The 56,761-nt window shown below is 55.1% G+C and carries 52 protein-coding genes, 1 tRNA gene and 2 pseudogenes (1 of these 55 running past the window's edge); 26 read left to right on the top strand and 29 right to left on the bottom strand.

What is annotated here, in order from left to right; all coding sequences use genetic code 11:
* Positions 1-266, bottom strand: partial view of a multidrug effflux MFS transporter gene (locus GJ746_RS24955; protein ID WP_154682566.1) — the start only. The gene continues 901 nt to the left of window position 1, outside the view; only the first 266 of its 1,167 coding nucleotides appear in the window; the start codon lies at positions 264-266; its stop codon lies off the left edge, out of view.
* A gap of 647 nt (positions 267-913) precedes the next feature.
* On the opposite strand from GJ746_RS24955, the gene GJ746_RS24950 reads away from it, so the two are divergent.
* Positions 914-1,330, top strand: a complete 417-nt coding sequence (locus tag GJ746_RS24950; protein WP_154682565.1) for a GNAT family N-acetyltransferase — start codon at positions 914-916, stop codon at positions 1,328-1,330.
* A 167-nt stretch (positions 1,331-1,497) separates the two neighbouring features.
* On the opposite strand, the gene GJ746_RS24945 is transcribed toward GJ746_RS24950, so the two are convergent.
* Positions 1,498-2,145 (bottom strand): TetR/AcrR family transcriptional regulator, encoded by a 648-nt coding sequence (locus tag GJ746_RS24945; protein WP_154682564.1) that lies wholly within the window; start codon positions 2,143-2,145, stop codon positions 1,498-1,500.
* A gap of 80 nt (positions 2,146-2,225) precedes the next feature.
* Here GJ746_RS24945 and GJ746_RS24940 point away from each other — a divergent pair, with 80 nt between their 5' ends.
* The gene (locus GJ746_RS24940; protein WP_154682563.1) at positions 2,226-3,722 is read left to right on the top strand and encodes an MDR family MFS transporter; all 1,497 of its coding nucleotides are present in this window, start codon (positions 2,226-2,228) and stop codon (positions 3,720-3,722) included.
* On the opposite strand, the gene GJ746_RS24935 is transcribed toward GJ746_RS24940, so the two are convergent.
* A complete protein-coding gene (locus GJ746_RS24935) occupies positions 3,719-4,633 on the bottom strand; it encodes a LysR family transcriptional regulator (protein WP_154682562.1) in 915 nt (304 codons plus the stop codon). The two genes, GJ746_RS24940 and GJ746_RS24935, sit on opposite strands and share 4 nt — an antisense overlap.
* A gap of 102 nt (positions 4,634-4,735) precedes the next feature.
* On the opposite strand from GJ746_RS24935, the gene GJ746_RS24930 reads away from it, so the two are divergent.
* The 4 genes from GJ746_RS24930 to GJ746_RS24915 all read left to right on the top strand — a co-directional run bounded on the left by GJ746_RS24930 (position 4,736) and on the right by GJ746_RS24915 (position 7,992).
* Entirely contained in the window at positions 4,736-5,356 is a 621-nt protein-coding gene (locus GJ746_RS24930; protein WP_154682561.1) for a pyridoxamine 5'-phosphate oxidase family protein, read from the top strand.
* A 275-nt stretch (positions 5,357-5,631) separates the two neighbouring features.
* Positions 5,632-6,102 carry a DUF1348 family protein gene (locus GJ746_RS24925; RefSeq protein WP_112216079.1) on the top strand — a complete coding sequence of 157 codons (471 nt, stop codon included), beginning with the start codon at positions 5,632-5,634 and terminating at the stop codon, positions 6,100-6,102.
* A 195-nt stretch (positions 6,103-6,297) separates the two neighbouring features.
* Positions 6,298-7,107, top strand: a complete 810-nt coding sequence (gene nlpA, locus GJ746_RS24920; protein ID WP_154682560.1) for a lipoprotein NlpA — start codon at positions 6,298-6,300, stop codon at positions 7,105-7,107.
* Between the two features lie 24 nt (positions 7,108-7,131).
* The gene (locus tag GJ746_RS24915) at positions 7,132-7,992 is read left to right on the top strand and encodes a DMT family transporter (RefSeq protein WP_154682559.1); all 861 of its coding nucleotides are present in this window, start codon (positions 7,132-7,134) and stop codon (positions 7,990-7,992) included.
* Here GJ746_RS24915 and GJ746_RS24910 read toward each other — a convergent pair.
* Entirely contained in the window at positions 7,984-8,538 is a 555-nt protein-coding gene (locus tag GJ746_RS24910; protein WP_154682558.1) for an NUDIX domain-containing protein, read from the bottom strand. The two genes, GJ746_RS24915 and GJ746_RS24910, sit on opposite strands and share 9 nt — an antisense overlap.
* A 169-nt stretch (positions 8,539-8,707) precedes the next feature.
* On the opposite strand from GJ746_RS24910, the gene GJ746_RS24905 reads away from it, so the two are divergent.
* Positions 8,708-9,487 (top strand): MBL fold metallo-hydrolase, encoded by a 780-nt coding sequence (locus tag GJ746_RS24905; protein ID WP_154682557.1) that lies wholly within the window; start codon positions 8,708-8,710, stop codon positions 9,485-9,487.
* Between the two features lie 14 nt (positions 9,488-9,501).
* A complete protein-coding gene (locus GJ746_RS24900) occupies positions 9,502-10,455 on the top strand; it encodes a GlxA family transcriptional regulator (protein ID WP_154682556.1) in 954 nt (317 codons plus the stop codon).
* On the opposite strand, the pseudogene GJ746_RS24895 reads toward GJ746_RS24900, so the two are convergent.
* The 3 genes and pseudogenes from GJ746_RS24895 to GJ746_RS24885 form a co-directional block, all read right to left on the bottom strand.
* Positions 10,452-10,634, bottom strand: a pseudogene (locus GJ746_RS24895) (NAD(P)-dependent alcohol dehydrogenase); the annotation flags it as partial. The gene GJ746_RS24900 and the pseudogene GJ746_RS24895 overlap by 4 nt on opposite strands.
* Before the next feature lie 169 nt (positions 10,635-10,803).
* Positions 10,804-11,106: a putative quinol monooxygenase gene (locus GJ746_RS24890; protein ID WP_154682555.1), complete on the bottom strand. Its 303-nt coding sequence runs from the start codon at positions 11,104-11,106 to the stop codon at positions 10,804-10,806.
* Position 11,107: 1 nt separating this feature from the next.
* Entirely contained in the window at positions 11,108-12,115 is a 1,008-nt protein-coding gene (locus GJ746_RS24885) for a zinc-binding alcohol dehydrogenase family protein (RefSeq protein ID WP_154682554.1), read from the bottom strand.
* A gap of 521 nt (positions 12,116-12,636) precedes the next feature.
* Between GJ746_RS24885 and GJ746_RS24880 the strand changes: the two genes are divergently transcribed.
* On the top strand, positions 12,637-13,833 hold the full coding sequence (locus GJ746_RS24880) for a hypothetical protein (RefSeq protein ID WP_154682553.1): 1,197 nt from the start codon (positions 12,637-12,639) through the stop codon (positions 13,831-13,833).
* Positions 13,834-14,080: 247 nt separating this feature from the next.
* On the opposite strand, the pseudogene GJ746_RS24875 reads toward GJ746_RS24880, so the two are convergent.
* Both GJ746_RS24875 and GJ746_RS24870 read right to left on the bottom strand, forming a co-directional pair.
* Positions 14,081-14,168: pseudogene (locus GJ746_RS24875) on the bottom strand (SymE family type I addiction module toxin); the annotation flags it as partial.
* A gap of 114 nt (positions 14,169-14,282) precedes the next feature.
* Positions 14,283-14,377 (bottom strand) — tRNA-Sec (locus GJ746_RS24870).
* A gap of 289 nt (positions 14,378-14,666) precedes the next feature.
* On the opposite strand from GJ746_RS24870, the gene GJ746_RS24865 reads away from it, so the two are divergent.
* The 3 genes from GJ746_RS24865 to GJ746_RS24855 all read left to right on the top strand — a co-directional run bounded on the left by GJ746_RS24865 (position 14,667) and on the right by GJ746_RS24855 (position 19,440).
* Positions 14,667-16,061: a glycoside-pentoside-hexuronide family transporter gene (locus tag GJ746_RS24865; RefSeq protein ID WP_154682552.1), complete on the top strand. Its 1,395-nt coding sequence runs from the start codon at positions 14,667-14,669 to the stop codon at positions 16,059-16,061.
* A gap of 13 nt (positions 16,062-16,074) precedes the next feature.
* Positions 16,075-18,393, top strand: a complete 2,319-nt coding sequence (gene yicI / locus GJ746_RS24860; protein ID WP_154682551.1) for an alpha-xylosidase — start codon at positions 16,075-16,077, stop codon at positions 18,391-18,393.
* A gap of 315 nt (positions 18,394-18,708) precedes the next feature.
* Positions 18,709-19,440 (top strand): MurR/RpiR family transcriptional regulator, encoded by a 732-nt coding sequence (locus tag GJ746_RS24855; protein ID WP_154682550.1) that lies wholly within the window; start codon positions 18,709-18,711, stop codon positions 19,438-19,440.
* Between the two features lie 96 nt (positions 19,441-19,536).
* On the opposite strand, the gene GJ746_RS24850 is transcribed toward GJ746_RS24855, so the two are convergent.
* From GJ746_RS24850 to GJ746_RS24835, 4 genes are all read right to left on the bottom strand, one after another.
* Positions 19,537-20,916, bottom strand: coding sequence for a glycoside hydrolase (locus GJ746_RS24850; protein WP_154682549.1), 1,380 nt, complete (start codon positions 20,914-20,916; stop codon positions 19,537-19,539).
* Positions 20,917-20,928: 12 nt separating this feature from the next.
* Entirely contained in the window at positions 20,929-22,488 is a 1,560-nt protein-coding gene (locus GJ746_RS24845; protein ID WP_154682548.1) for a PTS transporter subunit EIIC, read from the bottom strand.
* Positions 22,489-22,762: 274 nt separating this feature from the next.
* Positions 22,763-24,478 (bottom strand): AsmA family protein, encoded by a 1,716-nt coding sequence (locus GJ746_RS24840; protein WP_154682547.1) that lies wholly within the window; start codon positions 24,476-24,478, stop codon positions 22,763-22,765.
* Positions 24,479-24,623: 145 nt separating this feature from the next.
* Complete coding sequence (locus GJ746_RS24835) at positions 24,624-26,015, bottom strand: nucleobase:cation symporter-2 family protein (protein ID WP_154682546.1); 1,392 nt, start codon at positions 26,013-26,015, stop codon at positions 24,624-24,626.
* Between the two features lie 289 nt (positions 26,016-26,304).
* Here GJ746_RS24835 and gltS point away from each other — a divergent pair, with 289 nt between their 5' ends.
* Positions 26,305-27,510, top strand: a complete 1,206-nt coding sequence (gene gltS / locus GJ746_RS24830; protein WP_154682545.1) for a sodium/glutamate symporter — start codon at positions 26,305-26,307, stop codon at positions 27,508-27,510.
* A gap of 257 nt (positions 27,511-27,767) precedes the next feature.
* Here gltS and glpK read toward each other — a convergent pair whose 3' ends face one another.
* Both glpK and GJ746_RS24820 read right to left on the bottom strand, forming a co-directional pair.
* Positions 27,768-29,279 carry a glycerol kinase GlpK gene (gene glpK / locus GJ746_RS24825; RefSeq protein ID WP_154682544.1) on the bottom strand — a complete coding sequence of 504 codons (1,512 nt, stop codon included), beginning with the start codon at positions 29,277-29,279 and terminating at the stop codon, positions 27,768-27,770.
* 21 nt (positions 29,280-29,300) lie between these two features.
* On the bottom strand, positions 29,301-30,152 hold the full coding sequence (locus GJ746_RS24820) for an MIP/aquaporin family protein (RefSeq protein ID WP_154682543.1): 852 nt from the start codon (positions 30,150-30,152) through the stop codon (positions 29,301-29,303).
* A 442-nt stretch (positions 30,153-30,594) separates the two neighbouring features.
* Between GJ746_RS24820 and zapB the strand changes: the two genes are divergently transcribed.
* The 8 genes from zapB (at position 30,595) to GJ746_RS24780 (ending at position 38,761) form a co-directional block, all read left to right on the top strand.
* Positions 30,595-30,840, top strand: a complete 246-nt coding sequence (zapB, locus tag GJ746_RS24815; protein WP_009652751.1) for a septal ring assembly protein ZapB — start codon at positions 30,595-30,597, stop codon at positions 30,838-30,840.
* Positions 30,841-31,012: 172 nt separating this feature from the next.
* Positions 31,013-32,002: a sulfate ABC transporter substrate-binding protein gene (locus tag GJ746_RS24810; protein WP_154682542.1), complete on the top strand. Its 990-nt coding sequence runs from the start codon at positions 31,013-31,015 to the stop codon at positions 32,000-32,002.
* Between the two features lie 189 nt (positions 32,003-32,191).
* Positions 32,192-32,953: a CDP-diacylglycerol diphosphatase gene (locus GJ746_RS24805; protein ID WP_154682541.1), complete on the top strand. Its 762-nt coding sequence runs from the start codon at positions 32,192-32,194 to the stop codon at positions 32,951-32,953.
* Between the two features lie 265 nt (positions 32,954-33,218).
* Positions 33,219-34,553, top strand: coding sequence for an MFS transporter (locus GJ746_RS24800; RefSeq protein ID WP_004126712.1), 1,335 nt, complete (start codon positions 33,219-33,221; stop codon positions 34,551-34,553).
* 10 nt (positions 34,554-34,563) lie between these two features.
* Positions 34,564-35,523, top strand: a complete 960-nt coding sequence (locus tag GJ746_RS24795) for an aminoimidazole riboside kinase (RefSeq protein WP_154682540.1) — start codon at positions 34,564-34,566, stop codon at positions 35,521-35,523.
* 9 nt (positions 35,524-35,532) lie between these two features.
* Positions 35,533-36,573, top strand: coding sequence for an ADP-ribosylglycohydrolase family protein (locus GJ746_RS24790; protein ID WP_154682539.1), 1,041 nt, complete (start codon positions 35,533-35,535; stop codon positions 36,571-36,573).
* 62 nt (positions 36,574-36,635) lie between these two features.
* The gene (locus GJ746_RS24785; RefSeq protein WP_154682538.1) at positions 36,636-37,358 is read left to right on the top strand and encodes a GntR family transcriptional regulator; all 723 of its coding nucleotides are present in this window, start codon (positions 36,636-36,638) and stop codon (positions 37,356-37,358) included.
* Positions 37,359-37,456: 98 nt separating this feature from the next.
* A complete protein-coding gene (locus tag GJ746_RS24780; protein WP_154682537.1) occupies positions 37,457-38,761 on the top strand; it encodes an SLC13 family permease in 1,305 nt (434 codons plus the stop codon).
* 111 nt (positions 38,762-38,872) lie between these two features.
* Here GJ746_RS24780 and tpiA read toward each other — a convergent pair whose 3' ends face one another.
* Complete coding sequence (gene tpiA, locus GJ746_RS24775) at positions 38,873-39,640, bottom strand: triose-phosphate isomerase (RefSeq protein WP_154682536.1); 768 nt, start codon at positions 39,638-39,640, stop codon at positions 38,873-38,875.
* A 108-nt stretch (positions 39,641-39,748) separates the two neighbouring features.
* Positions 39,749-40,348: a DUF1454 family protein gene (locus tag GJ746_RS24770; RefSeq protein ID WP_154682535.1), complete on the bottom strand. Its 600-nt coding sequence runs from the start codon at positions 40,346-40,348 to the stop codon at positions 39,749-39,751.
* A gap of 112 nt (positions 40,349-40,460) precedes the next feature.
* On the opposite strand from GJ746_RS24770, the gene GJ746_RS24765 reads away from it, so the two are divergent.
* Complete coding sequence (locus GJ746_RS24765) at positions 40,461-40,889, top strand: DUF805 domain-containing protein (protein WP_154682534.1); 429 nt, start codon at positions 40,461-40,463, stop codon at positions 40,887-40,889.
* Here the strand turns inward: GJ746_RS24765 and fpr are convergent, their stop codons facing one another.
* The 7 genes from fpr to gmk form a co-directional block, all read right to left on the bottom strand.
* On the bottom strand, positions 40,890-41,636 hold the full coding sequence (fpr, locus tag GJ746_RS24760; protein WP_154682533.1) for a ferredoxin--NADP(+) reductase: 747 nt from the start codon (positions 41,634-41,636) through the stop codon (positions 40,890-40,892).
* A gap of 95 nt (positions 41,637-41,731) precedes the next feature.
* Entirely contained in the window at positions 41,732-42,742 is a 1,011-nt protein-coding gene (gene glpX / locus GJ746_RS24755; protein ID WP_154682532.1) for a class II fructose-bisphosphatase, read from the bottom strand.
* Between the two features lie 53 nt (positions 42,743-42,795).
* The gene (gene recG, locus GJ746_RS24750; protein ID WP_154682531.1) at positions 42,796-44,877 is read right to left on the bottom strand and encodes an ATP-dependent DNA helicase RecG; all 2,082 of its coding nucleotides are present in this window, start codon (positions 44,875-44,877) and stop codon (positions 42,796-42,798) included.
* A 2-nt stretch (positions 44,878-44,879) separates the two neighbouring features.
* Positions 44,880-45,569, bottom strand: coding sequence for a tRNA (guanosine(18)-2'-O)-methyltransferase TrmH (trmH, locus tag GJ746_RS24745; protein WP_154682530.1), 690 nt, complete (start codon positions 45,567-45,569; stop codon positions 44,880-44,882).
* A gap of 178 nt (positions 45,570-45,747) precedes the next feature.
* On the bottom strand, positions 45,748-47,868 hold the full coding sequence (gene spoT / locus GJ746_RS24740) for a bifunctional GTP diphosphokinase/guanosine-3',5'-bis pyrophosphate 3'-pyrophosphohydrolase (RefSeq protein WP_154682529.1): 2,121 nt from the start codon (positions 47,866-47,868) through the stop codon (positions 45,748-45,750).
* A gap of 18 nt (positions 47,869-47,886) precedes the next feature.
* The gene (rpoZ, locus tag GJ746_RS24735; protein WP_004106927.1) at positions 47,887-48,162 is read right to left on the bottom strand and encodes a DNA-directed RNA polymerase subunit omega; all 276 of its coding nucleotides are present in this window, start codon (positions 48,160-48,162) and stop codon (positions 47,887-47,889) included.
* A 54-nt stretch (positions 48,163-48,216) separates the two neighbouring features.
* A complete protein-coding gene (gene gmk / locus GJ746_RS24730; RefSeq protein ID WP_154682528.1) occupies positions 48,217-48,840 on the bottom strand; it encodes a guanylate kinase in 624 nt (207 codons plus the stop codon).
* A gap of 257 nt (positions 48,841-49,097) precedes the next feature.
* Between gmk and ligB the strand changes: the two genes are divergently transcribed.
* Complete coding sequence (gene ligB / locus GJ746_RS24725) at positions 49,098-50,783, top strand: NAD-dependent DNA ligase LigB (protein ID WP_154682527.1); 1,686 nt, start codon at positions 49,098-49,100, stop codon at positions 50,781-50,783.
* Here ligB and GJ746_RS24720 read toward each other — a convergent pair.
* Positions 50,780-51,397 carry a trimeric intracellular cation channel family protein gene (locus tag GJ746_RS24720; RefSeq protein WP_154682526.1) on the bottom strand — a complete coding sequence of 206 codons (618 nt, stop codon included), beginning with the start codon at positions 51,395-51,397 and terminating at the stop codon, positions 50,780-50,782. The genes ligB and GJ746_RS24720 overlap by 4 nt on opposite strands.
* Positions 51,398-51,598: 201 nt before the next feature.
* Here GJ746_RS24720 and GJ746_RS25525 point away from each other — a divergent pair, with 201 nt between their 5' ends.
* Entirely contained in the window at positions 51,599-51,727 is a 129-nt protein-coding gene (locus GJ746_RS25525) for a hypothetical protein (protein WP_264766555.1), read from the top strand.
* Positions 51,728-51,838: 111 nt separating this feature from the next.
* On the opposite strand, the gene GJ746_RS24715 is transcribed toward GJ746_RS25525, so the two are convergent.
* The 4 genes from GJ746_RS24715 to GJ746_RS24700 form a co-directional block, all read right to left on the bottom strand.
* Positions 51,839-52,897, bottom strand: a complete 1,059-nt coding sequence (locus tag GJ746_RS24715; RefSeq protein WP_154682525.1) for a bifunctional transcriptional activator/DNA repair enzyme AdaA — start codon at positions 52,895-52,897, stop codon at positions 51,839-51,841.
* Positions 52,881-53,645: an isocitrate lyase/PEP mutase family protein gene (locus GJ746_RS24710; RefSeq protein WP_154682524.1), complete on the bottom strand. Its 765-nt coding sequence runs from the start codon at positions 53,643-53,645 to the stop codon at positions 52,881-52,883. The genes GJ746_RS24715 and GJ746_RS24710 overlap by 17 nt, the downstream gene beginning before the upstream one ends.
* 314 nt (positions 53,646-53,959) lie before the next feature.
* Positions 53,960-54,427 (bottom strand): type II toxin-antitoxin system death-on-curing family toxin, encoded by a 468-nt coding sequence (locus GJ746_RS24705; protein WP_154682523.1) that lies wholly within the window; start codon positions 54,425-54,427, stop codon positions 53,960-53,962.
* Positions 54,428-54,435: 8 nt separating this feature from the next.
* Positions 54,436-55,449, bottom strand: a complete 1,014-nt coding sequence (locus GJ746_RS24700; RefSeq protein WP_154682522.1) for a DNA-binding protein — start codon at positions 55,447-55,449, stop codon at positions 54,436-54,438.
* Positions 55,450-55,574: 125 nt separating this feature from the next.
* On the opposite strand from GJ746_RS24700, the gene GJ746_RS24695 reads away from it, so the two are divergent.
* Both GJ746_RS24695 and GJ746_RS25275 read left to right on the top strand, forming a co-directional pair.
* Complete coding sequence (locus GJ746_RS24695; protein WP_154682521.1) at positions 55,575-55,850, top strand: hypothetical protein; 276 nt, start codon at positions 55,575-55,577, stop codon at positions 55,848-55,850.
* Between the two features lie 58 nt (positions 55,851-55,908).
* Positions 55,909-56,529: a hypothetical protein gene (locus GJ746_RS25275; protein ID WP_195908778.1), complete on the top strand. Its 621-nt coding sequence runs from the start codon at positions 55,909-55,911 to the stop codon at positions 56,527-56,529.
* Positions 56,530-56,761: the final 232 nt, after the last annotated feature.

The raw sequence follows: 56,761 nt of genomic DNA, 5'->3' as shown, positions 1-56,761 counted from the left end.
CACATCACCGAGGAGAAGATAAACAGCAGCAGGGAGAGCGCGAGCGGCTTTTTACGGCCAATGCGGTCGCTCAGCGGGCCAAAAAACAGCTGCCCAAGGCCGAGGCCAATCAGCGCCGCGGTTAGCGAGAGCTGGGTTTGCGTGCCGGTAGCGCTAAGCTGCTGGGTAATTTCCGGCAGCGCGGGCAGATAGAAATCGGTACACAGCGGTCCAATAGCGCTGAGCAAGCCGAGAACCACTACCCAGGAAAGAGAAATTCGCGACATATTAACGGGCTCCTTGTCATAAAACCGGGCATTACCGTCCGGTATCAAATTAGCTGGCGCCGCCTCCCGGCGACTGCCAGTTTTCCTGGTCAGTTTGCTGGTGGCCTGAGCTGACTTCCGGGACGATCGGTTGCGGAGAGGAATTTTGCGCATTATCGCACCCGTTCAGGAGAAATAATGCTGCTGCGACGGGGCTATAGCGTATTTCATTATATTTTCTCAGGATGTACGACGTCTGCCCGACAAATTCAACGGCAAGGGGATGAACAGGGCGATGATACATCTCCGGATAAACACAAATAGCAAAATGAGAAATGAATACTCCTGTTTGTCGTAAATAACCTGGTTAGTACCGCTAATGATTAAACGGCTGGTTCAAGATTTTCCCTCGCGGTAAGTTCGACAGTTACAGGCTTTGAAGCGAGCGGCTATACCATGCTATACGCCATTATTTTGGGTTTTTTCCATACTTTAATTTTTTGAGAATGATGATTCTCGTTTTTCCCATTATACGTCAGTATTGAATGATGGGAAGGTTTTTTACACTAATAGGGTATCCGAGAAATTTACTCAGGAAATAATGGAGAAAAAAAGGATATTTTGTGAAAGTAGTCTGGCGGATGGTCTGTGAAAAATGGAGATAATTAATGGCATTAATAATAACGAATAACATTAATCCCGCCGATCAAGAAGAGTTGCTGACGGGGCTGCGGGAATACAATCTGCGTTTTCTGGACCCGGCCGAGTTCGGCGAGCTGGGGATTTATTCACGCGATGCTGCTGGCACGATGCGCGGAGGGTTGATAGCGAAACGTAAGGGGAGCTGGCTGTGTATTGAGTATCTGTGGGTCAGCGAGGCCTCACGCGGTAGCGGACTGGGCAGCGAGCTGATGCATGAAGCGGAAAACCAGGCGCGGGAGCGCGGCTGCAGCCATATGCTGGTGGATACGTTCAGCTTTCAGGCGCTACCGTTTTATCAGAAGCTGGGTTATCAGCTACAGATGTCGTTGCCGGATTTCCCGCACGTTGGCATGCAGCGCCACTATTTATCGAAGGTATTGTAAATCTGGTCTCAGGAGACTATCCCGGAGGCCTTTCCGGGTTTCCCGATTACAGGAGGCTGTGAACCGGGTTAAATCCCCCGGATTGCGGCTGCGCCTTATCCGGGCTACTCAATCGCAGAAGGTTATAAACCTATAGCCCGGCTAAGCGCAGCGCGAGCTGGGGGGAATTAGCCGCCGATCCCATGGCCAATCAGCGCCAGCGCATGGCTGACTATCATCTGCTTGTCGACCGACTGCAGCCGCACATCGGTGTGGGTGCGGGAGAAAGGTACCAGAACAAGGCTTATCAGCGTGGTAAACAGCAGCTCCGGAGACAACGTCGGATTAAGCTTGCCTTCGTGCTGCCAGCGCCGCACCGTTTCCAGCATCTTATGGTACTTTTCATCGCCAAAACGCGCGTGCATCTGCTGGCGCAGCACCGGCATCTCGCCGATGATCTCCTGCATCCACAGCGGCGCGAACCACGCGTTTTTCTCCGCCATTGTCGCCAGGGTTTCAATAAGCTGCGTAAAAGCGGTTACCGGATCCTCGCGATGGATGACAAAAATCTGTCCAATCTCGCTGCGTAGCGGCATAAAGCGCTCCTCGATCAGCTTTTCCACCAGCGCCTCACGTGAACTGAAGTAGTAGTGCAGCATGGCGGGCGTAACCCCGGCCTCTTTAGCAATAGCGTTCAGCGAAATGCGGGCGATCCCGTGGCGGGCAAATAGCGCGAGAGCAATGTCCATCAGCTGTTCGCGGTTAGCGGGGCTGGATCTTTGTCCGCGCGGACGGCCGGGCCGACGTGGGGCTACATTGTCTTTTTGTGCTGGCATGCTGTGGCGATCCCTTGACCAGATTCATCATTTCCCTAAATATTAATTATGCATTTAATTAATTTCAAGCGAGTGATGCTATGACATCTGAAGTCGCCACCCAACCGGCGGTACCCTCGATCCGCCTGCTCTTCAGCGCCCTGCTGCTGGTGATGCTGCTCTCGGCGCTGGATCAGACTATCGTCTCCACCGCGCTGCCGACCATCGTTGGTGAACTTGGCGGTCTGGATAAGCTCTCCTGGGTGGTTACCGCCTATATCCTGAGTTCGACCATCGCGGTACCGCTGTACGGCAAATTCGGCGATTTATTCGGGCGAAAAGTCGTTCTGCAGGTGGCGATTGTGCTGTTTCTTGCTGGTTCCGTTCTTTGCGGGCTGGCGCAAAATATGACGCAGCTGGTGCTGATGCGTGGCCTGCAGGGGCTCGGCGGCGGCGGCCTGATGGTGATCAGCATGGCGGCAGTGGCTGACGTCATCCCGCCCGCGAATCGCGGCCGCTATCAGGGGTTATTCGGCGGCGTCTTTGGTCTGGCGACGGTGATCGGACCGTTAATCGGCGGTTTTCTGGTACAGCACGCCTCCTGGCGGTGGATTTTTTATATCAACCTGCCGCTGGGGCTGTTTGCGCTGCTGGTGATCGGCGCGGTTTTTCACAGCAGCAACAAGCGCAGCCAGCACCAGATCGACTGGCTGGGAGCGATTTACCTCAGCCTGGCGCTGCTGTGCATCATCCTGTTTACCTCCGAGGGCGGCAGCGTCCGCGCCTGGAGCGACCCGCAGCTGTGGTGCATTCTGGCTTTTGGTCTGGTCGGGATTATCGGTTTTATTCATGAAGAGCGGATGGCCAGTGAACCGATTATTCCGCTCTCCTTGTTTCGCAACCGCAGCTTTTTGCTGTGCAGTCTGATTGGCTTTGTGATCGGCATGGCGCTGTTTGGTTCGGTGACTTTCCTGCCGCTCTATCTGCAGGTGGTAAAAGAGGCGACGCCGACCGAGGCGGGTCTGCAGCTTATCCCGCTGATGGGCGGTCTGCTGCTGACCTCGATTATCAGCGGGCGCATTATTAGCCGGACCGGTAAGTACCGGGTATTTCCGATTATTGGCACCCTGCTGGCTGTCATTGGGATGGTGCTGCTGACGCGCATAACGATCCACTCGGCGATGTGGCAGTTGTATCTGTTTACCGGTGTACTGGGAGCGGGTCTGGGGCTGGTGATGCAGGTGCTGGTGCTGGCGGTTCAGAACGCGATGCCCGCGCAGATGTACGGCGTGGCGACCTCCGGCGTGACCCTGTTTCGCTCGATTGGCGGTTCGATTGGTGTGGCGCTGTTCGGGGCGGTTTTTACTCACGTATTGCAAAGTAACCTGCAGCGTCTGCTACCGGAGGGCGCACAGCTACCGAGGGCGTTGAACCCGGCGGCGGTGCAAAATCTCCCCGCGGAGATCCGCCTTGATTATCTTGACGCCTTTGGGTCCGCTATCCACGCGGCGTTTTTGATGGCGGCCTGTATTATGGCGGTGGCGTTTGCGCTCTCCTGGCTGCTCAAAGAAGCGCCGCTGAAAAAGAGCGCACGCTAGGCGGTGGCGGCAATACGCAGCAGGGCCCGACGCAGCTCGGGGGCGGCGAAATCGATAAATTTACGCAGCTTGAGCGGGGCCAGATCCCGGGCGGTAGAGAGCAGGTGCACCGGTGCGGGTTCCGGCTCCAACGTCTGTAAAATCAGCTTCAGTTCGCCGCAGGCCAGACCGTCTATCGCCTGGTAGTGCAGCAGGCGCGCCACGCCCGCTCCCAGCCGGGCGGCGTCGGCGGCGCTTTCGGGCGTGGTCAGCGACAGCACCGGCTGAAGCGCGACCAGGCGGTCTTCCACCTCTTCGGCGTTAAAGCGCCAGCCGCTATAAGGCATCGGCGATTCAATTTGAATTACCGGCAGCGCGGTCAGCTGCCGCGGACGTTCTGGCGTGCCGTACTTTTCCAGCAAAGATGGGTGCGCGCAGGTGACGATACGCATCTCGCCGAGGCGAGTAGCCACCATCCCGCTGTCCGGCAGCGTGCCGATACGCACCGCCAAATCAATATGATCGCCCACCAGGTCGGCATTGCGATCGCTCAGTAATAAACGAACGCGAATTTGCGGATAACGGGCGAGAAAATTCGTGACTACCGGTAGAACGTGCTGGCGGCCAAACATAATTGGCGCAGAGATCGTCAGCTCGCCTTTCGGCTCCTGATACTCACCCACCGCCCGGCGCTCGGCGTTTTCCACTTCTTCGAGAATTCGCCGCGCGGCGGCGACATAATCGACCCCGGCATCGGTCAACGTAAGCCTGCGGGTGGTACGAATCATCAGGCGCACGCCGAGCGTATTTTCCAGATCTGCAATCTGGCGGCTGACGGTGGTCAGGGGCATATTCAGCGCTCGTGCCGCCGCCGACATACTGCCGAGTTCAGCCACTTTCACCAGCAGCGCCATTGCGCTGAGTCGATCCATTATTATCCCGTTTTACGGAAAGATGATTGTCATGTAGCCACTATTATATTTTCTGTCAGCACAGTCCATGATGAATTACGCCGCAACGCATCGGGAGGACCTATGCCAGAAGATTTTCTTGATATCGCTATGACTGACGACGTGATGGCTGTCCAGCATGAAATGGGCAGTGATGAATTGTGGCAGTCGCCACATCGCCCGCGCCGAGGGTCGCGCTTCAGCGCCAGCGAAGAGGGGATGATCGCCACTCGCGATAGCTTCTATCTGGCCACTATTTCGCAAACCGGCTGGCCCTATATTCAGCATCGCGGCGGCCCGCCTGGATTTCTGCATCTGCTGGACGAAACCACGCTGGCGATGGCGGATTTTTCCGGTAATCGTCAGTACATCACCACCGGCAACCTGCGCGGTAGTGACCGGGCGTGTCTGTTTTTGATGGATTACCCGCGTCGTGCCAGGCTGAAAATCTACGCTACCGTCGAAGTTGTGGCGGCGGATGGCGATCCGCAGCTGCTGGCGCGGGTCGCGCCGGAGAACTATCGGGCCCGGATTGAGCGTATTTTTCGCTTTCATTTACAGGCTTTTGACTGGAACTGCCCCCAGCATATCACCCCGCGTTACACCGCTCAGCAGGTGGCGGAGTATAGCCAGACGCTGCAACAGCGTATTGACGATCTGGAGCGGGAAAATCAGCGCCTGCAGCAGCTTATATACCCAAAATAATTCGAGTTGCTTAAAGGCGGCAAGGGAGTGACAAATTCGTCGGGAACGAATTTGACCAGCCGAAGGCTGGCCTCCGGTGAGAGGCAGGAGCCTCTCATTAGTCCCCAGGAGCATAGATAACTATGTGACTGGGGTAAACGACAAATCTGCCGGGAGCAGATTTGAACGTCGCTTGCGACGGCCCGTGAGGGCGAAGCCCATGGATGGGCCGAGTAATCCGTAGCCAACACATAAGCAACTTGAAGTATGAAGGGTATTCATACAGGAGATTCATGATGACCGAACAACGTCCGCCTCTGCCGCCGTTTACCCGCGAGAGCGCCGCGCAAAAAGTACGTGCCGCTGAAGATGGCTGGAACAGCCGCGATGCCGGAAAGGTCGCGCTGGCTTATACCGTCGATAGCGAGTGGCGCAACCGCAGCGAGTTTGTTCATGGAAGAACGCAAATTATCGATTTCTTGCAGCGGAAATGGCGTAAAGAGCAGGAATACCGGCTGATTAAGGAGCTGTGGGCGTGGAGCGACAATCGCATTGCGGTGCGCTTTGCCTATGAGTGGCACGACGATAGCGGCAACTGGTTTCGTTCTTACGGCAATGAGAACTGGGAATTTGATGAACGGGGCCTGATGCAAACGCGCTACGCCTGCATCAACGACCTGCCGATCGCCGAAAGCGAGCGTCTGTTTCACTGGCCGCAGGGCCGTCGCCCGGACGATCACCCGGGGCTGAGCGAGCTGGGGTTGTAAATATAAAACCCTCCCCGGCTTGCGCTGCGTTCAGCCTTTCGATCGGGTAGCCCGGATAAGGCGGCAGCTGCAATCCGGGGGAAGATGATTTTATTTCCGGTTGCGGTTTTTGCGTTTAAAACCTCACCCCAAAATCGTTATAGTTTCAGAGGAAAAAATAATAACGATCTTCTATGGACTGACGGGGTGATAACCATGAAATTACGTTTACGGACAGCCGCCGCCGTGGCGCTGGTCGGCCTGCTGCTGGCAGGCTGCGACCAGAAGGGCAGCGATGCGAAACACATTAAAGTCGGCGTCATTAACGGCGCGGAACAGGATGTGGCGGAAGTGGCGAAAAAAGTGGCCAAAGAGAAATATGGCCTCGATGTCGAGCTGGTAGGCTTTAGCGGCTCGCTGCTGCCGAATGAATCCACCAATGCCGGAGATCTGGACGCCAACGTCTTCCAGCATCGCCCGTTTCTCGAACAGGATAATAAAGCCCACAACTATCACCTGGTGGCGGTGGGCAATACCTTCGTCTTCCCGATGGCGGGCTACTCGCGCAAAATTAAATCCGTCACTGAGCTGAAAGACGGCGCGACCATCGCCATTCCTAACGACCCGACCAATCTGGGACGCGCGCTGCTTCTGCTCCAGCAGGAGAAGCTGATTACCCTCAAAGCGGGAACCGGCCTGCTGCCGACGGCGGTCGATATCACCGACAACCCGCATAACCTGAAGATTATGGAGCTGGAAGGCGCACAGCTGCCGCGCGTTATCGACGACCCGAAAGTCGACGTGGCGATCATCAGCACCACCTATCTCCAGCAAACCGGTCTTTCGCCGGTGCGCGACGGTATCTTTATTGAAGATAAAAACTCGCCGTATGTGAACATCATCGTGACCCGCGAAGACAACAAAGATGCGGAAAACGTGAAAGAGTTTATCCAGTCCTACCAGTCGCCGGAGGTGGCGAAGGCGGCAGAGACTATCTTTAACGGCGGCGCGGTACCTGGCTGGTAATCACTCACACAAGGAGAGGTGGCGATGACCCGGCAACGCCAGGCAGATTTACTGCTCATAGCCGCGACAGTTATCGCCGCCTGCGGATGGATTTTTTCCCGAGAAGCGATTGCCGGTATGCCGGTTTTCGCCTTCCTCGGGCTGCGCTTTTTCTTCGCCGCGCTGCTGCTGCTGCCATTCTGCCGCGGCTTTCGCGTAGAGAAGCAACACTGGCCGCGCATGATTATCAGCGGCCTGTGGTTTGCACTAAACCTGTGCCTGTGGATCTACTCGGTATCGACCACCCCATCGCTGGGCGAAGGGGCGTTCATCATGAGCCTGTCGATGCTGTTCGTGCCGATTACCGCGTGGGTGATGATGAAAGCGCGTCCGGCGCGAGCCTACTGGGAGTGCCTGCCGATTGCGGTTGTCGGTCTGGGCTTACTCAGCCTGCATATGCCGATTGAGTTTCACCCCAGCCAGGGCTGGTTTCTGCTGACCGCGCTGGTACAGTCGATCTGGTTTTGCTACACCAGCAAAAGCGCCCGCGAGGTGCCGCTGATCCCGCTGACTACCGTGCAGCTCGGCATCACCGGGCTTGTTGGACTGGCTATTTCCGCCGCCTTTGAGACCTGGGATCGGCCGTTTACCCTGCCGACCTTCGGCTGGCTGCTCGCCAGTATCGTTATTGCCACCAGCCTGCGCTTCGGCCTGCAAATGAAGGGGCAGAAGTACGCGGCGGTCGCCAGCGCGGCGATTATTATGGTGCTGGAGCCGCTGCTGACGGTGATCGCCGCGGCGCTATGGTACGGCGAACAGCTGCCGCTGCAGAAAATTATCGGCGGCCTGCTGATCCTCGTCGCTCAGCTGTGGTTCCGCTGGCGAATGCTGAAGCCGCTACGCTAAACCGGTGCGCCGCTGCGCCATCAGATGCAGCAGCGGCACCAGCGATAGCCCGTCCGGCATCTCACCGCGGGCGATCAGCTGGCCTATTTCTTCAAGGGTAAACCAGCCGGTTTCCATCACCTCATCCTGATTTTCATCCATCCCTACATAGCTTAAATCGCTGGCCAGCCAGGTGATAAATAGCTGGTCGCTGCTGCCGTAGGAGGGGTTATAGCGGAGAATCTCTTCGGCGTGCTGCGCTTGCCAGCCGGTCTCTTCCCGTAGCTCGCGCAGGGCCGCCTCATGCGGATCTTCGCCTTCATCGACGCCGCCTGAAGGAATCGCCCACACGACCTGGTCTATCAGGTAGCGGTAGTGGCGAATCAGCAGCACTTTGTCATTCTGCATCGCCACAATCCCTACCGCCGGGCGCGGGTAGTGAATGGAGTAAAAATCCCGCCGATCGCCGGGAGCCATATCAATCCCGATCTTGCGCATGCTGAACCACGGGGTATGCGCCAGAACTTCGGCATCGTGCATATCGGCGGCGGTTAGTTTTTTCTTCATCGTAGCCACTGTTTCTGAAAGTTGAGCGTTCAGCACACCATAGCCGGAAATAGATGGCAACCGCCAAAGATTGGCCCAATCTCATCGAACATTGCCCGGAAGCCCATATTGCGCCAGGCTTGTGCCAGCTACGATGTTCGCAAAATGACCGCGAAGAGGTATGAATACCATGAAAATCACTCACGTTCGCAATGCCACCCAGCTTATTGAATATGCAGGTAAAAAGTTTCTGATTGACCCGATGCTTTCTGCGAAAGGCGCCTGGGCGGGCTTTGCCGGTACCGCGCGCAGTGAGCTGCGTAACCCGCTGGTGGCGTTGCCTTTTGCCGTTGAAGAGATCGTTGACGTGGATGCCGTTATCGTCACCCACACTCATCAGGATCACTGGGACGAGGCGGCGATCGCCGCGATCCCCAAAACCCTGCCGGTTTACGTCCAGCATGAGGCCGACGCTCAGCTGCTGCGCGGTCAGGGGTTTAGCGATATTCGTTTGCTCTCTGAGCGCAGCGCGTTTGCCGATATTTCACTGCTGAAAACCAGCTCAGGCCAGCACGGCAGCGACCGTACTTACGCAGTGCTGGCAATGGCAGAGCGTCTGGGCGAAGCCTGCGGCGTGGTGTTACGTCATCCGCAGGAGAAAACCCTGTGGCTGGTGGGAGACACCATCTGGCGCGATGAAGTGGAAGCCGACATGCTCAGGCTGCGCCCTGACGTGGTGGTACTGAATGTCGGATATGCGCACGTCATCGGTTTTGGGCCGATCATCATGGGCAAAGAGGATGTGCTGAAGGCGCGCTTCACCCTGCCGGAAGCCAAAATCGTCGCCAGCCATATGGAAGCGGTGAACCACTGTCTGCTGAGCCGCGATGAGCTGCGCCAGTACGTGGTTGACAATCAGATTGCCGATGCGGTCAGCATCCCGCAGGATGGGGAAAGTATGATCTTTTAAAAGCGGAGCGGGCGATGAAACTGACGGAAGTGGCAATTGTGGCGGTGGACGGATTTAGCCCGTTTCACTACTCGGTGCCCTGTATGCTGTTTGGCGATACGGTCTCGGAAACCAAACGCTTTAATCTGCAGATTTGCGCTGAACGGCCCGGGCTGCTGAGCGCCCGCGACGGCTTCGCGCTGAACGCCAGCGGCGATTTTTCCGCTCTTGAACAGGCGGATATCGTGGTGGTGCCTTACTGGGGGGCGGTGAATCAGCGTCCACCGCAGTCGCTGCTCGACGGTCTGGTTCGCGCGCGCAACAACGGCGCGCAAATCGTCGGCCTGTGCCTCGGGGCGTTTGTGCTGGGCTACGCCGGGCTGCTTGAGGACAGGCGCGCGGCAACCCACTGGGAGTTTGAGCAGGATTTTCAGCGACTGTTTCCGCAGGTGCGGCTGGATATCAACGCGCTGTACGTTGACGATGAGGGAGTTATCACCTCTGCGGGGACCGCAGCGGCGCTCGACTGCTGCCTGTATATCATTCGCCAGCGCTTCGGCAGCCTTGCCGCCAATCAGATCGCCCGGCGGATGATCGTTCCGCCGCACCGGGAGGGAGGACAGGCGCAGTTTATCGCCCAGCCGGTGCCGAAAAACACCCGCGACGCGCGGATAAATGGCCTGCTTGAGTATCTCCAGCAGCATATCCGCGAATCGCATAATCTGGATTCTCTGGCACAGGTGGCGGCGATGAGCCGCCGCACACTCACTCGCCATTTCGCGAAAGCGACCGGTATGGGCATCGTCGACTGGCTGGCCGCCGAGCGCCTGCGGCGTAGCCAGATCCTGCTGGAGGCCGGGGATTTACCTGTCGGGCAGGTGGCGGAGGAAGTGGGCTATCGCTCCGCCGTGACCTGGCGCCAACAGTTTAAAGCGCGCTTTGGCGTCAGCCCGGCGGAGTGGCGGCGTACCTTTCGCCGCAGGGCTTAACCGCCGAGAGTGGCGCTGTCGATGACGAAGCGGTATTTCACGTCGCCTTTAATCATCCGCTCCCAGGCCTCGTTAATCTGGTCGCCGCGAATCAGCTCAATATCGACGACGATACCGTGCCCGGCGCAAAAATCGAGCATCTCCTGAGTTTCCGGGATACCACCGATCATCGACCCGGCTCGCGGCGGGTGATGGCCATAGACCCCAGCGGCTGGCCGGCCGAGTTCGTTCCAGTAGCGTTAATCTGCATAGCAAACCTCTTCTGCATAACGGCGCTGAATAAGACGGAGGGGGAGAGCTCAAAGGGTTAAAGATTGGCTCCTCCCCGCAAACGGAATGCAGAAAATATCAGGGCTCGACGGGCGTCAGATAATCCAGCCGCAGCGGCCCGGCAAGCAGGCTATCCATCTGCGCAATAAATTCCTGGAAGTGCGGCAGGGCGATATGCGCGTCCAGCGCTTCCTGATTGCGCCAGGATTCGCGCATATAGAACGTATCCGGCGCATCGCGCAGCTGAAACAGGGCGTAATCGAGGTTGCCCGGCTCCTGACGCGTCGGCAGCAGCAGCGCCTGTAGTGCCTGGCGCAGCGCTTTCGTTTGGCCCGGTTTCGCCGTCAGCACCGCGATAATCGAGATCGCTTCGTTGCTCATCTTAAAAGCCCTCCAGCACGATTTTGCCCACCGAACGCCCGGTTTCCAGCTGCGCGTGCGCTTTTTGTAGGTTGGCGGCAGTGATGGCGCCGTAGTGCTCGCCGAGGGTGGTCTTAATGGTTTTATCGTCAATCAGCGCCGCCACGCGGGCCAGCAGCTGATGCTGGGCAATCATATCCGGTGTTTCGAACATCGAGCGGGTAAACATAAACTCCCAGTGCAGAGAAATGCTTTTCGCCTTCAGCGGTACTACGTCGAGGGATTCGGGATCGTCGATCAGCGCCAGCCTGCCCTGCGGTGCGAGCGCGGCGATCAGCTGCGGATAGTGCTGGCTGGTATTGGTCAGGCTAGCGACGTGGGTCACGGCTTTGACGCCAATCCGCGCCAGCTCGTCGGCGAGCGGTTTACTGTGATCGATAACATGGTGCGCGCCCGCTTCCTGCACCCATTGCTGGCTTTCCGGACGCGAGGCGGTACCAATGACCGTCAGACCGGTCAGCCTGCTGGCGAGCTGGGTCAGAATCGAACCGACGCCGCCCGCCGCGCCGACGATCAGCAGCGTGTCGCCCGCGTTACCGCCTTCCTGTACGCCAAGACGGTGGAACAGCAGCTCCCAGGCGGTAATGGCGGTGAGCGGCAGCGCGGCGGCGGAAGCATTATCCAGCGAACGCGGCTTAAGGGCCACGATACGCTCATCCACCAGCTGGAATTCGCTGTTGCTACCGGGACGGCCCAGCGCTCCGGCGTACCACACTTCATCTCCCGGAGCGAACAGGGTCACTGCGCTGCCGACGGCTTTGACCACGCCCACCGCGTCCCAGCCCAGCACGCGCGGGGTATCGGCGTTAAACCCGGCTCGAACTTTAGTATCTACCGGGTTGACGGAAATGGCCTTCACTTCAACCAACAGATCGTGTCCCTCGGCAACCGGCTGTGGCAGCTCGATGTCGGTTAAAAAAGGAATATTGCTGCCTTCTGCCGCCGCGCGGGTAATGGCGATCGCTTTCATACACTCTCCGGTTTTGAATGAGGTTCATCGTTTGAATGTATTGAGCATAGACCGCTGCACCCCGGGGAGAAATGGCTTGATGGCGATAACAGTTATATTAAAAAAGTGAAAATCGCGCATTGCGCCGCTCTGTACACGCTGGTCGGGCAGGTAAGTCCGATTGAGAAATGGGGGGGTTGGAAAGACCACAGGTACCCGCAAATGCATTAAAACTCACGATGTTATTCTTTTTCTTAAATAACGTCTCATATATGAGAATATTTCTCTCGCTGTACCGAAAATATCAATATGTTAATCGTTGAATAATAATATTGAGTTATAGCTCAAAGTTTATGCCTTGACTCCCGACATCCTGCGTGCGATTTTTCCTCTATCAAATAATAAACAGAGTTTCATATTTGAAACGAAAATATAAACATCGCGCTATTTAACCGAGAGTTTCATTACTGAAACAAAATAATAATTCGATATTAATCGGCGGACTTCCATCGCTTATTAAATTGTAAAGTGAGGCATGTGCTATGCGTAAATTTTTTCTCCCGCTGCTGCTGGCAGTCGGCTCCAGCGGAGTGGCGCTGGCGGAAGCGGGTAAGCCGTTCCCCCATATTGGCTGGCGCAGTGCTGACAATCTCGCCGGACTGGATTTCGGCGGTGCGCTACGGGCTAATTACCGCTATGAAGACTGGAAGGGAAGTAATTACCGTAACCCGCCGCATCTGCGTTTTGATACGTTTCGTATCGATAGTAGCGGTTTTTATAATAACTATTTCTTCGACGCTGGATTTTGGTTCCAGGATCACCATAAATATGCTATCGATCGCGCTTATGTGGGCTATCGTTTCGATAATAATAATAATATCCAGCTGGGCATCCCGGGTAAACCTTTCGGTCTTGAGCCTTATCCGCAATTTGGCTGGTCTTACGGTATTCCGTTTTATTTAGGATTTGGCGTTAGCGCCGGTAGCGGTATTAACTATCAATATCATGATAATAACTGGACGCTGGATGTGGCCTATTTCCCCTGGATGGAACCGGAGAATTTACGCTATGCGCCGGACGTTGGAGATTACGATCGGCTAAAAAACACCATCTATCCCACACAGCATCAGCAGCACAATGAAAAGCGCGATCAGGTGAATGTACGAATTGCGCGTAATTTCCACGGCGGCGGCTGGAACAACGAGCTGGGTGGTTCGCTGGCGCTGGCGCGGCTGCATAACCGTGAGACCGACGACGACGGCACCTTCTGGGCGGCGGGCGTGCACGGGATGCTGCACAACGGGCCATGGCAGCTTACTTCGCAGCTGATTCGCTACCAGTACGATCCGAAGAACCCGGCGGGCGTTAGCGACGACGCTATTCTGATGGGCGGCAATGGTCTGACGCCTGCTTACATGATACCGGCTAAAGCCACCACCGGGTCGCTCAACCTTGCCCGAGATGTGGACGTGAAGTGGGGAGGCGTGTCGAAGCTGCGTTTTTACAACGATTATAGCGTGCTGTGGAAAGACAAAAGCGGATGGAGTAATTCACAGATGAACACCCTTGGCGTACAGGTATTTGCGCTGCCGGTGATGTTCTGGGTCGATCTCAGCTGGGCAAAGAACGTCAACCCGTGGGGCGGCGCGCTAAACTCCACCGGCTGGACCAGCACCCAGTCCGAGGGCAGCGGAAAATGGTATTTCCGCACTAACGTCAATATTGGTTATTACTTCTGATGGGGGGCTGGACCCGCGTTCCGGGAATCTCTCAGCAATTTTAATGCTACAAACGATAGCCGTTTTAATAGCCACTGGCGCGGCGGTAGCCTGGAGAGGACGTTTTCCCGGCCTGCGCTGCGCCTGGCAGGGCTTGCCTGGTAATCTGGCGTCAGACCGGGCAGATGAAGCACGCTGTTGACGCTTGTAAAGGATTGCTGAATTTGCAGTAATTCCGCTTTAAGCATCTCTTCCTTATCGCTCTGCGGCAGCAGCACAATACAGCCATTCATTACCTTAACCGTGAAGCGTTTTCCGGTATCGAACCCCGCTGCACGTAACCACTTGCCGGAAAGGGTGAGTCTTGCGAGCTGGTTCAAAGAACTGGCGAGAAGCGCGCTGAGAGCAAAAGGCATTGAACCGAAAGGCTGATTTTCTGGATAAGTTCACATGGATAAAAATGATTGAACTGGCGGAAGATCACAGGAGTTGAACCTGCCCGGGACCGCTGGCGGCCCCAACTGGATTTGAAGTCCAGCCACCTCACCGGAGATGACGATCTTCCGCGCCTCGATTGCTACATGGAGGCGGGCGCATTATAGCTACTTTCCTGCATTAACCACATACCCCAACGCACTTTTTTACTGTTAAAACTGGACTTTACAGAACCTTCTTAAACAATTCCTTGCAAAATCCGTGGCTTACACTTTCACACACTCTTCTGACCACCGGGATCACATAAAACAAGAAACGTAATTTGAATATGAGATATCGCAATTCCTCTTACGGCGCGGATAGTTTACAAAAGCTGTAACCGGTACCAGCCAGCGTCAGCGTTGAGAGAAGGGTGTGTTATGCAAGATCATATTTTGTCCGTCAAAGAGAAGATTGGTTACGGCATGGGCGATGCCGCAAGCCACATCATTTTCGATAACGTAATGTTGTATATGATGTTTTTCTATACCGACATTTTTGGTATCCCTGCCGGCTATGTCGGCACCATGTTCCTGCTGGCCCGCGCGCTGGATGCGATATCCGATCCATGCATGGGGCTACTGGCCGACCGTACCCGCAGCCGCTGGGGAAAATTCCGTCCGTGGATCCTGTTTGGTGCAATTCCTTTCGGGCTCGTCTGCGTGCTGGCCTACAGCTCGCCGGACCTGAGCCATAACGGCAAGCTGATTTACGCCGCGGTCACCTACACCCTGCTGACCCTGCTCTATACCGTGGTCAATATCCCGTACTGCGCGCTGGGCGGGGTCATCACCGACAACCCAACGCAGCGCATTTCCCTGCAGTCCTGGCGCTTTGTGCTGGCGACGGCGGGCGGCATGCTCTCTACCGTTCTGATGATGCCGTTGGTGAATTTTATCGGCGGCGAAGACAAAGCCTTTGGCTTCCAGGGCGGCATCGCGGTGCTCTCGGTGGTTGCGTTCCTGATGCTGGCGTTTTGCTTCTTCACCACTAAAGAGCGCGTCGAAGCCCCGCCGGGCACCACCTCGATGCGGGAAGACCTGCGTGATATCTGGCGTAACGATCAGTGGCGTGTGGTTGGTCTGCTGACCATACTCAACATTCTCGCGGTCTGCGTTCGCGGCGGCGCGATGATGTACTACACCACCTGGATCATGGGATCCGCTGGTCTGTTCACCGCCTTCCTCACCACCTACTGCGTCGGCAACCTGATTGGCTCGGCGCTGGCGAAGCCGCTTACCGACTGGAAATGCAAAGTCAGCGTTTTCTGGTGGACCAACGCTATCCTGGCGGCGCTGAGCGTGGCGATGTTCTTCGTGCCGATGGACGCCGAAATCACCATGTTCGCCTTTATCTTCGTAATTGGCGTGCTGCATCAGCTGGTGACGCCGATTCAGTGGGTGATGATGTCCGACACCGTCGACTATGGCGAATGGTGCAACGGCAAGCGCCTGACCGGTATTAGCTTTGCGGGCACCCTGTTCGTGCTCAAGCTGGGGCTGGCGCTGGGCGGCGCGCTGATTGGCTGGATGCTGGCGGGTGGCGGTTACGATGCCGCGGCCAAAGCCCAGAACAGCGTCACCATCACCATCATTATTTCACTATTCACCCTCGCTCCGGCGGTTTGTTACCTGCTGAGCGCAGTTATTGCGAAACGCTACTACACCCTGAAAACGCCGTTCCTGAAAAAGATGATGGCGGAACTGGCTCAGGGCGCGCGTCGCAACGAACACGACTTCACTTCAGCGCCGACAGGCAAAGAATTGCAAAACTAAGAGGAAGCTATTCATGAAAATCAGTGATGGAAACTGGCTTATTCAACCAGGGCTCAATCTGATCCAACCCGTGCAGGTCTATGAGGTTGAGCAGCAGGGTAACGAAATGGTGGTCTATGTGGCGTCTCGCGAAGTTCGTGAACGCGCCGCCCAGCTGGACGTTCCGCTATTTACCGTGCGCTTTTTCTCCCCGCAGGAAGGGGTGATCGGCGTACGCATGGAGCACTTCCAGGGCGCGTTGAACAACGGCCCGCATTACCCGCTGAACGTGCTGAAAGATGTGAACGTTGAAATTAACAACGGCGCTGAGTTTGCCGAACTGAAGAGCGGTAATCTGACCGCGCGCGTGACTAAAGGCGATTTCTGGTCGCTGGATTTCCTGCGCGACGGCGTGCGTATTACCGGCAGCCAGCTGAAAAACGACGGCTACGTTCAGGATACGAAAACGCATCGCAACTATATGTTCGAGCGTCTGGATCTCGGCGTCGGCGACACCGTTTACGGCCTTGGTGAGCGCTTTACCGCGCTGGTGCGTAACGGTCAGACGGTGGAAACCTGGAACGAAGACGGCGGTACCAGTACCGAGCAGTCGTATAAAAATATCCCGTTCTACCTGACCAACCGCGGCTACGGCGTGCTGGTGAATCATCCTGAGCGCGTCTCTTTCGAAATCGGCTCCGAGAAAGTCTCGAAGGTACAGTTCAGCGTCGAAGGTGAACACCTCGAGTACTTCGTCATTGACGGTCCGACCCCGAAAGAGGTGCTGAACCGTTATACCCGGTTTACCGGGCGCCCGGCGCTGCCGCCAGCCTGGTCTTTCGGCCTGTGGCTGACCACCTCGTTCACCACCAACTACGATGAAGCGACGGTTAACAGCTTTATTGACGGTATGGCAGAGCGCAACCTGCCGTTGCACGTGTTCCACTTCGACTGCTTCTGGATGAAGGCCTTCCAGTGGTGCGATTTTGAGTGGGATCCGGTCACGTTCCCTGACCCGGAAGGCATGATTAAGCGCCTGAAAGACAAAGGTCTGAAGGTCTGTGTGTGGATCAACCCGTATATCGGCCAGCGTTCGCCGGTATTTAAAGAACTGCAGGAGAAAGGCTATCTGCTGAAACGTCCTGACGGTTCGCTGTGGCAGTGGGATAAATGGCAGCCGGGACTGGCGATTTATGACTTCACTAATCCGCAAGCCTGCCAGTGGTACGCCGACAAGCTGAAAGGCCTGGTGGCAATGGGCGTTGACTGTTTCAAGACCGACTTCGGCGAGCGTATTCCGACCGACGTGCGGTGGTTTGATGGCTCCGACCCGCAGAAAATGCACAACCACTACGCCTTCATCTATAACGAGCTGGTGTGGAATGTGCTGAAAGAGACCGTCGGCGAGAAAGAGGCGGTGCTGTTCGCCCGTTCCGCCTCGGTGGGTGCGCAGCAGTTCCCGGTTCACTGGGGCGGCGACTGCTACGCCAACTACGAATCGATGGCGGAAAGTCTGCGCGGCGGTCTGTCGATCGGCATGTCCGGCTTTGGGTTCTGGAGCCACGATATCGGCGGCTTCGAAAATACCGCGCCCGCTCATGTCTACAAGCGCTGGTGTGCCTTCGGCCTGCTGTCGAGCCATAGTCGTCTGCACGGCAGCAAATCCTATCGCGTGCCGTGGGCCTACGATGACGAGTCCTGCGACGTGGTGCGCCACTTCACGCAGCTGAAATGCCGCATGATGCCGTATCTGTACCGTCAGGCGGCGCTGGCCAGTGAGTTCGGTACGCCGATGCTGCGTTCGATGATTCTGGAGTTCCCGCACGACCCGGCCTGCGACTATCTGGATCGGCAGTACATGCTGGGGGATTCTGTTCTGGTGGCGCCGGTGTTTAGCGAAGCGGGCGATGTGCAGTTCTGGCTGCCGGAAGGGCGCTGGACCCATCTGTGGCGCAATGACGAAGCGCAGGGCAGCCGCTGGCATAAGCAGAATCACGATGTGATGAGCCTGCCGGTGTACGTGCGTGATAACACCCTGCTGGCGCTGGGCAACAACGATCAGAAACCGGACTACGCGTGGAATGAAGGTACCGCCTTCCAGCTGTTTAATCTCGAAGATGGGCGCGAAGCGGTCAGCCAGGTGCCGGCAGCGGACGGGTCGGTGGTCTTTACCCTGAAGGCGAAACGCCAGGGCAGCGTCATCACCGTCAGCGGCGATGGCGAGGCCAGCGGCTGGACGCTATGCCTGCGCAATATTCCGCAGATTGCGGGCGTGCAGGGCGGCGCTCAGGCGGGCAGCGAGCTCGGTGTAGTGATCAGCGCGCAGGGCAATGCGCTGACGATTACGCTGTAAACGTTTAGTCATCCGGCAAGATGTGTAAGCGGTATGAACCGGAAACATGGGTGACAACTTTCTGCGGACCAGGTAGCCCGGACAAGGCGCGTCAGACGCCGCCTCCGGGAGGCAAGCGCAACCCAGCCTCAGGTAATCTCCCCCGGTGATGCGACTGTATGATCGGGGCTACAGGCTATGCCCTCTCCGTTTACGGAGAGGGTTTTTTATTCCATTTTATCTAAAAAAGTAACGTTCATTTCATTCTGGTGATTGAGCCCACAGACGCCAGCGCCGCCGGGTGATAGCGTAGTTTGCCGCTGAGAGGAGCCCGGAATGGATTTAGAAAACATCTTTCGTGACGTTAAGCTAAGCAAAACTGAAATGACCGTGCTGCGCTTTATTCAGAACGATCCTGAACAGTGCGTGCGCGAGGGGATCCGCGCGGTCGCGGAACACTGTTACAGCAACCCTTCCTCGCTGGTGCGGCTGGCGAAGAAACTGAAATTCAGCGGCTGGCTGGAGCTGGTCTATTTTATTAAATTCAATATCACCATGCCGAAACTCGATGTCACTAACGACATCGATTACATGAGCATTCAGCCGGTGGAGCGGATAACACCGCTGCTGGAAAGCCTGCAACATCACCGCATTTTGATTCACGGCAGCGGCTTTTCGCAGCTAATCGCCCAGTATATCTACAATAAATTTTTGGTGACCGGGGTGAATGCCAGCCTGGCGCTGTGGCCGGATTACGAAATTCTTGAGCAGAAGAACGCCGCCAAATTTGATTCGATCTGGATTATTTCCAAATCCGGGCGCAGCAGTTCGGCGCTGAACTGGGTGAAGGCACTGGAAGGGAAGGAGATTAATCTGGTCTGCTTTACCGGCGATTATCAAAGTCCGTTGGCGCAGGCGGCGGATACGGCGTTTATTATCCACGACCCGCAAAAGTTCGATGACGATATTTACTGGAGCAACCCGTTTTTCGGCTACTGCATACTCGGTTTTGAGCGGCTGCTGAAGATGTGGTTTACACACACGGGGATCCCCGGAGGCGGCGCCTGACGCGCCTGTCCGGGCTACCGCCCCGCAGACGGCGGTGAACCCGTAGCCCGGTCAGCGCAGCGCCACCGGGAGAAGTGCGGTGGCGCGAGGGTGGGTTTATTGCCAGTCGGCGAACTGCTTATCGTCGAGATAGGCTTCCACCAGCGTTTTTGCCAGCGAATAAGACCCGACCAGCGGATGCGCCATCAGCGCCCGTACCGCCAGTGATTTATCCCGCTGCAGAATGGCCGCCACCGCCAGCCGTTCATACTCTTTCACGCTGGCGATCATGTTTTTCTGCGCCGTTGGTACATGCTTTGGCGTTACCGGCTTCAGGCCGTCTTTACTCAGGTCGCAGCTGATCTCAATCACATCGTCCGGGCGCAGGAAGTCCAGCGTGCCGTTATTGGGCATCGACACCACGATGCGCTTGGTAGTGGTGCTGTTGACCGCTTCCAGAATATCCAGCGCCACGCCCGCGTAGCCGCCAGTATCTGGCTCCTCGATAAACTGTTTTAAGGTTAACGGCTCGCGGGTATGGAATTTTTCCTGCTGCGACTCATTCTGCATATAGCTGTTTTCCCGGCGCAGATAGTGCTTCATCCAGATAGTAAACGCCGCTTCCGGGCTGGCTTTGACGTCAACGGTCTTCAGCTCTTCACGCATATCGTGATTGATGCGGGCAATCTGCTCGCCGCGGGTTTCTGTCGCGTTCTGAATCGCTTTTAAGGCCACTTCACGATAGTAGTAGTAGTAAAGATATTCATTCAGCAGCTGCTTATCGCACAGCTGAACCAGCTCCGGCGAGAAATACTGCATTGCCGTCTTGCGGTATAAATCAGGGCTGGCGATCAGGCGCTCGGTAACATCCTCGCCGCGCACGGTGAAGTGGGTAAACCAGGAGAAGTGGTTCAGCCCGTAGCATTCGACGCCGAGGTCGCGTTCGTCGCAGCCGAGGATCTCTGGTAGCTCGCGAATAAGCTCCGACGGCGCGTCGCAGATACCGTACACCCGGCGCTTAAAGCCAGATTTAATAATCGCTTCGGTGACCAGCCCTGACGGGTTGGTGAAGTTAAACAGAATGGCGTCTTCGGCGGCGTGCTCTTCAATCAGGCGGCAGTAGTTGAGAATCGCCGGAATAGAACGCATCGCCATGGCGAAACCGCCTGCGCCGGTGGTCTCCTGGCCCAGGGTGTTGTGCTCGAGGGCGATACGCTCATCGCGGATCCGGCTCTCATCGCCGCCCACCCGTAGGGTGGTTATCACATAGTGGCTATTTTTCAGCGCTGGCACCGGGTCGCTGGTTACGCTGAAGTGAATATCCGGGCGAATAGCATTAAACACATAGCGGGCAATCTCGCCGAATATCGCCAGGTTCTCAGCGGAGCTGTCGAGAAATACCACTTCCGTTAAACCAATGCGGTGTGCGTTATATGCCAGAGATTTCGCCAGGAATGCAGAGCGAACGCCGCCCCCGCCTAATACGGTTAATTTCATAAAAACTCCCAATTAATTTTCTGCTAGCCAGCTATCAACCCGGGAACGAATCTGTCCCACTTTGACGCCATAAATAACCTGAACTTCATTTCGATTGCGTACTACGCCATTTGCGCCGGTGCTTTTTAATATTGCATCGTCAACTAAATCCATATTATGGATAGCGACGCGCAGGCGGGTGAAACAGTTGTCGACGGAAATAATGTTATCTTTACCGCCTAAGCCGTTGATAATTTCATTGGTCACCGACTGCGGTTCGCCCATTTTTTTACGGTAATCTGCCTTGCTATATAACTTCACGTTTTCATCATCTTCACGACCCGGTGTTTTGAGATTCAGCTTAACCACCAGGGTGCGGAAGATAACGTAGTAGACCGCGAACTGGCCGATTCCGATGAGCACATAGCCCGGCCAGCGCGTCAGGGAAACCGGCAGCGGCAGGTTGTAAATCAGGAACTCAATCAGTCCGGAGGCGCCCCAGGGGCGAACGGTAAAGATATCGCAAATCGCCTGCGAGGCCGCGGTCAGGGTGGCATGGATAACCCACAGCAGCGGCGAAACGAACAGGAAAGTAAACTCAATTGGCTCGGTGATACCGGTGAGCATGGAGGTGATAATGGCCGGCAGCAGAATCGCTTTGGCCATCATTTTTTTCTCCGGTTTCGCCGTGTGGTAGAACGCCAGCGAGGCACCGGCAAGGCCGAAGATAGTGGTCATTCCCTGCTGTGAGAAGCGCAGCGCATCGTTCATCACCGGGGTAAGATCCGGGTGGCGCATATAGGCGAGGAAAATCGCCTGGGTGCCGGAAACGACCTGGCCGTCGACGTTCAGCGTGCCGCCGATTTGCGTGAGCTGGAACGGCGACCACACAAAATGGTGCAGACCGGTGGGGATGAGGAATTTTTCAAAGAAACCGTAGACGAAAACTCCCGCTACGCCTGCGTTTTTCATAAAGCCGGTCAGCGCCGTGATGCCGTGAGTCATAAACGGCCAGATCCAGGTAAAGGCGATGGCGTAGAAAATGACAACCGGCGTCATCGCCACCAGCGTCAGCTTGGCCCCGCCGTACATGGAGAGCGCGCCTGGCAGCTCAATGGTCGACACTTTGTTATGTACCCAGGCGATAGTGCAGCCGAGAATAATCCCGAGGAAGACTCCCATATCAACCACGACAAAGCCCAGCAGCTGAGTTTGCCCGGTGCCATAATATTCGTCGTTAATTTTTTCCGCGAGGCCGTTGGTATGCTCCAGCCAGGAGTGGTTGGCGCCAAGAAACATGATAAAACACATTACCGAAACCAGCGCGACTTCGGTTTTTTTATCTTTCGCCAGGCCATAGCTTATGCCGACGCAAAATAGTAATCCCAGGTTACCGAATAAAGGCCAGAAGGTATCGCCGAGGAGCTGTCCGAGCTGGTGTAAAAAACTGGTCTCCGAAATTAATGTTGGATTAGTTAAGACAGAGCTGAGTGCCAAAATTAAGCCGATGACCGGCAAGAACAATACTGCACCGATCATTGCTCTGGAGAATTTTTGCATATTCTCCAGAATACGTTGACGTATTACAGACATGGTCGTTCCTTTATTTTTGTAGGTTCAGGGACTTTAATTATTTTTTTAACTTCCAGTGTTTTTGTTATAGCAAGTCCATTATTTGAAAGGAACAGGTTGCGGGAAATAGGTACAAACAGCCGCTAAATGGCAACAGGTTTCATGGCGGGAATATGACCCTCACCCCATCCCTCTCCCTGGAAGGAAGAGGGGGTCACTCGGTGTGGGCATAAAACAGGGGCTTCAGAGGGCGGTTTCCTCTCCCCGGCGGGGAGAGGATTAGGAGGAGGGGTAATCAGGGGGTCGTCGTCTCTGGAGCAGAAGGAGTCTGAGCGCTGATGACTTCCCCGTTACGCATCACCTGCGCAACCTGCTGTTTTTCCATATTGATGGCGCTAAGCTGCCCGTTGACGGTCGGCTTCAGCGGCGCATCCGCCAGCACGCTGCCGGTCGCCGTTAGCTGGAAATTTCCGTCGCCGGAAACCGGTAGAGCGGGCCAGCCCCACGCCTGCAAAATATTTAACGGTACGCCGCGACCGTTCAGGCTCAGGTTGACCAGACGCTGCGGGAGCTGCGATACCGCTGCGGTGGCTTCCAGGATCCCGCGTTCGGTAAAGGCGCTGAGTTCGTTAACGTTCACCGTAGAGGCATTGGCGCTCAGCTTGAGCGACGGCCGACGGACGTCAATACGATTAAAGGTCGCGGCGGCGGCGTTCAGCGTCGCGCTGCCGTTCCATATACCCCAACTGCGATCCTTCACCAGCTGCAGCTCGCCGCCGTAGCCGTCGAGAGCGGTGATCTGCCACGGGAACTCCGGTTCAACATCAATCACCAGGTTGCGGCTGGCGCTAAATTTCTTCAGGGTCAGGCTCTGTAACCATTCTGGCAGTTGTTCCATCCATAGTTGCTTCCAGTTGGCCGGCAACGTGTATTCCAGACCGGCGAACGCGGTGTCGTCCAGTACCAGGGCGTGGCCGGCGCGCAGCCAGTTGCCGGAAGTGCGTACCATGCCGCCCTCCCAGCGTGAGGTAAACTGGCGCAGCGCGATCCCCTGTGGTGAAAACCCGGCGTTGAGAATCGGATCGAGGAAATGCAGCGAGCCGTAGATAAACTCGTTGGCATTCATCGACAGCGTACCCTCCTGGCTTTGCCAGTCGCCGTGGCTGAGGGTGAGATTGCGTAGATTCAGGTCGAGGCTGACAATCGCCCAGTCTGGCCCCTGCAGGCTGGCGTCGGTGACATCAAGGCGGCCAATCTGCAGTGAAGGCAGGGTAAGCAGCGGGGCGAAAAAGTCGGCGAGTGATTTATCGCTTTGCATGCGAATCTCGTTGAGGCGTAAATTATCGACCTGCCAGCCGCCGTCGGCGCTGCGTTTCGCCGTGCCGGTGAGCGTGCCGCGCGCAACATCCGCTCCAACAGTGGAAAGCGAGACCTCTCCGTTATCAATATTCCCCTGAATCAGCACGTTGCTGGCTTCAATACCGTTGAGAGTCATCGACCCGGCGCTCATCTGAATCTGCGTTTTCTTACCGAGAACGTTGCCCGCTTCCGGCGCCCACGGGTTGACGCCGCCGGTGACGCGCTGAGCGCTGAGATCCCAGTCGCTCTCCGGGCTATTGAACGCCATATTGCGTAAGCGGAGACGGTCAGCGGCAAACGGTAGCGCAGCAGAGGAAGGAGAGAAGTTCAGCGTGCCGTCGCTGAGGACGATTTCATCAGCATGCAGCGGATCGCTGAACTGGCGGCTGCTAAAACCGATATCCACCGTTTTTGCGACCAGCGTGGCGGGTTTGCCGTCGCGGCCGAGGGTGACGTTTTGCAGCTGCAGGTGCATTGGCGAGGAGAAATTATGCTCCATCTTGTTAAAAGAGACCTTCCAGCCGGTATCCTCGCTAAGCCAGGCGCTGGCCTGGCGTCCACCCCACTGGGTTTGCAGCAGGAAATAAGCGGCAATAATCACTACCAGCAGGGCAATCAGCAGCCAGAGAATCAGCTTTCTGAGAAATTTCATGGTCTTCGATCCTGAGCGAGGCACATAGGGCTGTTATGCCCGAATTATGCGCAATCCTCAAGACAGGAATTGTGTAATGAGATGATGTGAGGTTGATGAGACTGATGCTCCGGCCAGCATCGTGCGGCCGGAGCGTAAGCGGCGATCAGTTTTTCTCTGGCGGGAAAATCAGATTCAGGACAATCGCCGTGATACCGCCAGCGGCGATACCGGAGGAGAGCAGATTCTTCAGCCAGTCAGGAGCGAACTGCAGGATCAGCGGCTGCTGGGAAACGCCAAGACCAACGGCCAGCGACAGGGCGATAATCAGGATCGCGCGGCGGTTCAGCGGCTCGCGGGAGACAATGCGCACGCCGGAAGCGGCGATGGTGCCAAACATCACCAGCGTCGCGCCGCCGAGCACCGGCTCAGGAATATGCTGCACGAAGCCGCTCACCGCCGGGAACAGGCCGAGCACGATCAGCATCAGCGCCACGATAAAACCAACATAGCGGCTGGCGACGCCGGTCAGCTGAATCACGCCGTTGTTCTGGCCGAAGCAGGAGTTCGGGAAGGTGTTGAATACCGCCGAGACAAATGAGTTCAGGCCGTTAGCCAGCACGCCGCCCTTCAGACGCTTCATATATAGCGGGCCGGAAACCGGCTGCTCGGAGACGTCAGAGGTGGCGGTAATATCGCCGATAGTTTCCAGTGAGGTAATCATAAAGACCAGCATCAACGGCAGCAGCAGGTTCCAGTCGATGCCCAGTCCGTAGTAAAGCGGCGTGGGTACCATTATCAGGCTGCTTTCCGTCGGGGCGGTATTGGCCGGCAGCATATCCAGCAACCATGCCGCCAGGTAGCCGGCCGCCATGGCGATAACCAGCGAAGCGATACGCAGATACGGATTGCGCTGACGGTTAAGGATAATAATCAGCCCCAGCACGATACCGGCCAACAGCAAGTTTTTCGGCGCGCCGAAGGTGTTGTCAGCCATCGCCGCATAGCCGCCGCCGATAGAGGTCAGGCCGACCTGAATTAGCGACAGGCCGATAATCATCACCACCACGCCGGATACCAGCGGAGTAATAATGCGGCGGGCGAGATGCAGGACGCGGGAGAGAACCATCTCCGTACAGCTGGCCAGCATCAGGGTGCCGAACAGCGCGGCCATCATGGTTGGGACGTCGGCACCGCCGGTTTTCAGCGCGGTACCGCCCATAATCAGCGGCGCGACGAAGTTAAAGCTGGTGCCCTGAATTGAGAGCAGACCTGAGCCGACCGGACCCCAGGCTTTGATTTGAATAATGGATGCCACACCGGAAGCGAACAGAGACATGCTGATGATATGTTGCGTATCCTGAGCCGGAAGGCCCAGCGCCTGGCAGATTAATAACGCCGGGGTGATGACCGCGACAAACATCGCCAGCAGGTGCTGGAAGGCGGCGAACAAGGTCTGCGGTAGCGGCGGGCGGTCTTCAAGGCGGTAGATTAATTCGCTGGTTTGCTTATGCGCAACCGGTTGCGCATTTTCTGACTCTGCGGTGTTAACGGACATCACAACAATCCCAAAGGTGGCAAAGCGGGGATTTTATCGGACTGTAGACCAAAAGCAAACGTTTGCCACTCTTTGGCGACAAATATTTATACTGGGAATAAGCGTCAAATATTTATTAACATTTTGTATGCTTGATCGCATCAATATCCCTACAAAATATCTTTTCCTGTCCTTTTTTCCGCACTTCTGCTTAAAATCCCTTCCCGATTACTCATGATGAGAAGCAATCGACACCGGGAAATATCGTCGCGTGTGAATGGATCATGCGCCTATAAGGAGCTCTTTTTTTATGTTTCATCTCGATACCTTATCGACGCTCGTTGCCGCAACTCTAGTGTTGCTACTGGGTAGAAAACTCGTTCAAACCGTCCCTTTCCTGAAGAAATACACCATTCCTGAGCCCGTTGCGGGCGGCCTGCTGGTGGCGCTGGCGCTGCTGGTATTAAAGAAAAGCATGGATATCGAAATTGATTTCGATATGAGCCTGAAAGATCCGCTGATGCTGGCATTCTTCGCCACCATCGGCCTGAACGCTAACCTCGCCAGCCTGCGCTCCGGAGGAAAAGTGGTGGGGACGTTCCTGATTGTGGTGGTGGGGCTGCTGCTGCTGCAAAACGCCCTCGGTATCGGCATGGCGAAGCTGCTGGGCCTCGATCCGCTGATGGGGCTGCTGGCCGGTTCGATTACCCTGTCCGGTGGCCACGGTACCGGCGCGGCGTGGAGCAAATTGTTTGTTGAGCGTTATGGATTCGCCAACGCCACCGAAGTGGCAATGGCTTGCGCAACCTTCGGTCTCGTTCTTGGCGGCCTGATCGGCGGGCCAGTGGCGCGTTATCTGGTTAAGCACTCTTCTTCACCGGACGGTACGCCGGACGATCAGCTCGCGCCCACCGCGTTTGAGAAGCCTGATATGGGGCGCATGATCACTTCCCTGGTGCTGATTGAGAGCATCGCGCTGATCGCTATCTGTTTGACCGTAGGTAAGGTCGTTGCGCAACTGCTAGCGGGAACCGTGTTCGAGCTGCCCACCTTCGTTTGTGTACTGTTTATCGGCGTGATCCTGAGTAACAGTCTGTCGGCGCTGGGGCTGTATCGCGTGTTCGATCGCGCGGTGTCGGTGCTGGGTAACGTCAGCCTGTCGCTGTTCCTGGCGATGGCGCTGATGAGCCTGAAGCTGTGGGAGCTGGCGTCGCTGGCGCTGCCGATGATTGCGATTCTGGCTGTGCAGACGGTAGCGATGGCGCTGTATGCGGTGTTTGTGACCTACCGGATGATGGGTAAAAACTACGATGCCGCGGTGCTGGCCGCCGGACACTGTGGTTTCGGACTTGGCGCGACGCCAACGGCGATCGCCAATATGCAGGCGATTACCGACCGTTTTGGTCCGTCGCACATGGCGTTTCTGGTGGTACCGATGGTGGGCGCATTCTTTATCGATATCGTCAACGCGCTGGTGATTAAACTGTATATGCTGCTGCCGGTGTTTGGCTCATAAAAACCGGAGGCGGTGCATATCTCCGGAAAATCCCCCGGTGGCGCTGCGCTTATCGGGGCTACAGGTCCGTGCTGTTTGGGGTTTTGTCGCCCGGGTAAGGCGTGTACGCCGCAACCCGGGGATACCCCGGGATTCATGCATCGGCGCGGCTTCTCCCCGGCTTGCGCTGCGCTTCGCCGGGCTACGGGGTTGTGCGGTCTGCGGGCTGTAGCCCGGCTAAGGCGTTTACGCCGCAAGCCGGGAATACCTCCACAATCTTACGCCTCGTCGTGCTCTTCCCACGCCAGCGCGCGTTTCACCGCTTTTTTCCAGCCGCTGTAGCGATAGTTACGCTCGGTGGTTTCAATTCCCGGACGGAATTCACGCTCGATAACCGCTTTCTCCTGTAGCTCATCCAGATTCTGCCAGAAGCCCACTGCCAGACCGGCCAGATAGGCCGCGCCCAGCGCGGTGACTTCGCGCACTTCCGGGCGCTCCACGCGGGTGCCGAGAATATCGGACTGGAACTGCATCAGGAAGTTGTTGGCTACCGCGCCGCCGTCAACGCGCAGGGCGTGCAGACGGATCCCGGAGTCAGCCTGCATCGCTTCCAGCACATCGCGGGTCTGATAGGCAATCGACTCCAGAGTGGCGCGAATAATATGGTTGGAGTTCACGCCGCGGGTCAGGCCGAAGATTGCGCCGCGGGCATACGGATCCCAGTAAGGCGCGCCAAGGCCGGTAAACGCCGGAACCACGTACACGCCGTTGGTATCCTTCACTTTAGTGGCGAAATATTCGGAGTCGAACGCGTCGCTAATTAACTTCATCTCATCGCGCAGCCACTGGATGGAGGCGCCAGCCATAAACACCGCGCCTTCCAGCGCATAGTTTACTTCGCCGCGCGGACCGCAGGCGATAGTCGTCAGCAGGCCGTGGGTTGACGCCACCGCTTTCTCGCCGGTATTCATCAGCATAAAGCAGCCGGTACCGTAGGTGTTTTTCGCCATACCCTCTTTGACGCACAGCTGGCCAAACAGCGCCGCCTGCTGGTCGCCCGCGATGCCGGCGATCGGAATACGGGTACCGCCTTTACCGCCGATGTTGGTCTGGCCGTACACTTCGGAAGATTTACGTACTTCCGGCAGCATGGCGCGCGGGATATCCAGCGCGTCGAGCATTTTGTCATCCCAGTCCAGCTCGTGGATATTGAACAGCATGGTACGCGAGGCGTTGGTATAGTCGGTAACGTGAACGCGTCCCTGGGTCATTTTCCAGATAAGCCAGGTATCAACGGTGCCGAACAGCAGCTCGCCGCGTTTAGCGCGTTCACGCGCGCCTTCAACGTGGTCAAGGATCCACTTCACTTTCGTACCGGAGAAGTACGGGTCAACGACGAGGCCGGTGGCCTTACGAATGTACTCTTCCATGCCGTCGCGCTTGAGCTGCTCGCAGATCTCGGCGGTACGGCGGCACTGCCAGACGATGGCGTTGTAAATCGGCTTACCGGTTTCCCGCTCCCACACGATGGCGGTTTCACGTTGGTTGGTGATGCCGATTGCCGCGATTTCATCGGAGCTGATATCGGCTTTCGCCAGCACTTCGACCAGCGTGGAGCTTTGCGATGCCCAGATCTCCATCGGGTCATGCTCAACCCAGCCCGGACGCGGATAAATTTGTTCGAATTCTCGCTGAGAGACGCTGATGATATTGGCATCGTGATCCATTACAACGGCGCGGGAACTGGTGGTGCCCTGGTCGAGCGCTACGATATATTTTTTGTCGGTCATAGGATGAGTCCCGTAGTCAAATTACAGCGAAGCTTTGTGTTGCGTCGAAGAGGGGGATGACGCCTCTTTCTCTTCGACAACGCAGATGTCGCAAGGCAGGTGGCGGCCAATCAGCTTGCGGTAGCAGAATGCGCCCAGCGCAGCACCGACGATTGGCGCACACAGCGGCACCAGGAAATAAGGAATATCTTTGCCGCCGGTAAAGGCGACGTCGCCCCAGCCTGCCAGCCAGGCAAAGGCTTTAGGTCCGATATCACGCGCCGGGTTCATGGCAAAGCCGGTCAGCGGGCCCATAGATGCGCCGATAACGGCGATCAGTAGACCAATCAGCAGCGGCGCCAGCGGGCCACGCGGCACACCGTTGCCATCGTCGGTCAGCGCCAGAATGACGCCCATCAGGATAGCGGTAATCACCATTTCTACCGCGAAGGCCTGCACAAAATTGATATGTGGGTTCGGGTAAGTAGAGAAAATACCTGCCAGCTCAAGACTTTCGACGCTACCGCGCACCATATTGTGGGTATGTTCGAAATCGAAGAAAAGATTGTAATAAAGCCCGTAAACTAAAGCCGCAGCGCAAAAGGCGCCAGCGAATTGCGCAATAATAAAAGGAACAACTTTACGACCGTCGAAGCAGGCGAACAGCCATAATGCTATGGTAACCGCCGGGTTAAGGTGCGCACCGGAAACCCCTGCGGTCAGGTAAATCGCCATAGCGACGCCCAGGCCCCAGATAATGCTGATTTCCCATTGACCGAAGCTGGCTCCCGCGACCTTGAGCGCAGCGACGCACCCAACGCCGAAAAAGATCAACAACCCGGTACCGAGGAACTCTGCGATGCACTGGCCTTTTAGTGTTGATGTTTGGCTCATAATCGAATCCTGAAGCGTAATGATGATTATTGTATGTGTGAAGGTCGCAGGCGACCACGCTGCCATGTAGGCATAGTGTTAATTTATCGTTAACGAACAAAAACGAGAAATATCGAAATTAAAATGTGTGTACTGCGTCAAGAAAATGAGCGTTTTCGCGTAATAAACGCGTTTTTGGTCATTTGCGGGAGCGTTTCACCGCTCATTTTTTTAACGCGTGGATTAACAATTACGAAAAAGTACCGGGTAAAAGCGGCGAACGGACCAGGTAAAGGCTGAAAAGTGTTGCAAACCGCAATCTACGCGGGTTGTCGCTGGACAGGGGCGGCGGGGCTTCATACAATCGACTACATCACCACTGTAGTGCGCTAATTTTCGTTAAGGCGTCACGCGTATACGAAACGGACGGTTTCTATCAACGCCTTGCAAGTTCAGGAGAGGTATGACGATGTCATTAGAAGTTTTTGAGAAATTAGAATCTAAAGTTCAGCAGGCGATTGATACCATCACTCTGTTACAGATGGAAATCGAAGAGCTGAAAGAAAAGAACAACACGCTGGCGCAGGAAGTACAGAGCGCCCAGCATAGCCGTGAAGAGCTTGAGCGTGAAAACGGTCAGCTGAAAGAACAGCAGCAGGGCTGGCAGGATCGTCTGCAGGCGCTGTTGGGCCGCATGGAAGAAGTCTAAAGCTTCATGGAAGAAGTCTAAAGCTTCCCGCTCTCTCCCTTCCGGGAGGGGGCAAACTCCCCCCGTTATATATACTCACAAGTTATAGCCAATCTTTTTTTATTCTTTAATCATTGGTTCGCTTTCTGGCACGCTTAATCCATCACAACATGACATTAAAGAGAGCGGTGCGATGAATAAGTGGGGCGTGGGGTTAACTCTGTTGCTGGCATCCGCCAGCGTTCTGGCAAAAGACATTCAGCTATTAAACGTTTCTTACGATCCGACGCGCGAGCTGTACGAACAGTACAACAAAGCGTTTAGCGCGCACTGGAAGCAAGAAACCGGCGACAATGTGGTGATTCGTCAGTCACACGGCGGATCCGGTAAACAGGCGACTTCGGTAATCAACGGCATTGAAGCCGATGTGGTCACCCTGGCGCTGGCTTATGACGTCGATGCGATTGCCGAGCGTGGCCGAATCGACAAAAACTGGCTGAAGCGTCTGCCGGATAACTCCGCGCCGTATACCTCAACTATCGTGTTCCTCGTGCGCAAAGGCAACCCGAAGCAGATTCATGACTGGAATGATCTGGTTAAACCCGGTGTGTCGGTGATTACCCCGAACCCGAAAAGCTCTGGCGGCGCGCGCTGGAATTATCTGGCGGCCTGGGGCTACGCTCTGCATCAGAACAACGGCGACCAGGCCAAGGCCCAGGAGTTCGTGAAGGCGCTGTTTAAGAACGTTGAAGTGCTGGATTCCGGCGCCCGTGGCGCCACCAACACCTTTGTAGAACGCGGAATTGGCGATGTGCTGATCGCCTGGGAAAACGAAGCCCTGCTGGCGACCAATGAGCTGGGTAAAGATAAGTTCGAAATCGTGACCCCGAGCGAATCAATTCTGGCCGAGCCGACCGTTTCCGTGGTTGATAAAGTGGTCGATAAAAAGGGGACCCGTCAGGTCGCGGAAGCGTACCTGAAGTATCTCTACTCGCCGGAAGGCCAGGAGATTGCGGCGAAGAACTTCTATCGTCCGCGCGATCCTGAAATCGCGAAAAAATACGCGGATGAGTTCCCGAAACTGAAGCTGTTCACCATCGATGACGTGTTTGGCGGCTGGACTAAGGCGCAGAAAGAGCACTTCTCTAACGGTGGAACTTTCGACCAGATTAACCAGCGTTAAATCGCCTCTCCTTTATCCCCGCTCGCGCTGCGCTGAGCGGGGCTACAGGTTTCCAGCCGTCTGCGGACTGGTAGCCCGGACAAGGCGCGTTAAGCGCCGCCTCCGGGGAACTCACCGTACCTCTTCCTGTTTTCATTTCGTCATCAAACTGCGTTACTCTTCCGTTTCCGGCTGAGACAGGAAGGAATAATGCGAAGAGTACAATACCTTTTATTAGCGCTGCTGGTGGCGGCTGTGGCGGCGATCGCCGGCGGCTACTACTGGCTTCATTCCGGCAACCGCGACGCGTTGCGTAAAATTGTTCTGCAACAGTGCGTTCCCAATCAACAGCAGAATCACAATCCCGCGCCCTGTGCGGAAGTGAACCTTAAGGGCGGCTATGTGCTGTTTAAAGACCGCAATGGTCCGCTGCAGTATCTGCTGATGCCGACTTACCGCATTAACGGTACCGAAAGCCCGCTGCTGCTGGAGCCTCAGACGCCTGACTTCTTCTGGCAGGCCTGGCAGGGGCGCGCCATCATGAGCCAGCAGCATGGCTCCACCGTGGCGGATGACGCGGTCTCGCTGGCCATCAACTCGCGCAGCGGACGCACGCAAAATCATTTCCATATTCATATCTCCTGCCTGCGGCCCGATGTTCGTAAGCAGCTGGATAACGAAGCCGCCGCCATCAGCAGCCGCTGGTTGCCGCTGCCCGGTGGGCTCATGGGCCACGAATATCTGGCCCGCCGCGTAACCGAAACGGAGCTGGCGCAGCGCAGCCCGTTCCTGATGCTCGCTGAAGAGGTGCCGGAAGCGCGCGAGCATATGGGTCGTTTTGCGCTGGCGATGGCGAAGCAGAGCGATGGCTCGTTGGTGCTGCTGGCGACCGAGCGTAACCTGCTGACCCTCAATCGGGCATCGGCGGAAGAGATTCAGGACCATAGCTGCGCCATTCTGGCATCCCGTTAATTTTCTACACGCGCCTCCCATTTATTATCTTATTGATTCTTATCCCGGTTTAAAGCCGGGACCGGGTTGCGTACAAAAAAATATGTGAAACCGATCAAAAGATATAAAGGTATACCTTTATATCTTTTTGTCAGTCGTTACACTCTCTTCATCGCCTCCATAAATTTTCTGGCGGCGGCTTATATATAAAAACGTTTTTATTTCATGTAGTGACATCATTAATTGTTCACCCTATTTGCGCTGTTAAGCGTAAAGGAATATCAACATGAAACTTTCTATTGTGGAAAAGATCGGCTTCGGCGCAGGGGACATGGCGATAAACGTTGTGATTATCGCCATGCAGCTGCTGCTCGCCTATTTCTATACCGATATCTACGGCCTGAGCGCCGCTGATGTTGGCGTACTGTTCGTGGTTGTGCGGATGATCGATGCGATTATCGATCCGGCCATGGGCGTTCTTACCGATAAGCTGAATACGCGCTGGGGACGTTATCGCCCGTGGCTGCTGTGGTTTGCAATCCCTTTTGGCTTCGCCGTTTATTTGATGTTTATCACGCCTGATATGGCTTATATGGCCAAGCTGGCATGGGCCTATGGCACCTATATTCTGATGACCCTGGTCTATACCGCGATAACCATTCCTTATATTTCGATGATTGGCGTAATCACCAGCGACCCCGTCGAGCGCTTAAGCGCAAACGGCTATCGCTTTGTGATGACTAAGATTGCCGCTTTTCTGGTGACTATCGTTGTGCCGATGCTCGCCGTCTGGTTGGGGCAGGGCAACAAGGCGCTGGGCTACCAGTTTTCAATGGGTCTGATGGGCGCGATGGGCGCCGTGTTGTTTATCTTCTGTTTTCTCACCACGCGTGAACGCAGCGAGCCAGAAATTACCTCGCTCTCGGTGGGGAAGCAGTTTAAGTATCTGTTACGTAACGATCAGTGGATTATTCTCGGCGTTGTTATTTTACTGTTGATGTGCGGTTATGTTATTCGCGGTTCCGTCGCGGCTTATTATGCTAAGTATTATCTGAACGGTGGCGATAGCCTGATTTCACCCTTCCTGACCACCGGCGTCATCGCTTCTATTCTGGCGATGATCGCCACCACATGGATAACCAAGTTCTGGGATAAAATTAAGATGTTCCGCTACACCCAGATTATTACTTTTATCCTGAGCGCGCTGATGTATTTCTCCGTCGGGCGTGAAAACCTTGTCCTGGCGTTTGCGTTCTATTTTCTTATTAATTTCTTCTGCGATATGCAAATGCCGGTGTTCTGGTCTTCTATCGCTGAAGCGGTAGATTACGGAGAAAAGAAAACCGGGCTGCGCGTTTCCGGACTCGCGTTTGGCGGCATCCTCTTCTTCCAGAAGTTTGGTATGGGCATCGCGGGAGGCATTCTTGGATTTCTGCTGAGTCACTTTGGCTATCAGGCCGATGTTGAACAGAGCGCACGTTCTCTCACCGGCATTGCGCTGATGATGACGCTCATTCCTGCCCTGTTCCACCTTGCGGTGGGGCTGCTAATGAAAAAATATCTGATTAATAACGAGTATTACCGTGATATTCAGCTCGCCCTTGCGCAGAAAAAGGCATAAGGAGGCGCAAATGGACACCATTAATAAAGTTTGGGTTATCGGTGACGCTTCCGTTGACCTGGTGCCGGAAAAACAAAATAGCTACCTGAAATGTCCCGGTGGAGCATCGGCCAACGTGGGAGTGTGCGTGGCCAGGCTGGGCGGAGAATGCGGTTTTATCGGCTGTCTTGGCGACGATGATGCCGGGCGTTTTCTGCGCCAGGTATTCCAGGACAATGGCGTAGATGTCTCATTTCTAAGGCTGGACGCGAGCCTGACCAGCGCGGTGCTGATCGTCAATCTGACGGCTGACGGGGAGCGCAGCTTTACCTATCTGGTGCATCCGGGAGCCGATACCTACGTTTCGCCGCAGGATCTACCGCCGTTCAGAAAACACGAATGGTTTTACTTTAGTTCGATAGGCCTCACCGACAGCCCCGCCCGCGAGGCGTGCCTTGAAGGGGCGAGACGCATGCGTGAGGCCGGCGGCTACGTTCTTTTTGACGTCAACTTACGCAGCAAGATGTGGCGCGACGCGACGGAGATCCCTGATCTGATAGCCCGCTCTGCCGCGCTTGCCTCTATCTGCAAAGTCTCAGCAGATGAGCTGTGTCAGCTGAGCGGCGCCAGCCGCTGGCAGGATGCGCGTTATTACCTGCGCGATCTTGGCTGTGAGACCACCATTATTTCTCTGGGTGCCGATGGCGCGCTGCTCATTACCGCCGAGGGGGAGTCCCTTTTTCCTGCTCCGCGCGTTGACGTCGTCGATACCACCGGAGCAGGCGATGCCTTTGTTGGCGGCCTGCTGTTCACGCTTTCCCGCGCAAACGGCTGGTCTCATGACCTGCTGGCGGAGGCTATCGGCAATGCTAACGCCTGCGGTGCGATGGCGGTGACGGCAAAAGGCGCGATGACGGCCCTGCCGTTTCCCGACCAGCTAAACACTTTTCTGGCCAGCCATTCGCTGGCACAAGCTATGACCATGAAATAAGGAGTCATCATGCACGTTGATCAAAACAAAATACTGGGATGCCTGGTTGGCGCCGCCGCCGCGGACGCGATGGGAGCGGCAACGGAAGTTCGGACTCAGCAGCAAATTAAAGACTATTTTGGCGGCTGGGTGACGACCTTTCAAAAACCGCCGGCGGATACGTTTGGCCGCTGCAATGAAGCGGGCATGTGCACCGATGATTTTATTCAGGCTAAGTACATTATGGACGCGCTGCTGCGCCATCAGCGCCAGGTCAGCGACGAAGCGATGCGCGAGGCGTTCCAGCAGTGGCTGGATTATCCTTACTACGCCAACTTTACCGGTCCGACGACGCGCGCGGCGATGAAAGCGATCTTCAATGACAACCGCGCCTCTTTGCAGGGCGAGCTGGAGGGTGAAAAACAGTCGGTACAGATTATTAATAAAGGAAACGCGGAAGCCACGAATGGCGCGGCGATGAAGATTTGGCCAGCGGCGGTGCTGCATCCCGGCGATATCGACGCGGCAATTGAATGTGCGCTGCAGATTTGCCGCTTTACGCACAACAATGTGCTGGCGATGTCCGGTGCGGCGGCGATGGCCGCGGCAACCAGCGAGGCGTTAAGATCGCAGACCAATGCAGACAGCATTATTGCCGCCGGTGTTTACGGCGCTCAAAAGGGCTATCTGCTGGCGCAGGAGCAAGGGGCGATGATGGTTGCAGGCCCTTCCGTTGCCCGGCGCATTGAGCTGGCGGTGGAGATCGGTAAACGTCATCGCCATTGGGAAACCGCGGTAGTGGAAATCGCCGATATTATTGGTTCCGGGCTGCACGTAAGTGAAGCAGTGCCTGCGGCCTTCGGTCTGTTCGCGTGTTGTCCGAATTCTGCCGTAGATGCTATTATCTCCGGCGTTAATATCGGCAATGATACTGATACTGTCGCCACCATGGTTGGGGCGATGTCCGGCGCATTTCATGGCGCGGATGCTTTCCCCGCCGATTATTTAACGACCGTGGATCGTATGAATCATTTCGATTTGGCAGAACTGGCCAGGCAAATCGCAGGGTAGCGAATTCACCCTGCCGGGGACGGTGAAACGTCCCCTGCTGGCGAAGACGTGAGGTGCGCAGTTTGCAGGTTGATAAAACGAGCTTTACTCCGCTTTATAAGCAACTATTTTTTATCATCTGTCAGCAGATCCAAAACGGGTCTTTGCCCTTAGGCAGCCAGCTGCCGACGCAAAAAGAGGTCGCCAGAGCCTACAACGTCTCGCTGATTGTGGTTAAGCAGGCCTGGAGCGAATTAATCAATGCCGGCATTATTTCGTCCCAGCGCGGAAGCGGCTCGGTAGTATGTTCCGTGCCGGAAGGCGTGAGCTATGGCCATACGTTTCGCGGAATCACCAGCGATCTTCAGGATGCCAGCGTCGAGATAGAGAACCGTATTCTGGAAATCGCTCCGCGCCGCGCGCGTGATGCTCAGGCAGATGGCTTGAGCCTTCCTGCCCATCATCATTATCTTTATATCTCGCGTATTCGTTGCCTGAATAATCGCCCGTTCAACCATGAAAAAATATATCTCGATCTTAGCTTCTTTCCCGGCCTGGAACTGACCCCGCGGGCACTGGAACATACATCGCTTTATTCATTATTAAACGTTACAAGCGACTCGGCGATTGAAAAAGTTGAGGCGATTTTACCTTCCCCCGAGCTGTGTGAAAAACTGCAGATTGCTGAGAATAAACCGCTATTATCCGTCGCCAGACAGACGTTTCAGGCCGGACACGATAGCCCTTTTGAATATTGCCGTTATTACGTGCTGTCTGAATACTTTGGTGAGATCCATTATCACTAAACTGCCTGTATCCATCCCGTAATAACCCCACCATTTATGGCGTTTACCTGCCCGACAGCCCATCGTATTCTTGCTGAAAAAAACAACAGGAGACAGGTATGTCGCTCTGGTTTTCTCACCCTCTGTTCCTCCCTTCCATCATCGTTGGTATCACCATCCTTCTCTGGGCGACCTCGCTACTACCGGAGTTTATGACCGCGCTGCTGTTTTTTGCCGCAGCAATGATCGCTAAAATCGCGCCGCCGGAGGTGATTTTCGGCGGCTTCGCGTCGTCGGCATTCTGGCTGGTGTTCAGCGGCTTTGTGCTGGGGATCGCTATCCGCAAAACCGGGCTGGCGGACAGGGCGGCACGGGCGCTTTCGTCGCGTCTGACGGATTCCTGGCCGCTGATGGTCGGCAGCGTGGTGCTGCTCAGCTATGCGCTGGCGTTTGTTATGCCGTCCAATATGGGGCGCATCGCGCTGCTGATGCCGATTGTGGCGGCAATGGCCAGGCGTGCCGGCATTGAAGAGGGGACGCGCCCGTGGTTTGGCCTGGCTCTGGCGGTCGGATTCGGCACCTTCCAGCTGTCAGCCACCATTCTGCCGGCGAACGTCCCGAATCTGGTAATGAGCGGCGCGGCGGAAGGCTCATACGGCATCCATCTGAACTATGTGCCCTATTTACTGCTGCATACGCCGGTGCTCGGCTGGCTAAAAGGGGCGGTGCTGATCGCATTAATATGCTGGCTGTTTCCCGGAAAACCGCATCCGCCACGCGACATGACGCCGCTGCCGCCGATGACCCACGATGAGAAGCGCCTGGCGTGGCTGCTGGCGGTAGTACTGACGCTGTGGGTGACCGAAAGCTGGCACGGCGTGGGACCTGCCTGGACCGGGCTGGCGGCAGCGGTGATAACGCTACTGCCGCGGGTCGGTTTTATTAACGGCGAAGAGTTTTCCAGCGGCGTGAATATTCGTACCTGCATTTACGTCGCCGGGATTCTGGGGCTGGCGATCACCGTCACCCAGACCGGTATCGGCGATGTTGTGGGGAGTGCGCTGCTGCAGATTATGCCGCTGGATAAAGAGAGCCCGTTTACCAGCTTCCTTGCGCTGACGGGTATTACCAGCGCGCTCAACTTTATCATGACCGCTAACGGCGTTCCGGCGCTGTATACCACATTCGCCCAGAGCTTCTCTGACGCGACCGGTTTCCCGCTGCTGAGCGTGATCATGATACAGGTGCTGGGATACTCCACGCCGCTGCTGCCGTATCAGGCTTCACCGATTGTGGTGGCGATGGGGCTGGGGAAAGTACCTGCGCGGGCGGGAATGCTGCTGTGTATCGCGCTGGCGGCGGTGAGCTATTTAATTTTGCTGCCGCTGGACTACCTGTGGTATCAGGCGTTGGGGAAACTGTAGCGGGGTAAAAAAACCCGGCTTGCGCTGCGCGGAGCCGGGCTACAAATATTGCAGATTTCTGGTCAGTGGCCCCGGTAAGCGAAGGGCGACCGGGGAAAGACCCTGCGCGAATTACGCGTTTTTCGCGGCTTCTGCTGCTTTAACGATCACCGCGAAAGCATCTGCTTTCAGGGATGCGCCGCCAACCAGCGCGCCGTCGATGTCCGGCTGGGTGAACAGCTCCGCTGCGTTGCCCGCATTAACGGAACCGCCGTACTGAATAATCACTTGCTCAGCCACTTTCGCATCGGCTTTAGCGATGTGATCGCGAATGAATTTATGCACCGCCTGAGCCTGAGCCGGGGTAGCAGATTTGCCGGTACCGATCGCCCATACTGGCTCGTAAGCGATAACCGCGCCTTCGAATGCCGCTGCGCCCTGAGTTTTCAGAACCGCGTCAATTTGGCGTGCGCACACTTCTTCAGTTTTGCCCGCTTCGTTTTCTGCTTCGGTTTCACCGATGCACAGAACCGGGATCAGGCCCTGCTCTTTCAGGACCGCGAATTTCTTCGCGATGAGCTCGTCGGATTCTTTGTGGTAGGTACGACGCTCGGAGTGGCCGATGATGATGTACTGAGCACCGATGTCTTTCAGCATTTCAGCAGAGGTTTCGCCAGTGAATGCGCCGGACAGGTTCAGGTCAACGTTCTGCGCGCCCAGGTGAATGTGGCTGCCCGCAGCGGCTTGTTTAGCCAGATCGATATACATTTCAGGCGGAGCAATGGCAACTGCACAGCCGGTTACGCCAGCCAGTTCGGTACGCAGGTTCGCGACCAGTTCGTTTACCATGTGGCGGCTGCCGTTCAGTTTCCAGTTACCCATCACTAAAGGATGTCGCATTTTTATTCTCCACGCTTCAAAGCGAATTAAGGAATATAGCCGCCCCCGCGGGCAGCATGGTCTGTGAAACAGTATAGAGATTCATCACTGGAAAGGCTTTGCTTTTTGTCATTTATTGTTGTTTTCCAGCGTTTCAGATAGCGTCAGCTTAATCGGTTCAACAGCGAAGGTCAGCCCCTTTTCGCCGTTGTCCGCTACCACATAGCGCACTGCGCCTTCGGTTTCGCTGAAGTAACGTTTACCTTTTCCGGCGGTGAGCAGCTTTTGCAGCTTTTGCTGGCTTTGGGCCAGGCTCAGCGTTGGCACGAAAGCGCGCATCACGGCGCTCATATACTCCTGAGCCCTGGCCTTCGCCGCTTTCTGCTGCGGCCCCTGAATCGGTAGCCAGGTTATCTGCATCGATTTAATTTTTAGCGTTCCACGTTCAAGCGCGGTAGAGGCGTACAGGTTCTCATTGATCTTCGTCGCCGCGCGGGTCAGGTTCGCCTGGTCTTTACTGGAAACTATGGAGCGGAATTCATTGAGCGAAAGCTTCGGGTTATCTGTATTGAATTTTTCCCGAAATTGGCTGATAGAAATATCAAAGACCGGCGCGCCGGAGAGAAGATAGGGTGCCGTAGCGTTGGACTCAGAATCTGCGGACAACGCCTTTTGGCCAGCGGATAACGCCGCCAGCCCAATTAAACATAGAGTTGCCCACTTCTTCATGCCCGTCTTTCCTTTTTTTGTCTGCTGACGATTAAAACGAGAACCGTCACGCTTGTCAAAAAGTGACGCCTTCAGGGTAAACTACGCCGGTGATGATGATAAGGAATAAAACATGACCCTACAGCAGTGGCTATTCTCAATTAAAGGGCGGATTGGACGTCGTGACTTCTGGATCTGGATCGCCATCTGGATAATGACCATGAGCGCGCTGTTCACGCTGGCTGGCAGCAATCTTCTTAATTTGCAGACCGCGGCTTTTATTCTGGTGTGTCTGCTGTGGCCCACGGCGGCGGTGACCGTTAAACGCCTGCACGATCGGGGTAAATCCGGCCTCTGGGCGCTGCTGATGATTCTGGCGTGGATGCTATTAGCGGGCAACTGGTCGATGCTGCCCGGCGTCTGGCAGTGGGGCGTCGGGCGATTTATACCGACGCTGATTATCGTCATGATGCTTATCGACCTGGGAGCGTTTGTCGGCACCCAGGGCGCAAATAAGTTCGGTAAAGAGACGCTGGATGTACGCTGGAAAGCGGAGTCCTGATTACCAGTAGTGCTCGGCGGTCATGTGACCCGGACGGCGACGCAGGTGCTTGGTCATCTGCCGGGTCTCTTTCAGCAGCTGCTGAGTGTCGCGTACCATTTGCGGATTACCGCACAGCATAACGTGGCTGCTCTCGGCGTTCATCGGCAAGCCGACGGCCTCTTCCAGCGCGCCGGTCTCAATCAGGAACGGGATGCGCCCCGTGAGCATACCAGGGACGCTTTCCCGGCTGACGACCGACTGGATGCGCAGCTTGCCCGCATAACGTTGTTCCAGCGCCTGCATTTGCGGCAGATAGCTGAGATCGGCGGCATAGCGTGCGGCATGTACCAGCACCAGATTTTTAAAGCGTTCCAGGTCTTTTCCTTCTTCCAGAATCGACAGGTACGGGCCAATCGCCGTGCCGGTAGCGAGCATCCACAGCGTATCGCAATCCGGTACTTCTTCCAGTACGAAGAAACCGGCGGCTTCGCTGACAATCTGCACTTCATCGCCTGGCTTTAGAGCTGCCAGCCGCGGGCTGAGTTTACCCTCAGGAACCGTCACCAGGTAGAACTCAAGATCGGGATTGCCGGGGGCGTTAACGTAGGAATAGGCGCGCTGCACGCGTTCGCCGTCAACGTCGAGGCCCAGTTTGGCAAACTGCCCTGCGGTGAACGGTTCAACCGGTGCGTGGACGGTGAGGCTAAACAGCGCATCCGTCCAGTTTTGAACTTTTACGACTTTGCCTGTAACCCAGTTTGCCATAGCATCTCTCCTCTCAATCTCGTTAGCGTATCTTCACCGCGACGAGAGAAGATTTCCAGCCCGAAAAGGCTGGAAAGCTCTATTGAACAAATGTTTTACAGGATGTGCTGCTGGATATCCGGGTCTTTGCGATCGAGATAATGAATCGACTGAATACGGCGGATGGTGCGGGATTTGCCGCGGATCAGCAGCGTTTCGGTGGTGGCCATATTGCCTTTACGGGTGATACCGTCCAGCAGATCGCCTTTGGTGATGCCGGTCGCTGAGAAAACGACGTTGTCGCTGCGCGCCATATCGTCCAGACGCAGCACTTTTCCTGCTTCAATACCCATTGCCTTGCAGCGTGCCAGCTCGTTTTCGCCGATGCGGCGGTTCTCTTCGCTGTCGCCCTTAACGTGATGACGTGCCAGCAGACGGCCGTTCATATCGCCGTCCAGCGCGCGGATTACGGCCGCGGAAACGACGCCTTCCGGCGCGCCGCCGATACCGTACATAACGTCAACTTCGCTGTCCGGCATGCAGGTCAGAATAGAGGCGGCAACGTCGCCGTCGGGGATAGCGAACACGCGCACGCCCAGCTTTTGCAGCTCAACAATGACCTCGTCATGGCGCGGCTTGGCTAAGATGGTGACCGTCAATTCATTCAGCGGCTTATTCAGCGCGCGGGCAATATTATGCAGATTCTCCGCCAGCGGCAGGTTCAGATCGATGGTGCCTTTCGCGCCCGGGCCGACAATCAGCTTTTCCATGTACATATCCGGCGCATTCAGAAAACAGCCCTTATCGCCGACCGCCATCACCGCCAGCGCGTTCGCCTGGCCCATCGCCGTCATACGGGTGCCTTCGATGGGATCGACGGCGATATCTACCGCATCGCCGTGGCCGGTACCGACGCGCTCGCCGATGTACAGCATCGGCGCTTCGTCGATTTCGCCTTCGCCAATCACGATGGTGCCGTCGATGTTGATCAGGTTCAGCATAATGCGCATGGCGTTGACGGCGGCGCCGTCGGCGGTGTTTTTATCTCCACGGCCTAACCACTTATAGCCTGCCAGCGCGGCGGCTTCAGTGACGCGCGAAAATTCGATGGCCAGTTCTCGTTTCATAATTCACTCATCTGAATAAAAATTATGCGCAGCGTGGCGAGATGACGTTCGCGCTACGCGTTGGAATAGCGTTCGGTTTCCGGCATCCAGCGTTCAATCAGCGCCCGAGCCTGCTGCGGATATCGCTCGTGAATATGGCGGGCAATGCGCTGAACTTCCGGGATCATGGCCTGATCGCGCAGTAAATCCGCAACTTTGAATTCAGCGTTGCCGGTCTGGCGCGTGCCGAGCAGCTCGCCGGGACCGCGAATTTCCAGGTCCTTCTGGGCAATGACGAAGCCGTCGTTGCTATCGCGCAGAACCTGCAGACGCTTCTGCGCGGTTTTTGAGAGCGGAGATTTATAGAGCAGTACGCAGTGGGAGGCCACCGCGCCGCGCCCAACGCGCCCTCTGAGCTGGTGCAGCTGCGCCAGTCCCAGACGCTCCGGGTTTTCGATAATCATCAGGCTCGAGTTAGGTACATCGACGCCAACTTCAATGACCGTGGTGGCGACCAGCAGATGCAGTTCGCCTTGCTTGAACGCGCTCATCACCGCCTGCTTCTCGGCGGACTTCATGCGCCCGTGAACCAGGCCGATATTCAGCTCCGGCAGCGCGAGCTTCAGCTCTTCCCAGGTGGCTTCCGCCGCCTGGGCTTCCAGCAGGTCCGACTCTTCAATCAGCGTACAGACCCAGTAGGCCTGACGGCCTTCGTGGGTACAAGCGTTACGTACGCGGTCGATAATATCGCTGCGGCGGGTATCAGGAATGGCCACCGTCGTGACCGGCGTACGGCCCGGCGGCAGCTCGTCGATAACCGAAGTATCAAGGTCAGCATAGGCGGTCATCGCCAGGGTCCGCGGAATTGGCGTGGCGGTCATAATCAGCTGATGCGGGTGAAAGCCCTGCTGCTGGCCTTTCTCCCATAATGCCAGCCGCTGATGGACGCCGAAACGGTGCTGTTCGTCGATGATCACCAGCGCGAGGCCGTTAAACTGAACCTGTTCCTGGAAGATAGCGTGGGTACCGACAATCATCTGCACCTGCCCGCTGGCGATAGCCTCCTGCTGCGCCAGGCGCGCTTTACCTTTTTGTTTGCCAGCCAGCCAGCCTACTTCAATACCCAGGGGTTCGAACCAGCTGCGGAAATTATTGGCGTGCTGTTCCGCCAGTAGCTCGGTAGGCGCCATTAGCGCCACCTGCTTACCGTGGGCGATGGCGCGCAGGGCGGCCAGCGCGGCGACCAGGGTTTTACCGGAACCGACATCCCCCTGCACCAGACGCATCATCGGCACGTCCAGCGCCATATCACGCTCGATTTCCGCCGATACGCGCGCCTGCGCGCCGGTTGGCTTAAAGGGGAGCGAGGCCAGCAGCTTATCTTTTAGCGTATCGTTCGCGCTGAGCGCCAGGGCGCGGTAGCGCTGAGCGCCGGCCCGCAGTGCCAGCATGCTGAGGTTATGCGCCAGCAACTCTTCCAGGATTAAGCGCCGCTGGGCCGGGTGTTGACCGCTTTCCAGCTCGCTGAGCTGTAAAGAGGGCGGCGGGCGATGCAGCGTGCGTAAGGCTTCCGGCAGGCTCATCATCCCCTGGGCCAGCTCCGGTGGCAGCAGCTCGGCGATAGCGCAGGTTTCCAGCAGCTCCAGCGCCTGATCGGTAAGCTTACGCAGGGTCGCCTGCTTGATACCTTCGGTGGTGGGATAAACCGGGGTTAGCGTTTCCTGTAAATCTGGCGTACTCATATCGCCCTGCACCCGATACTCCGGGTGGATCATCTCCGCCCCGTGCTTACCGCGCTTCGCCTCTCCGTAGGCCAGCACGCGCCGCCCGGTTGCCAGGCTATTTTTCATCGCCGCGCTGAAGTTAAAAAAGCGCATGGTGAGGATGCCGGAGCCGTCGCTTATCTGGCAGGTCATCATTCGGCGGCCGCCAAAAGTAACGCTGCAGTTAAGGACTTCTCCTTCAACGGTGGCATACACTCCGGGCAGTAGTTCGCCGATTTGATACAGATGGGTGCGGTCTTCGTAGCGTAGCGGCAGGTGCAGAAGCAGATCCTGCACGGTGTGCAGGCCGATTTTTGCCAGTCGGCTGCTTTGGGCCGCGCCAACGCCCGTCAGGGAGTTAAGCGGCACAGCATCCAACAGACGACCTTGCATGATTACTTCGCCGCCTGCATGGTGGCCCACCACTCGGCATCGGCTTCGACTTCACCCTGCTCGTTGACGTGGGGATAGGGGAGGCCTTTGCGTTTTGCGACTTTCGCCAGTACCGGATAGCCGCCTTCAAACAGCAGGCGCTGCTGGTCTTCTGCCGGCAGCATGCTGTTCTCGCGCTGGTACATGCCGGCATTCTGCCGCTGGCGCTGGGCTTCGTAGAGAATCAGCGCCGAGGCGACGGAAACGTTCAGCGACTGCACCATGCCAATCATCGGAATGATAATGTCCCGATCCGCCAGGTCTAACGCTTCCTGAGTAATGCCGGTTTTCTCCTGACCCATCAGAATACAGGTGGGGCGGGTATAGTCGATTTCACGAAAATCGACGGCGTTATCAGAGAGATGGGTTGCCAGAATTTGCATACCCTGGCCCTTTAAATGCGTAACGGCATCGGCAATAGTTCGGTGGGTTTTAACCTGCACCCAGCTATTGCTGCCAGCAGCCGCGGAGGCCATGGTGCGCATACGGTTACCGGGCCAGATGGCGTGCACTTCATGCACGCCAACGGCGTCTGCGGTACGAATGATCGCCGAGACGTTATGAGGCTTATGGACCTGCTCCATGCATACCGTCAGGTCAGGCTGGCGCCTGGCGAGCATTTCGCAGATTCGCGCATAACGCTGAGGATTCATAAAACACTTCTTCCTTCAAATTGCTTCGGCGTTGACTGTGCTTACTCACCCCCAGTCACCTGCTTCTGTGCGTGACTGGGGGATTTATGCGCTTGCCGCCTCACCCTTGGGGGCCAGCGCAAGCGCTATTCAAACGCTAAGCGTTTTGTGACGCAATCCGAATGATTTGTGTCTAAAACTAGTTTCGGTTACGAGTGACTTTAATTACATCCGGCATGACGCGAATCTTGCGCATAATATTCGCCAGATGCACGCGGTCACGCGCGGTGAGACGAATAAAGGCGCTGTAAACGCGGCCATCTTTCTCTTCCGTATTCAGGCTTTGAATATTGGAAGAGGCGGTGTTGATCGCGGCGGTAAGATTCGCCAGAGCACCCTGATGGTTGAACATATCCACCTTGATTTCGGTGATAAATTCCTGCGCCGTTTCTTTGTCCCACGCGACCGCCATAAATTTCTCCGGCTCTTTCTGATAGCCGCGAATGTTACGACAGGATTCGTGGTGAATAACCAGGCCTTTGCCGGGGCTGACGTGCGCAATAATCGGGTCGCCGGGAATCGGGCGGCAGCATTTGGCAAAGGTGATCAGCACGCCATCAGCGCCTTTAATCGGCAGATGGTTATGGCCGACAGGCGCTGCCTGTACCGGAACGGCAGTGGTTTCACCCTGCTGCAGGTTTTTAGCTACCACGACGCTCATGGCGTTGCCGAGGCCGATTTCGGCCAGCAAATCGTCAAGCGTTGCCAGCTTCATACGTTCAAGTTCGCGCTGAATGTTCTCTGGCGGAATCTCTGCCAGTTTACGACTGCCGCCAAGGGCGTGATTGAGAAGACGGCGTCCGAGGCTAACGGAATCGTCGCGCTTGAGGTTTTTCAGCAGCTGGCGAATTTTGGCGCGCGCTTTAGAGCTGACGACAAAGTTCAGCCACGCGGCGTTCGGACGTGCGCCAGGGGCGGTAATAATTTCCACGGTCTGGCCGCTGGAGAGCGACTGTGACAGCGGATATGGCTGGCGGTCGACGCGCGCGCCGACGCAGGCATGGCCGATATCGGTATGCACAGCGTAGGCAAAGTCCACCGGCGTGGCGCCAGCGGGGAGTTCAACAATGCGCCCTTCCGGGGTGAAAACGTAAATCTCATCCGGGAACAGATCGGATTTCACGCTCTCAATAAATTCAAATGAGCTACCGGCGCTCTGCTGGAGTTCCAGCAGGCTCTGCATCCAGCGCTGGGCGCGGATTTGCGCCGTAGTGCTGCTCTCGCCGCCGTGCTCTTTATAAGCCCAGTGCGCCGCGACCCCCATTTCCGCCATCTGGTCCATATCTTCGGTACGAATTTGTACCTCAACCGGAACGCCATGAGGGCCGATCATCGAAGTGTGCAAAGATTGATAGCCGTTCGCCTTCGGAATGGCAATGTAGTCTTTGACGCGGCCCGGTCGCGGCTTGTAGAGGCTGTGCATCTGGCCAAGCACGCGGTAGCAGGTATCGGAATCATGAACGATCACGCGGAAGGCGTAGATATCCATAATCGAGTGAAAACGCTGCTCTTTAAGCACCATCTTGCAGTAGATGGAGTACAAATGCTTTTCACGACCGCTAACTCGGCAAGGAATTCCCGCTTCCTGCAGGCGCCCTTCGATTTCGGAGAGGATCTTTTGAATCATCTCTTTACGGTTGCCGCGCGCCGCTTTAACTACCTCTTTAATAACGCGGTAGCGGTTTGGATACAGCGCCTCAAAGCCCAGCTCTTCGAGCTCGGTTTTGATGTGATGGATACCTAAACGGTGCGCCAGAGGGCTATAGATTTCCAGCGTTTCGCGGGCAATACGGCGGCGCTTGTCCGGACGCAAAGAGCCCAGCGTGCGCATGTTATGGGTGCGGTCAGCAAGCTTAATGAGGATGACGCGGATATCCTGCACCATCGCCATAATCATTTTGCGGAAGTTTTCGGCCTGAGCCTCTTTCTTGTCGCGAAACTTTAGCTTATCAAGCTTTGACACCCCTTCTACCAGTTCAGCAACGCTTTTACCAAAAAGCTGCTCCATATCCTGGTAGGTGGCAGGGGTATCTTCTATCACATCGTGCAGCAGAGCGGCCATGAGCGTTTCGTGGTCGAGCTTCATCTCGGCCAGGATACAGGCTACCGCCACCGGGTGCGTGATATAGGGTTCACCGCTTGAACGTGTCTGGCCCTCGTGAGCGTCACGTGCAACGAGATAAGCCTGCCGAAGACGTTTAATTTGCTCTTCGGGCAGGTAGTTTTGAATCAGCTGATTCAGGCTTTCAAACAGATACAAGGGCGACCCGCTGTGTGATTAACGACGACCTTCAGCAATAGCGGTAACGGCTTGTAATTCAGCGGCTTCCTGCTCTTGCTGTTCCTGGCGCTCACGAACGTCGAGGATCTTGTTGTTGATCAGACCTTCTTCGATTTCGCGCAGTGCGATAACGGTAGTTTTATCGTTTTCTTCCGGTACCAGCGGATCCTTTCCGCCTACCTGCATCTGACGAGCGCGACGCGCGGCGACCAGTACCAGGTCAAAACGGTTACCAATTTTCTCTACAGCGTCCTGAACAGTTACGCGTGCCATACTTAAAATGCTCCACAGGTGAAGAAATGACTGGGCATAATACTGAATGTGGGTTCAGTCTGCCAACAGTTTGGTGATTAAAGCGCCATGTCGCTGCTTTTGGCGGCTCATGCGCAGACGTTCGGCGCGAATAATAATTTTCAGATCGCTAAGAGCGGTATCAAAATCATCATTCACAATCAGGTAATCATATTCCGCGTAATGGCTCATTTCTGCAACTGCCTGCGCCATACGTTTCGCGATAACCTCTTCGCTGTCCTGACCGCGGCCGCGCAGGCGACGATCAAGTTCATCTTTTGACGGCGGCAGAATAAAAATGCTGCGCGCGCCGGGCATTCTGTTGCGGATTTGCTGTGCGCCCTGCCAGTCGATATCGAGGAAGACATCGACGCCGGTCGCCAGTACCTGCTCGATAGCTTCGCGCGAGGTGCCGTAATAGTTGCCAAAGACTTCTGCATGTTCAAGAAAAGCGTCTTCGCCAATCATCGTTCTGAATTCGTCGTGATTGACAAAGAAATAGTGTTCACCGTGCACTTCACCCGGGCGCGGAGCGCGTGTGGTATGCGAAACAGAAACCTGAGAGTCGTACAACAGTTGGGTTTTTAATAAAGCCTGAATCAGGCTGGATTTACCCGCGCCGCTAGGAGCGGAAACAATATAAAGCGTGCCTTGAGCCATGAGTGTCTTTTGTATGTGATGGTCGAAATAGAGCTTACATACGAGCCTATTATACACGCCGCCGCTGCGTGACGCAGTCCCTGTCACACTTTTTGCATTTTTTCTTTCATTTTGCTTGCCGTTTCCCTGATTTCTCCGGGCGTTGCTGTAACAACGCAGAAAATCTGGAACGCTGCGCGTAGCGTTAAAAATCCCCTCTCGCCGATGAAAATACGCCTGCGGCACAATGGCCCGCGAGAAAACAGGAGGGCATCGGGATGCAAAAAGGAATCTGGGCGCTGGTGCTGTGGATGCTGGTGGGTTATGGGCAGGCAGCCTGCCCTGGTTGGCCGCAGGCCAGGGCCGAACAGGAAATGGAGCGCCTCGGCCAGCAGATAACGGCATGGAAAAACGCTTACTGGCAGCAGGGGAGTAGTTCGGTAAGCGATGAAGTCTATGATCAGCTTGCGGAGCGGCTGGCGTACTGGCAGCGCTGCTTCACCGGCGAGTCTCCTGTTCACGATGACACTCCGCCGCTCAGGGGGGATGCCAGACATCCGGTGGCGCACACCGGTGTGCGTAAACTGGCAGATCGCGCCGCTGTGGCGCGCTGGATGCGTGGTCAATCCGACCTGTGGGTACAGCCTAAAGTCGACGGCGTTGCGGTCACTCTGGTTTATCGGCAAGGGCGCCTGGCGCAGGCAATAAGCCGGGGCAATGGCCTGGCAGGAGAAGACTGGACGGCCAGAGTCTTGCAGATCCCCTCTGTCCCCAAAGCCTCTGAAGGATTGCTGGCTAATAGCGTACTGCAGGGCGAGCTATTCCTGCTCCGTGAGGGGCATGTGCAAAAGCAGATGGGCGGCATGAACGCGCGGGCAAAGGCGGCCGGCATGATGATGCGCCAGCAGGTTGCGGCGGATATTAATCAACTGGGTATCTTTATCTGGGCATGGCCCGATGGTCCACAGGATATGGCACAGAGGCTGGCGCTGCTGCGGCAGGGCGGCTTTCTTTACAGTGCGCATTTTTCACATCCCGTCGCTGATGCGCAGCAGGTAGAGCAGTGGCGTCAGCGTTGGTACACCTCACCGCTGCCTTTTGCTACCGATGGGGTTGTGGTGCGACGGGGGAAGGAGTCTGCAGGACGCTTCTGGACTCCGGGGCAGGGAGATTGGGTCATTGCCTGGAAATACCCACCTGCCTCACGAGTTATGGAGGTTCGCGGTATCAGCTTTAGCATCGGGCGCAGCGGTAAAATAGCCGTGGTGGCGCAGCTGGAGCCACAGCTGCTGGACGATAAGCGCGTGCAGCGAGTGAACGTCGGCTCGGTATCCCGCTGGCACGGTCTGGATATTGGTATTGGCGATCAGCTGCAAATTAGCCTCGCCGGGCAGGGGATACCGCGCATCGATTCGGTCGTCTGGCGTACGGTGCAGCGTAATAAACCCCAGCCGCCGGCGGCACGGTACAACGCCTTAACCTGCTATTTCGCCAGGCCCGAGTGCGCGGAGCAGTTTATCTCACGGCTGGTCTGGCTCTCATCGCGAGCGGTTCTCGATATTGACGGTGCGGGAGAAGCGCTGTGGCGGACTCTGTACGATACCCCCGGTATGGAACATCTCTTTTCATGGCTTACGTATACCCCTGAGCAGCTGCAAACCATTCCGGGGATCTCTGCGCAGCGCGGGCAGCTGCTGTGGCATCAGTTTAACCTGGCGCGCGAACGGCCTTTTTTGCGTTGGGTACAGGCGATGGGGGTTCCCATACCCCGGAGCGCTTTTGTCAGGCTAAAGGAGGATGACTGGCGGCGGATGCAGAGTCGAAACGAAGAGCAGTGGCGAAGCCTGCCGGGCGTCGGGGCTGAAAAGGCGCGGCAACTGGTGGCGTTCCTGCATAACCCGGATGTTGCCGCTCTAGCGAAGTGGCTAAGCGGGCAACGCGTTCCGGGATTCGGAGAGAATTAATGTGCGCTATGGTTGTAGTTGAATACCGGCAGGCCCAGCTTCCAGCGTAGCGCCAGCATACGGGCGGTAAAGCCGAACAGCAGGGTGGAGATCACCACCACATCGTGACTGCTGACGTAATGCTGGAGCGCGATATATAAAATCGCGGCGGCGAACGACACGCCGGCATACAGCTCTTTCTGAAACACCAGTGGGATACGCTTGCAGAACATATCGCGCAGAACGCCGCCAAAGACGCCGGTGACCACTGCGGCAATAGAGGCGATTACCGGGCCATGGCCCATATCCAGCGCGATCTGGGCACCAATGATTGAGAACACAACGAGTCCGAGAGCATCAAGGACCAGAAACAGACGGCGCAGATGCGGCATGACCGGCGCGGCAATTGTGGTCAGGACCGCGGCGACGGCAACAATAATGACGTACTCAGGATGTTTCACCCAGCCAAGAGGATAGTGGCCAAGCAGAATATCGCGCACTGAACCGCCTCCAAGAGCCGTTGCGGTTGCAATGATAATGACGCCAAATGTATCCATACGGCGGCGTCCGGCGGCCAGCGCGCCGGTCATGGCTTCCGCTGTGATCCCAATCAGATAAAGAATATGAAGCAACATAAATCCCCCACAATGATGGCGGAAGATTAACGATTCGTGGCCCCGATCACGATTGAGATTTTCTAAGGTGAACCAGTTTGAACAGATTAAAGTAATGCGACTGATGGTTATGTTGGCTTTATTTCGTGGTTACTTCGTTATTTTTTTATTTTTATAGATTAAAAAAAGTAATGCTTATGATGCTGATGGTGCGCATCTCTGATGAAAACGCTATGTATACCTCGTAACGGCGATAGCGTCGTATTGAAGTTCAACCAAAGTGAACGCAGCGAGCTGGCCCTACACGGCTACGCGCCACTGGTCATTTTTAACCTGCCGGATATCGGATAAAACGGCTTTTTCTGCGACGCGGCGAATAATGAAAAGGGCTGGAGAGTGGCCCCCAATACTTGAAGCGTTTAGCCCCTGAAATGGGGGCTGCGTGAGGGCGGATCGCGTCAATCAGTCGCCGCTTCCCCTGAGCGTTGCTTCATGGTTGATTAGCCAGGTTTTACGCGCAATACCGCCACCGTAGCCGGTCATCGAACCATCTTTGCCGATAATGCGGTGGCAAGGGATGATAATTGCGACTCGATTAGCCCCATTAGCAGAGGCGACCGCGCGCGTGGCCGTCGGTTTACCTATATCCATCGCGATGGATTGATAATGCGTCGTCTCGCCGAAGGGAACGCTTTGTAAGCTTTGCCAGACCGCGCGCTGGAACTCGCTGCCTGGAGTATCAAGCGCCACACCGAACGTTTGACGCTGCCCGGCAAAATACTCGCTGATTTCCTTTTCCGCTTGCCGGGTATGGCCGTTTTCCCCTGCGATAATGCTGGCCGCAAACCGTTTTTGCAGATCGCTGAATTCTGTCTCCAGCGCTCTTCTGTCAACAAACTCGAGCAGGCAAATGCCCCTCTGCGTTGCGCAAACAAACATCGGTCCTAATGGGGTAGTAAATCGATGAATTAAAATAACCTGACGGTGCGCGCTCGGCGAGAAACCGGTCAATTTTTTGCAGGTATAGCCAAAGCCGCTTAATGATTCATATCCGCTATCAAACGCGACATCTGTCGTTGAACGACCCGCTTTTAGCTCCTGCAGCGCCATATTTACGCGCTGCATTCGTTGAAAGGCCTGGAAGGTGATCCCGTGGTTTTGCAGGAACCAGCGACGAACGCGTTCCGGGCTGATATCGTGATGACGCAGTTCGCTATCGCTGAGGCGTATCTTCGGGTTTTCTCGCAGCAGGCAAAGCGCTTGCTCAACGAAGGCGGGGGCCGTACGGGCATTCTCCGTTGGGCGACAGACTTTGCATGGCCGGTATCCGGCAGCCAGCGCGGACCTAAAGTCATTATAGAATTCGACGTTTTTCCGTTTGGGCTTACGCGCGCGGCAGACGGAGATGCAAAACACGCCTGTGGTTTTGACGCCAACGAAAAATACGCCGGTAAATTCGACCGAGCGTGCGAGCAGCGCCTGGTACCAGATATCGCACTGCATGCTATCGGTGATTTTCATGGCAAAAAACGTCCGAAAAAGATTGCTGCGCCTGAACCTTACATAATAAGTCGTTCAGCCGGGCCTGTGCCGCGTTATAAATAAAATTGCCCATAGAGATACGTTTTACGCCCAGGGAAGATAAAGTACTGAAGTCTGCGAGCTCGGGCATGCACATGACGTTTAATGGCAGAGGTACGTGGCGGACTATCGCGCTAATATCATCCGCACGGGTGACGCAGGGAACGAAAAAACCGTGCGCGCCGTGGTCTGTGTACAGCTGACCACGATATAGCGTTTCTTCAAGCGAGTTCTGTTGGTTGAGGAGAAACGTATCGGTGCGCACATTAAAAAACATGTTGGGGCAAGCACGGGTTAATTCCTGAAGTTTGACGGCAAAATCGGCTGCATCATCAAGACTACGCGTATTGTTCAGCACATGACTATCTTCAAGGTTTATCCCCGTCACTCCGAGCTGCGTCAGATGCCGGACATTGTCAATCATGCGACTTGTAGTGTCGCCGTATCCCGCTTCTAAATCGACGCTTAATGGTAGTCCGGTAACGGCTTTGATGCGGGAGACTATGTATAACAGTTCGTCGAAACTCATCTCTTCGCCATCTTCATACCCTAACATTGTGGCGATAGCGGCGCTGGAAGTCCCAAGCGCCCGGTATCCCGTCTGCTGAGCGGCACGGGCGCTGCTGGCATCCCAGACGTTGGCAATCAATAAGGGCTGGTTTTGGTGATAAAGCGCACTGAAGTCCATTCTGTTCTCCCGGTGTGATATTACGCCTGAATGTGCCGCGTTATGCACATTTGCCACAACCGAAAACTGGACGAGCATTTTTATGTCTCGCTTCCTCTAACGAGTCTGCGGAAAACGTAAAAATAAAAAGGCCATGATTTACCATGACCTTTTTGTCTGAGAGAAATTTTGTGGGTGGGAAATTGTTACTCGATATTCTGGATCTGTTTGTTTAGTATTTGAGTAGAGGCCTTGTTTAAATGGAGTTGTGATATGCTGGATATGAATTTGTGTACACCCTTGGGTACACAAATTTTAAGTGTTTAGACTTTAGTTCATGGCTGCTCTGCCTTGCGGGCTTCATAAGCTGAAACTGCAAGAGCAATTTCCAGTTTTGTGCTTTCCAGAAGCTCTTCACATAGAACCAAGTCATGAATGATTGCGCCGAGCAACTCTTTCTCAATTGCTCCATCTGCAACCCAAACAGCAATGTTTTCCATTTCTTGCGCAAAAAAATTAACACAATGCCCTAGTCCATTGATTTCTAAGAAATATGTGGAGAGGGCAATACTTGAACGTTTGTTGCCATCGTTGAAAGCATGAAATTTATTGATGGCAAAAAACAAGTGTGCAAGCTTGTCCACAAAACCAGGGTAGTACCAATCATTTTGGATGTGGTCTAATGCACTTTCTAAAATACCGATATCCCTGATTCCTTCGAAACCACCTGACTTTACTATTATCCAATCATGAACAGTAATCGCGTGCTCAATATCAAAATAGTTGAAGCGTAGCTCTTCCATGGTTTTCCTTAGCGATCTTTAAGTCGCTTGAAAACTTCTAAGGTTTCAGGGTCATTTAACCGTTCTTCAAGCGATTTGCTTTTTTCACCTAAGAATCTCTCGAAATCAGCTTCAGGAACGGCTCTAACATAAGCTTCTAATTTTTCGTGCAGCGCGTCACGAAAACACAAATCTCTACTTGCCATTTTCGAGCGCGCATCAAGCATCATAGGCTTAAAGAGGGGATGTGATTCGAACTGCCTGAATAATGCTTCAGCTTCTGGCTGAGTCAATTTCCTTCCTAGTCGATTAAACTCGTTTTTTAGTTCGTGCGCGATACCAGACTCAAATCCTGCAATCAGAGTAAGAACTTCCGAGTACATAGTATCTCTAATTTTATCTTTTTGGGCTAAATTCAGTACCTTACGGTACTCTGCAGCATCTTCATGAAAAATGCTCTGATAAACAAGGTTCGTGAATTTTGCATATTTCCAATTATTGCCTTCAACACACTCTTCCAAAGCATCTGTGAACTGCTTGCGATAGCTTTCTTCTTGAAATGAAGCGAGAAGATAGTTCTCATCTCTTTGGTTTATGTACTTAGTATGGCCGCCTGCACGCTCAGCAAGAGTATCAATCACTATATCTAATAATCTTGTTCGAATGATTTTTGCTTGTTCACTCTCAGCAAGTAGCATCGCGAAGTTCAAAACTGCTCTAAAATTGAACACCCCGATGGTTGGTGCCTTGTTACCCTCATTGATGAGGGAGACATGGTCTAAGCTCTTGAATTCTCTTAGCTCTTTCCCTTTTATTAAACGGTAGCCGTTGTTCTTCAACTCATCACTATGATTTGCAATGTATCGTTCCACAGTCGCATCGCTAATACTGAAAATCTCCATGAGCTGATTTTTAGTAAAAAGCCTTTCACCGTTGAACTCAATGCCTCCCAAAGCCATGTGTTTTTCTGCATGGCTCAAGGCATAAGAATTGTTAAGGATGTTCTGTCTGTCATGAGCAGAGGTTGTTAAGTCTTTAGCCATGTTGACACCTACAAAGAAGCAAGAATGACCATAAGATAGCATTTTTGTTGATGAAATTGATAAGCTGAAAGATGATATATTGCTTATTTGCCTAAGTATCGCAATCTACAAAATTAAAGGATTCTATGACCATGATCAAAGCACAGAGAATGATGGTGTTGCCAGAAGGTGAGCCTTACAAGCAGATCACTAAAACTTATGAAACCAACTTACTGCCCACACCTGGAATGTTCATTCAGGATTCAATGTGGCATGAGTCACTTGAGATCTCTAAGGTTGTCTGTCAGTTCGATGAAGATTGTTATTACATTTTACTTCCGGAATTGAAAATTAATTCACCTGAATCGGTGGAGTTGGAAAAAGAGGTTCTTGCGATGCATGGGTGGTCAGTATTCCCGTAGTTTTCCTGTGAGCCCCTTATTGGGGCTTTAGACTTTAAAAAAGATAAAAGTAGGGTATATGGCTAACGATATTTTAGAAACAGCATGTAATACGTTGTGGCTTGATCCTAAACTAGTAATTCCTGCAATTACGGCAGTGCTAGCATCAGTAATCGTTCCAATTTTAATACATCATACAAAGGCAAGGAGGGAACTTAGATATAAAACTTTAGACATCAGAACAAAAGTTTATACTGATTACTTCAAAAAGTATGAAGAAGCTGCTGCTGGAGTGGGCGTAGATTACGAGAAGTTTATCAAGGTTACATTAAGAAACGCGTTTAGAGAGTTACTCGAGTCCAATAGCTCACCAGAAGCAATGGTCAAATTCAGCGATGAAATAGGTCGATTTCCTTCACAAATCCAAGATTCTCACCGAAAGGCGACTGAAGAAATCACCTCACTGAAAATTTTAGGTTCTGATGAACTTTTCATGCTAACTGCTGAGTTTGAGCAATTGAATCAGGAAATTATGAAAATGACTTCTGAATGGTTAGGTGAACTCAATCAAGTGCTTATTGCCCCTGATCTGGATGCCCCAATAGCTAAGAAAATGAAAGCTAAAGCTGAACAAATTAAAGAACTCAAGGACAAGATAATTAACCAAATGCGCTCTGAGTTAGATCTGGGAAAAAAGTAACTCGTACATAATTAAGCAAACTGACTGAAGCAACTGTAACTTAAGCACCCCTGCTCAGTTCCTTTCACTCTTCCAGACGTTGTGAGGGAAACAGGAGCATAAAACCAGCCATGACTCTTGGGGGGCTGGCGCAAGTGAGGATGGTCACTTTACACTTTTGCTTTTCATCCCGCGCGAACCTCAACATTTCTATACATCATCACTTGACAGATTTGTCCTTAGCCCGGTATTC

This window comes from Klebsiella oxytoca, assembly GCF_009707385.1.
GTDB classification, from domain to species: Bacteria; Pseudomonadota; Gammaproteobacteria; order Enterobacterales; family Enterobacteriaceae; genus Klebsiella; species Klebsiella oxytoca_C.
This window is presented reverse-complemented; position numbering and strand designations above follow the sequence as displayed.

Bases quoted from the DNA above. Each gene is read 5' to 3' on its own strand.
- GJ746_RS24770 (WP_154682535.1), bottom strand. From the start codon at position 40,348: ATGAAGAAGTGGGCAACTCTATGTTTAATTGGGCTGGCGGCGTTATCC.
- GJ746_RS24925 (WP_112216079.1), top strand. From the start codon at position 5,632: ATGACCGAACAACGTCCGCCTCTGCCGCCGTTTACCCGCGAGAGCGCC.
- GJ746_RS24705 (WP_154682523.1), bottom strand. From the start codon at position 54,427: ATGGAAGAGCTACGCTTCAACTATTTTGATATTGAGCACGCGATTACT.
- glpX (WP_154682532.1), bottom strand. From the start codon at position 42,742: ATGAAACGAGAACTGGCCATCGAATTTTCGCGCGTCACTGAAGCCGCC.
- GJ746_RS24845 (WP_154682548.1), bottom strand. From the start codon at position 22,488: ATGTCTGTAATACGTCAACGTATTCTGGAGAATATGCAAAAATTCTCC.
- GJ746_RS24885 (WP_154682554.1), bottom strand. From the start codon at position 12,115: ATGAAAGCGATCGCCATTACCCGCGCGGCGGCAGAAGGCAGCAATATT.
- GJ746_RS24880 (WP_154682553.1), top strand. From the start codon at position 12,637: ATGCGTAAATTTTTTCTCCCGCTGCTGCTGGCAGTCGGCTCCAGCGGA.
- GJ746_RS24840 (WP_154682547.1), bottom strand. From the start codon at position 24,478: ATGAAATTTCTCAGAAAGCTGATTCTCTGGCTGCTGATTGCCCTGCTG.
- ligB (WP_154682527.1), top strand. From the start codon at position 49,098: ATGCAAAAAGGAATCTGGGCGCTGGTGCTGTGGATGCTGGTGGGTTAT.
- GJ746_RS24800 (WP_004126712.1), top strand. From the start codon at position 33,219: ATGAAACTTTCTATTGTGGAAAAGATCGGCTTCGGCGCAGGGGACATG.
- GJ746_RS24855 (WP_154682550.1), top strand. From the start codon at position 18,709: ATGGATTTAGAAAACATCTTTCGTGACGTTAAGCTAAGCAAAACTGAA.
- GJ746_RS24790 (WP_154682539.1), top strand. From the start codon at position 35,533: ATGCACGTTGATCAAAACAAAATACTGGGATGCCTGGTTGGCGCCGCC.
- GJ746_RS24780 (WP_154682537.1), top strand. From the start codon at position 37,457: ATGTCGCTCTGGTTTTCTCACCCTCTGTTCCTCCCTTCCATCATCGTT.
- gltS (WP_154682545.1), top strand. From the start codon at position 26,305: ATGTTTCATCTCGATACCTTATCGACGCTCGTTGCCGCAACTCTAGTG.
- GJ746_RS25525 (WP_264766555.1), top strand. From the start codon at position 51,599: ATGAAAACGCTATGTATACCTCGTAACGGCGATAGCGTCGTATTGAAG.
- GJ746_RS25275 (WP_195908778.1), top strand. From the start codon at position 55,909: ATGGCTAACGATATTTTAGAAACAGCATGTAATACGTTGTGGCTTGAT.
- GJ746_RS24865 (WP_154682552.1), top strand. From the start codon at position 14,667: ATGCAAGATCATATTTTGTCCGTCAAAGAGAAGATTGGTTACGGCATG.
- trmH (WP_154682530.1), bottom strand. From the start codon at position 45,569: ATGAATCCTCAGCGTTATGCGCGAATCTGCGAAATGCTCGCCAGGCGC.
- GJ746_RS24765 (WP_154682534.1), top strand. From the start codon at position 40,461: ATGACCCTACAGCAGTGGCTATTCTCAATTAAAGGGCGGATTGGACGT.
- GJ746_RS24890 (WP_154682555.1), bottom strand. From the start codon at position 11,106: ATGAGCAACGAAGCGATCTCGATTATCGCGGTGCTGACGGCGAAACCG.
- GJ746_RS24900 (WP_154682556.1), top strand. From the start codon at position 9,502: ATGAAACTGACGGAAGTGGCAATTGTGGCGGTGGACGGATTTAGCCCG.
- GJ746_RS24905 (WP_154682557.1), top strand. From the start codon at position 8,708: ATGAAAATCACTCACGTTCGCAATGCCACCCAGCTTATTGAATATGCA.
- tpiA (WP_154682536.1), bottom strand. From the start codon at position 39,640: ATGCGACATCCTTTAGTGATGGGTAACTGGAAACTGAACGGCAGCCGC.
- rpoZ (WP_004106927.1), bottom strand. From the start codon at position 48,162: ATGGCACGCGTAACTGTTCAGGACGCTGTAGAGAAAATTGGTAACCGT.
- yicI (WP_154682551.1), top strand. From the start codon at position 16,075: ATGAAAATCAGTGATGGAAACTGGCTTATTCAACCAGGGCTCAATCTG.
- zapB (WP_009652751.1), top strand. From the start codon at position 30,595: ATGACGATGTCATTAGAAGTTTTTGAGAAATTAGAATCTAAAGTTCAG.
- glpK (WP_154682544.1), bottom strand. From the start codon at position 29,279: ATGACCGACAAAAAATATATCGTAGCGCTCGACCAGGGCACCACCAGT.
- GJ746_RS24795 (WP_154682540.1), top strand. From the start codon at position 34,564: ATGGACACCATTAATAAAGTTTGGGTTATCGGTGACGCTTCCGTTGAC.
- GJ746_RS24850 (WP_154682549.1), bottom strand. From the start codon at position 20,916: ATGAAATTAACCGTATTAGGCGGGGGCGGCGTTCGCTCTGCATTCCTG.
- nlpA (WP_154682560.1), top strand. From the start codon at position 6,298: ATGAAATTACGTTTACGGACAGCCGCCGCCGTGGCGCTGGTCGGCCTG.
- GJ746_RS24720 (WP_154682526.1), bottom strand. From the start codon at position 51,397: ATGTTGCTTCATATTCTTTATCTGATTGGGATCACAGCGGAAGCCATG.
- fpr (WP_154682533.1), bottom strand. From the start codon at position 41,636: ATGGCAAACTGGGTTACAGGCAAAGTCGTAAAAGTTCAAAACTGGACG.
- GJ746_RS24805 (WP_154682541.1), top strand. From the start codon at position 32,192: ATGCGAAGAGTACAATACCTTTTATTAGCGCTGCTGGTGGCGGCTGTG.
- GJ746_RS24820 (WP_154682543.1), bottom strand. From the start codon at position 30,152: ATGAGCCAAACATCAACACTAAAAGGCCAGTGCATCGCAGAGTTCCTC.
- GJ746_RS24835 (WP_154682546.1), bottom strand. From the start codon at position 26,015: ATGTCCGTTAACACCGCAGAGTCAGAAAATGCGCAACCGGTTGCGCAT.
- GJ746_RS24695 (WP_154682521.1), top strand. From the start codon at position 55,575: ATGACCATGATCAAAGCACAGAGAATGATGGTGTTGCCAGAAGGTGAG.
- GJ746_RS24715 (WP_154682525.1), bottom strand. From the start codon at position 52,897: ATGAAAATCACCGATAGCATGCAGTGCGATATCTGGTACCAGGCGCTG.
- gmk (WP_154682528.1), bottom strand. From the start codon at position 48,840: ATGGCTCAAGGCACGCTTTATATTGTTTCCGCTCCTAGCGGCGCGGGT.
- GJ746_RS24700 (WP_154682522.1), bottom strand. From the start codon at position 55,449: ATGGCTAAAGACTTAACAACCTCTGCTCATGACAGACAGAACATCCTT.
- recG (WP_154682531.1), bottom strand. From the start codon at position 44,877: ATGCAAGGTCGTCTGTTGGATGCTGTGCCGCTTAACTCCCTGACGGGC.
- GJ746_RS24940 (WP_154682563.1), top strand. From the start codon at position 2,226: ATGACATCTGAAGTCGCCACCCAACCGGCGGTACCCTCGATCCGCCTG.
- GJ746_RS24945 (WP_154682564.1), bottom strand. From the start codon at position 2,145: ATGCCAGCACAAAAAGACAATGTAGCCCCACGTCGGCCCGGCCGTCCG.
- GJ746_RS24810 (WP_154682542.1), top strand. From the start codon at position 31,013: ATGAATAAGTGGGGCGTGGGGTTAACTCTGTTGCTGGCATCCGCCAGC.
- GJ746_RS24930 (WP_154682561.1), top strand. From the start codon at position 4,736: ATGCCAGAAGATTTTCTTGATATCGCTATGACTGACGACGTGATGGCT.
- GJ746_RS24915 (WP_154682559.1), top strand. From the start codon at position 7,132: ATGACCCGGCAACGCCAGGCAGATTTACTGCTCATAGCCGCGACAGTT.
- GJ746_RS24710 (WP_154682524.1), bottom strand. From the start codon at position 53,645: ATGGACTTCAGTGCGCTTTATCACCAAAACCAGCCCTTATTGATTGCC.
- GJ746_RS24950 (WP_154682565.1), top strand. From the start codon at position 914: ATGGCATTAATAATAACGAATAACATTAATCCCGCCGATCAAGAAGAG.
- GJ746_RS24910 (WP_154682558.1), bottom strand. From the start codon at position 8,538: ATGAAGAAAAAACTAACCGCCGCCGATATGCACGATGCCGAAGTTCTG.
- GJ746_RS24935 (WP_154682562.1), bottom strand. From the start codon at position 4,633: ATGGATCGACTCAGCGCAATGGCGCTGCTGGTGAAAGTGGCTGAACTC.